33 protein-coding genes (2 of these 33 cut by a window edge) are annotated in these 57671 nt (G+C 31.3%); 18 read left to right on the forward strand and 15 right to left on the reverse strand.

Features of this window, described 5'->3' with window-relative positions; all coding sequences use genetic code 11:
- The 13 genes from FLAPXU55_RS16060 to FLAPXU55_RS16120 form a co-directional block, all read right to left on the reverse strand.
- Positions 1 to 4676 carry the 5' portion of a non-ribosomal peptide synthetase gene (locus FLAPXU55_RS16060; protein WP_180859397.1) on the reverse strand. 1876 nt of this gene lie to the left of the window's left edge, so only the first 4676 of its 6552 coding nucleotides appear in the window; its start codon is at positions 4674 to 4676; its stop codon lies beyond the left edge, outside the window.
- Between the two features lie 43 nt (positions 4677 to 4719).
- Complete coding sequence (locus tag FLAPXU55_RS16065; RefSeq protein ID WP_180859399.1) at positions 4720 to 9468, reverse strand: non-ribosomal peptide synthetase; 4749 nt, start codon at positions 9466 to 9468, stop codon at positions 4720 to 4722.
- A gap of 9 nt (positions 9469 to 9477) precedes the next feature.
- The gene (locus FLAPXU55_RS16070) at positions 9478 to 15951 is read right to left on the reverse strand and encodes a non-ribosomal peptide synthetase (RefSeq protein ID WP_180859401.1); all 6474 of its coding nucleotides are present in this window, start codon (positions 15949 to 15951) and stop codon (positions 9478 to 9480) included.
- A gap of 15 nt (positions 15952 to 15966) precedes the next feature.
- Positions 15967 to 22308: a type I polyketide synthase gene (locus tag FLAPXU55_RS16075; RefSeq protein WP_180859403.1), complete on the reverse strand. Its 6342-nt coding sequence runs from the start codon at positions 22306 to 22308 to the stop codon at positions 15967 to 15969.
- A gap of 232 nt (positions 22309 to 22540) precedes the next feature.
- Positions 22541 to 24931 (reverse strand): ABC transporter permease, encoded by a 2391-nt coding sequence (locus FLAPXU55_RS16080; RefSeq protein ID WP_180859404.1) that lies wholly within the window; start codon positions 24929 to 24931, stop codon positions 22541 to 22543.
- A gap of 20 nt (positions 24932 to 24951) precedes the next feature.
- Positions 24952 to 26898 carry a cyclic peptide export ABC transporter gene (locus FLAPXU55_RS16085; RefSeq protein WP_180859405.1) on the reverse strand — a complete coding sequence of 649 codons (1947 nt, stop codon included), beginning with the start codon at positions 26896 to 26898 and terminating at the stop codon, positions 24952 to 24954.
- A gap of 147 nt (positions 26899 to 27045) precedes the next feature.
- Positions 27046 to 28038, reverse strand: a complete 993-nt coding sequence (locus tag FLAPXU55_RS16090) for a TauD/TfdA family dioxygenase (RefSeq protein WP_180859406.1) — start codon at positions 28036 to 28038, stop codon at positions 27046 to 27048.
- 56 nt (positions 28039 to 28094) lie between these two features.
- Positions 28095 to 29081, reverse strand: a complete 987-nt coding sequence (locus tag FLAPXU55_RS16095) for a 2,3-diaminopropionate biosynthesis protein SbnB (RefSeq protein ID WP_180859407.1) — start codon at positions 29079 to 29081, stop codon at positions 28095 to 28097.
- A gap of 28 nt (positions 29082 to 29109) precedes the next feature.
- On the reverse strand, positions 29110 to 30096 hold the full coding sequence (gene sbnA / locus FLAPXU55_RS16100; protein WP_180859408.1) for a 2,3-diaminopropionate biosynthesis protein SbnA: 987 nt from the start codon (positions 30094 to 30096) through the stop codon (positions 29110 to 29112).
- Positions 30097 to 30717: 621 nt separating this feature from the next.
- On the reverse strand, positions 30718 to 31857 hold the full coding sequence (locus tag FLAPXU55_RS16105) for a zinc metalloprotease (RefSeq protein ID WP_180859409.1): 1140 nt from the start codon (positions 31855 to 31857) through the stop codon (positions 30718 to 30720).
- Positions 31858 to 31885: 28 nt separating this feature from the next.
- A complete protein-coding gene (locus FLAPXU55_RS16110) occupies positions 31886 to 32989 on the reverse strand; it encodes a lysophospholipid acyltransferase family protein (protein ID WP_180859411.1) in 1104 nt (367 codons plus the stop codon).
- 74 nt (positions 32990 to 33063) lie between these two features.
- Positions 33064 to 33213, reverse strand: coding sequence for a hypothetical protein (locus FLAPXU55_RS16115; protein WP_180859413.1), 150 nt, complete (start codon positions 33211 to 33213; stop codon positions 33064 to 33066).
- A gap of 63 nt (positions 33214 to 33276) precedes the next feature.
- Positions 33277 to 34629, reverse strand: a complete 1353-nt coding sequence (locus FLAPXU55_RS16120) for a radical SAM/SPASM domain-containing protein (RefSeq protein WP_180859421.1) — start codon at positions 34627 to 34629, stop codon at positions 33277 to 33279.
- A gap of 454 nt (positions 34630 to 35083) precedes the next feature.
- Between FLAPXU55_RS16120 and FLAPXU55_RS16125 the strand changes: the two genes are divergently transcribed.
- From FLAPXU55_RS16125 to FLAPXU55_RS16145, 5 genes are all read left to right on the forward strand, one after another.
- A complete protein-coding gene (locus tag FLAPXU55_RS16125; protein WP_180859423.1) occupies positions 35084 to 37375 on the forward strand; it encodes a lantibiotic dehydratase family protein in 2292 nt (763 codons plus the stop codon).
- Positions 37365 to 38240 (forward strand): thiopeptide-type bacteriocin biosynthesis protein, encoded by an 876-nt coding sequence (locus FLAPXU55_RS16130; RefSeq protein ID WP_180859425.1) that lies wholly within the window; start codon positions 37365 to 37367, stop codon positions 38238 to 38240. Before FLAPXU55_RS16125 ends, FLAPXU55_RS16130 begins: the two co-directional genes overlap by 11 nt.
- On the forward strand, positions 38237 to 39943 hold the full coding sequence (locus tag FLAPXU55_RS16135) for a helix-turn-helix domain-containing protein (RefSeq protein ID WP_180859427.1): 1707 nt from the start codon (positions 38237 to 38239) through the stop codon (positions 39941 to 39943). Before FLAPXU55_RS16130 ends, FLAPXU55_RS16135 begins: the two co-directional genes overlap by 4 nt.
- A gap of 127 nt (positions 39944 to 40070) precedes the next feature.
- Positions 40071 to 40220: a hypothetical protein gene (locus tag FLAPXU55_RS16140; RefSeq protein ID WP_180859429.1), complete on the forward strand. Its 150-nt coding sequence runs from the start codon at positions 40071 to 40073 to the stop codon at positions 40218 to 40220.
- A gap of 42 nt (positions 40221 to 40262) precedes the next feature.
- Positions 40263 to 42449 carry a prolyl oligopeptidase family serine peptidase gene (locus FLAPXU55_RS16145; protein ID WP_180859431.1) on the forward strand — a complete coding sequence of 729 codons (2187 nt, stop codon included), beginning with the start codon at positions 40263 to 40265 and terminating at the stop codon, positions 42447 to 42449.
- A 140-nt stretch (positions 42450 to 42589) separates the two neighbouring features.
- Here FLAPXU55_RS16145 and FLAPXU55_RS16150 read toward each other — a convergent pair whose 3' ends face one another.
- A complete protein-coding gene (locus tag FLAPXU55_RS16150; RefSeq protein ID WP_180859433.1) occupies positions 42590 to 44392 on the reverse strand; it encodes a glycoside hydrolase family 2 protein in 1803 nt (600 codons plus the stop codon).
- Between the two features lie 316 nt (positions 44393 to 44708).
- Positions 44709 to 45392 (reverse strand): S24 family peptidase, encoded by a 684-nt coding sequence (locus FLAPXU55_RS16155; protein WP_053471133.1) that lies wholly within the window; start codon positions 45390 to 45392, stop codon positions 44709 to 44711.
- 304 nt (positions 45393 to 45696) lie between these two features.
- Between FLAPXU55_RS16155 and FLAPXU55_RS16160 the strand changes: the two genes are divergently transcribed.
- The 13 genes from FLAPXU55_RS16160 to FLAPXU55_RS16220 all read left to right on the forward strand — a co-directional run.
- A complete protein-coding gene (locus tag FLAPXU55_RS16160; protein WP_157849152.1) occupies positions 45697 to 45834 on the forward strand; it encodes a hypothetical protein in 138 nt (45 codons plus the stop codon).
- Complete coding sequence (locus FLAPXU55_RS16165) at positions 45827 to 46105, forward strand: hypothetical protein (protein ID WP_053471134.1); 279 nt, start codon at positions 45827 to 45829, stop codon at positions 46103 to 46105. The genes FLAPXU55_RS16160 and FLAPXU55_RS16165 overlap by 8 nt, the downstream gene beginning before the upstream one ends.
- A 30-nt stretch (positions 46106 to 46135) precedes the next feature.
- Positions 46136 to 46852: a DUF3164 family protein gene (locus FLAPXU55_RS16170; RefSeq protein ID WP_180859435.1), complete on the forward strand. Its 717-nt coding sequence runs from the start codon at positions 46136 to 46138 to the stop codon at positions 46850 to 46852.
- Between the two features lie 122 nt (positions 46853 to 46974).
- Positions 46975 to 47175 carry a hypothetical protein gene (locus tag FLAPXU55_RS16175; protein ID WP_180859437.1) on the forward strand — a complete coding sequence of 67 codons (201 nt, stop codon included), beginning with the start codon at positions 46975 to 46977 and terminating at the stop codon, positions 47173 to 47175.
- A 436-nt stretch (positions 47176 to 47611) separates the two neighbouring features.
- Positions 47612 to 47857, forward strand: coding sequence for a hypothetical protein (locus FLAPXU55_RS16180; RefSeq protein WP_053471137.1), 246 nt, complete (start codon positions 47612 to 47614; stop codon positions 47855 to 47857).
- A gap of 318 nt (positions 47858 to 48175) precedes the next feature.
- Positions 48176 to 48463 carry a methyl-accepting chemotaxis protein gene (locus FLAPXU55_RS16185; RefSeq protein WP_091290755.1) on the forward strand — a complete coding sequence of 96 codons (288 nt, stop codon included), beginning with the start codon at positions 48176 to 48178 and terminating at the stop codon, positions 48461 to 48463.
- Positions 48460 to 48918, forward strand: coding sequence for a CHAP domain-containing protein (locus FLAPXU55_RS16190; protein ID WP_053471139.1), 459 nt, complete (start codon positions 48460 to 48462; stop codon positions 48916 to 48918). The genes FLAPXU55_RS16185 and FLAPXU55_RS16190 overlap by 4 nt, the downstream gene beginning before the upstream one ends.
- A gap of 21 nt (positions 48919 to 48939) precedes the next feature.
- Positions 48940 to 49437 (forward strand): hypothetical protein, encoded by a 498-nt coding sequence (locus tag FLAPXU55_RS16195; protein ID WP_180859439.1) that lies wholly within the window; start codon positions 48940 to 48942, stop codon positions 49435 to 49437.
- A 28-nt stretch (positions 49438 to 49465) separates the two neighbouring features.
- On the forward strand, positions 49466 to 51616 hold the full coding sequence (locus tag FLAPXU55_RS16200; RefSeq protein ID WP_180859441.1) for a hypothetical protein: 2151 nt from the start codon (positions 49466 to 49468) through the stop codon (positions 51614 to 51616).
- Positions 51616 to 54567, forward strand: a complete 2952-nt coding sequence (locus tag FLAPXU55_RS16205) for an EndoU domain-containing protein (protein WP_180859443.1) — start codon at positions 51616 to 51618, stop codon at positions 54565 to 54567. The genes FLAPXU55_RS16200 and FLAPXU55_RS16205 overlap by 1 nt, the downstream gene beginning before the upstream one ends.
- Positions 54568 to 54578: 11 nt before the next feature.
- Positions 54579 to 54935 (forward strand): hypothetical protein, encoded by a 357-nt coding sequence (locus FLAPXU55_RS16210; protein ID WP_180859445.1) that lies wholly within the window; start codon positions 54579 to 54581, stop codon positions 54933 to 54935.
- A 431-nt stretch (positions 54936 to 55366) separates the two neighbouring features.
- Complete coding sequence (locus FLAPXU55_RS16215) at positions 55367 to 56947, forward strand: hypothetical protein (RefSeq protein WP_180859447.1); 1581 nt, start codon at positions 55367 to 55369, stop codon at positions 56945 to 56947.
- Positions 56948 to 57410: 463 nt separating this feature from the next.
- Positions 57411 to 57671, forward strand: partial view of a hypothetical protein gene (locus FLAPXU55_RS16220; protein ID WP_180859449.1) — the 5' end (the start) only. Its footprint extends 7122 nt past the window's final position; 261 of the gene's 7383 nt are visible here — the first part of the coding sequence; the start codon lies at positions 57411 to 57413; its stop codon lies beyond the right edge, outside the window.

Consider the following 57671-nt stretch of genomic DNA (forward strand, 5'->3'; position numbering starts at 1 on the left):
ATTACGGTATCTATAATACGAACAAAATAAAAAGCGAAACGTTCTGCACTGGCTGATTCAAATAAATCTTTGCTGTAAGCCAGACTTAGGTTAAGGTTTTCTTCTGTTTCTAATACTGATAAATGCAGGTCAAATTTTGCAATTGGATAAGGTATATCTATGCTGCCAATTTTAAGTTCTGAATCCTTTAAATCTAGCTTTTCATTTTCAAATTCATAATTCAAAAACACATCAAACAATGGGCTTCTATTTCCATTTCTGTCTAAATCTAAAGCATCTATTAACTCATCATACGGATATAACTGATTTTCAAATGCTGTTGAATTGACTTCTTGTACCTTATGCAGAAATGCTGTAAAGCTTTGTGATCCGTCAAGGTGATTCCTGATAGGAAGCGTATTGATAAAAACTCCTGCAATTTTCTCTAAATCTGCATGTCTGCGGCCGACAACCGGCGTTCCTATTACGATATCATTCTGGTTTGATAACTTGCTAAGGAATACATTGTAAACTGCCAAAATAAGACTGTACATGGTTACTCCTTCTGCACGGGCTATTTTCTTTAATTGCTCAATTTGATTTTTGCTTAAATTAAAAGCGTGCTTATCTCCATATTCACTTTGTTGTTTTGGTCTTGCATGATCATAAGGCAATTGCAGTGCAGGGACTTCATCTACAAATTGATTAAGCCAATACTCTTTTTGTTTTAAAATTTCTTTTTGCTGGTTCTCTTTTAAATTCCAGATAACATAATCCTGATATTGTATATGAAGTTCAGGAAGTGTTTCTCCTTTATATAAGGATATCAAATCTCTTAACAATAAACCATTGGTAACTTCATCAGAAATAATATGATGGGTATCAATTACCATAATATGTTCCTGATTTGATACGGACATAATTCCAACGCGCCAAAGCGGAGCCTGATGCAAATCAAAAGGTTTGATAAAGTTTTTAATTGCTTTATTTGTGTCTTCTCCTTTGGCAAGATCTGTTATTACAAAATCAACCTTAGGCAAAATTCTTTGTATTGGGTTTCCGTCTAAAAATTCAAATGAAGTTCGAAGACTATTGTGGCGCTGAATTAATTTTTGAAAAGCAGCCTCCAGTTTTTCTTTCTTCAAAATCCCGTTTAAAGTAACAACAGCCGGAAGATTGTAGGCTAAGGAACCTGTATTGTATTCATGCAAAAAGTACATTCTTTTTTGTGATGAAGACAAAGGATAATAGTCCTGTTTTTCTGCTGGTTGTATAGCTGAGTGATTAACTGCTGTAGATTTCAGCATAAATTTGCTTAAATCAGCTACTGTTGAATACCTCATCATTTCCTTTAATGGAATTTTCAAATTAAAGGCCTTCTCAATTTTATTATTTAAGAACATCATGGTTAGTGAATGTCCGCCCAGATCAAAGAAATTACTATTAATTCCAATAATACTGCTGTCAACCTTAAGAACCTCTGAATATATGGCTATAAGTTTTTGCTCTGTTTCATTACCAGCAGGAATAATCCCTTTTTCCGGACTGATTTCATATTTTGGCAAGCTCTTACGATCTATTTTTCCATTACTGGTAAAAAGAAAGTTCTCGATATGCATGAAAAAAGACGGAATCATATAATCTGGCAGGTAAGCTGCTAGATATCCTCTTAAATCTGAAGTACTTATTTTAGATTTTGCCTGATAATAAGCTATTAAAGTTTTCTCGTTTTCAAATTCCTGAACGACAATAATTGAGTTTTCAATTTTTGGATGAGCCGTTAAATATTGTTCAATTTCTGTAGGTTCTATTCTATATCCTCTTATTTTAAATTGATCATCTTTACGTCCGTGGTATTCCAGGTTACCGTCTGGCAGCCATTTTACCAAATCTCCTGTTTTGTAAACCCTGTCTTCCCAAGGAATCCATTCTGAATTAAATTTCTCTGAAGTAAGTGACTGATCTCCAATATATCTTTGGGCTAACCCATTACCGGCTATACACAGTTCTCCAATTATTCCCTGCGGTACCAGGCTGCCATGATTATCTGTCACGTAAACACGTTCATTTGGCATTGGTTTACCAATTGGAATGGTTGTATATTGATCTAATTTTTTAGGATCAACTTTATATGATGTAGAATCTACACAAGTTTCTGTAGGACCGTAAAAATTAAATAATTGTGTATTTAAGCCTAATTTTAAGTGAAATGTATTTACTAAATCTTTAGATAAAACCTCTCCTGCTAATATCCAGCTTGATAAACTATTCAACGTGGAATTTTCCTCTAAAGAGTTTACTAATAAACGAAGGTGAGTTGGTGTACCGTCTGATAAATCAATGCTGTTTTTGTTATAAAAAGACAATAATTTCACACCATCTTTTCTGCTTTCTTCATCTAATATATAGAGGCTGTGACCTTGTAATAAAGATCCGAATATTTGCTGTACAGAGGCATCAAATACATACGAGGCTAATAAGGCTACACGTAAAACTTTATCTTCATAAGGCTGGTAAACAAGTTCATTTAGGCCATTTACCAAATTAATTACGCTGCCGTGATTCATCATCACTCCTTTTGGCTTTCCTGTTGAACCTGAGGTAAAAATACAATAGGCCAAATCTGTGGCTAATGTTTTAACCGCTACATTTGAAGTTATTTGAGAACTGATTTTTGGAGAATCCATAGCCTGAACCGGAAGATATGCCGCATATTCGTCCAGATACTGCTGCTGAGACAATAAAAATGTTGCTCTGCTTTGATCCAGCATATATTCAATGCGTTTTTCAGGCAAATTAGGATCTAGTGGTAAATAACCGGCCCCTACTTTTAAAACTCCTAAAATTCCAACGATCATTTCCCAGGAACGATCAAACAATAAACCTACAATATTGCCTGGAATTACTCCTTGCGAAACTAAATATTGAGCTACTTGGTTAGAACGCATGTCTAACTCTTTATACGTTATTTCTTTTGATCCAAAAACTAAGGCTGTACGCTCTGGATGAAGTGCTGCTTGCTGCGAAAAAACATCAATAATTGACTGATCTTTAACATACTCTCTTTTTGTATTATTAAATCCAGCTACTAATTGTTTTTCTTCGTCTTTGGTAAGATAATTTAGGTCTTTTACCTGTTCAACATCCCTTAAAAAGCTTTCCAGTACTACTTCTAAGTGTCCTTTAATTTTAAGTATCATCTCATCCGAAACAAATTCATTGTTATATTTCAGCGTGATATTTAGTTTATCTAAGGATGAATAAACAATTAATGAAATGGTATAATTGGTACTTTCGATTCCTTCTATATTCTCTACCTGCAGTTTTTCTTTAAATTCTGATTGAGAAGCTGCTTCCGGATAATTTTGAAAAGAAATTATGGTGTCAAATAATGATCCTCTTAAATTACTTTGAGTTTCAATATCACTTAGAGCTAAATGTCCATACTCTTCCCTTCCTATCGTATGTTCTTTTTGTAATTCCTGTAACCAGTCTGATATTTTAATATCCCTCTTTAGGGTACTGCATACTGGAATTGTATTGATATACAATCCTATTTTTGTTTCTATATTTTCTTCTTTCGAATCTCTCCCTAAAACAGTTGCCCCAAAAACAACTGTTTCATTTCCTGTATATTTTGACAATAAATAAGCCCATGCTCCCTGCAATAAAGTATTTTCGGTAATGCGGTGTTTTTTTGTAAAAGCTTTTATTGATCCGCTAACCGTGAATTCTATTTTTTTGTTGCCAAATAATTTGTTTCGAAGTGTATTATCATTTACAAACGGAATATAACTTGGTAAGGTAAGATCTGAAAGATAGCTTTGCCAATAAGATAAACCTTTAGCCTCATTTACATTTGAAATATGATGAAGATGTGATCCAAAATCATCTAAAGCCAGTTCAGGAAGTGTTCCTTTTGTTTCTAATTGTATGTAAGCAGCATGGAAATTTCTCATTATGTTTTGAACAGACCATCCGTCTAGTATAATGTGATGATGCGTAAACACAAAACGGGTAAGATTCTCTCCAAGATGAATTAAAGTCATTCGAAATAATGGAGCTTCTTCAAAATCGAAGCCTGCTTCCTTATCTGCAGTTAAAAACTTATCAAATGCAGATTGAAATTCTTCTTTGGATAAGCTGCTATAATCAAGCTCATTAACTGGCAGCTTAACGTTATCATAAACGCATTGAACAGGAATATCCAGATCCTGACCAAAAATGGCTGTTCTTAAAACGGTATGCTGCTGTAGTAAATAGTTCCAGGTTTTATCAAAAGATTCTCTGGAAATTACTCCTTTTAAATCACAGTGAAACTGGCATATATAAGCTGCTTTATTATCATCGTATAAATTGTGAAACAAAAATCCTTTTTGTAAAGGTGTTAATGGATATATATTAGCGACCTTACTTTGATGTACAGGCAGTTCTAAAAAATCCTTTAATCTTTTATTTGATATAGTAGTCGGTAAACCATAGTCACTTACTGTTTTAATTTGATTAAGTGAATTGCTTTTTTGACTGTTTAAAAAAGTAATTAATTCCTCTTTATTTGATTTAATTATTGATAAAAGCTCTTCGGGCAGTTTGGTCGTTTTTTTGCTTTTAATGCCCAGCTGACTATCTTTTACAAACAAAGTAATGTCGTCACTTTTTAAAAATTCAATTATTTCGGGAATATTGTTACTTTTCATTTTATACTTCTTTAAATAAAATTTGACTTAAATAAATTGCGGTTTATAAGATGGAGATTTGATAATCATCTTCTTCAACTTCATCTTCTTCCTGATTAATAAATTGATTACTATGCGAGAGAATATCTTCTAATGCAGTTATATATGCATTGGCTAATTTTTGAACCGTTTCTTTTTTGTAACGTTTTGCATCGTAGTTCCAATCTACTTGTAAGCTTCCGTCTATAATGATGCTGTCTATAGAAATTTTATGCGGGTTTGCGTTTTGTTTGGCTACATTTAATCCTGTAGATTCAGAAGCTAAGTCAACCTTACTTTCCTTTTTTGCATCCAGAACATTTGTAAAACTTCCCAGATAGTTAAAAGTTAAATCCTCATAAAATATTGATAAGTCAGATTTAATTTTTTCAGATTTCGATTCAAATTGCAATACATTATATCCAATTCCTTTGTTAGGAACACCTCTTAGCATATCCTTTGTGTCTGCGATTAAAATACCTATATCATCTACTTCTCTTAAGTCTAAGCAAACAGGGTAAACACTGGTAAACCAGCCTGTTGTTCTATTAATATCTACATCTTCGAATAATTCTTCTCTACCGTGTCCTTCTAGAGCAATAACTACTTTAAGGGCATCTATCCATTCTGATAATGCTATTGTTAACGCACTAATTAAAATATCATTAATCTCTGTTCCGTACATAGTATGCATTTCATGTACAAGCAAATGGGTTAAAGCTGGTTCTAAAGAGATTCTGATATTTTCAGTCTCGTTATAAGTGATTTGTTTATCATAAGATGTATCTACCGGCAGTGGGGAATAATTAGATAATGCTTCTTTCCAATAGATATATTCGCTTTCAAGGTTCGCTGTACTTGCATAGCTATTAAGCTGTTCAACCCATTGACGGTATGAAGTTGCTTTTTCCGGTAAAGAAAGTTTACTTCCAGAGGAATGATTCTCGATAAGGTTTATAAGATCTTCTGTTAAAATTCTCCACGAAACCCCATCTACAGCTAAATGATGTATTGCGATAAACAAACGGTTCTCTTTTTCTTCCTCCGATGTTTCAAACAATACAAAACGAGCTAAATCGCCTTTAAAAATATCCAGATCAGCCTGATATTTTGTACCTGTTTCAGGAATATCTTTTAAGGAATCTACCTGCTCTATGTGTAATTTTGGAATATAGGATTCATATTTTTGTAAAGGATATATTGAGCCTTCATTTTGATAATAATTCATTCGCAAAACATCGTGGTGTTTTACTAGTTCTGATAGTGCAAAAACAAGAGTTTCGTTTGTAATTGTTTTTGAAACTTTAAGCAATACAGATTGATTACTGTGATTAACTGCTTCGTACCCTCTTTTAAAGAAAAGTTTTTGAATAGGATGTAATGGTACTTCTCCTTCTAAAAGTCCTGTCTCTTTTATTGCAGTATCTGCACTCTTTAAATGCAGGACAATCTCAGCAATAGTCTGGTAATTAAATACGTCTTTTACCTGAAAATGAATTCCAATTGATTTACTGCGGCTTGCCAGCTGAATGGCTTTAATAGAATCTCCTCCCAGTTCATAAAAATTATCATGAATACCTATTTTTTCTACGCCTAAAAGTTTCTGCCATATTACAACCAGCTGTTTTTCTAATTCTTCTACAGGTGCTGCATAGTTGTCATTAAATTCCGGAATTGGCAATGCATTTCTATTAATTTTACCTGCAGTAGTTGTAGGAAAAGCATCTAAACGAACATATACTCGAGGAACCATATACTCAGGCAGTTTGGTTTCCAGAAATTTTTGTACAGAAGCATTGCTAATTTCCTGACTTGAAACAATATAAGCAACAAGCTGCTTGCTTTTTGTATGGTCTTCTCTAATAATAACTGTAGATTCCTGAATTTCTTCTAAACTGTCCAGAACAGATTCAATTTCTTTTAACTGAATACGGTGTCCTCTTATTTTAACCTGATCGTCGATTCTTCCTGCATAATCAATTCTGCCTTGAGAATCCCATTTAGCCAAATCTCCTGTTTTGTAGCATATCGAATTGTTTATCGATACGAACTTCTCTGCTGTTAAAGATGGATTCCCTATATATCCTTTTGATACTCCACGTCCGCTTATATAAATTTCACCCACTACGCCTACTGGTACAGCTTTAGCATTAGCATCGAGAATGTATATTTTTGTGTTGGCGATAGGACGGCCTATTGAAATTTTTTCATCTTCTAATGAAACTTCAATTGCAGTACATCCTACAGTGGTTTCGGTAGGTCCGTATTCATTATAAATTTTACAGCTTTCATTGAGATTTTTTATAATTTCAATATGGCTTTTCTTTAATTCTTCTCCTCCGCAAATAAAGATTTCAATATTTGTTTTTTGAATGTCCAGATCTTTTATAATAGTAACGTGAGTTGGGGTCAACATTAAAGTATCAATTTCCGGATTGTTTAAACATTCCTCCAGTAATTGATCCATACTCTTTTTTTCACTGCCTATATAAAGTTTTTTTCCTCTGGTAAGACTTGTAAAAATTACGGTTACAGATAAATCAAATGACATTGAACTGATCAATCCCCAATTACCTTGTTCATTATTTTCGAAATAGTAATTATTTCCCCAGGAAATAAAGTTAAATAAGTTGCCGTGAGAAATCATACAGCCTTTAGGCTTGCCCGTAGAGCCAGATGTATAAAGTAAATAGGCTAAATCATTCGTCGTTACTTTAGGCAGTTCTACCTCATCGGCTTTTTTATTATGCAAGTCTAATTGTGCTATACTTATCCAAGTATAAGATTCTAATTCTGCCGGCTGATCCTCAATGTTGGTAATGATATTTGTACACAAACTTTCTTCCATTATATGGATTGTACGAGAATTTGGAAGCCCCTGATCAATTACCATATAAGAAGCTCCTGCTTTCATAACCGAAAGAATAGCCGTTATCATATCTGTAGATCTCGTCATTCTAAGTGCAACAACAGATCCTGATTTTACTCCCGAATCGATAAGATTTGCTGCCCAAAGTTTTGATCGTAAATCAAGTTCTTTATAAGTAAGATGTTCCTCTTCAAAAACAAGAGCCGTTGCTTCTGGATTTAGCAAAACCTGCTCTGCTATTAAGTCTAAAACGGTCTTTTCTTTATCGTAATCTGCTTCGGTATTATTAAATTCAATTAATAACTCTTCTTCCTTTTTAGTTAAATAGTTTAGCTCTTTTATATATTCAATATCATCTAAAAGGCTTTCAAAAAGTGTTTCAAAATGCCCTTTAATGTTTAATATACTTTCGTCTGAAATGAGTTCATTATTATATTGTAAAATAATTTTCAGCTGGTTTAAAGAAGCATAAACATCTAACGTAACTGCATAATTTGTATTTGTATCTCCTTTTAAATTTTGCATTCTTAATTCAGCATCTATACTTGGCGCATCCTCCTCATCAAGATAATTTTGAAAAGAAATTAAAGTATCAAACAAGGAACCTTTTATATTACTTTGAGATTCGATATCGTTTAGTGCTAAATCACCATATTCTTCCCTTGCAGTTGTATGCCCTTTTTGTAATTCCTGTAACCAATCTGCTATTTTAGCATCTTTATTCACGGTGCTGCATACAGGAATTGTATTCATGTACAATCCTATTTTTGCTTCTATATCTTCTTCTTTCGAATCTCTTCCTGATATTATCGCACCAAAAGCAACAGTCTCATTTCCTGTGTATTTCGATAATAAGTAAGCCCAAGCTCCCTGCAGTAAAGTATTTTCGGTAATGCGGTGTTTTTTTGTAAAAGCTTTTATCGATCCATTAATTGTGAATTCTATTTTTTTGTTGCCAAATAATTTGTTGCGTAAGGTATTATCCTTCACAAACGGAATATAACTTGGTATTGTAATATCTGAAAGATAGGTCTGCCAATAAGATAAACCTTTAGCCTCATTTACACTTGAAATATGACGAAGATGTGATCCAAAATCATCTAAGGCCAGTTCTGGAAGTGTTCCTTTTTTTTCTAATTGTATATAAATAGAATGGAAATTTCTCATTATGTTTTGAACAGACCATCCGTCTAGTATAATATGATGATGTGTAAATACAAAACGGGTATCATCCTCGCCAAACTTAATAAGGGTCATTCTGAACAACGGAGCTTCTTCTAAGTTGAAACCAGCTTCTTCATCTGCTTTTAAAAACTTGTCAAAGGCTGATTGAAACTCTTCTTTTGATAAGCTGCTATAATCCAACTCATTAATTGGTAATTGAACCTGATTATAAACCGTTTGAACAGGAATATCCAAATCCTGACCAAAAACTGCGGTTCTTAAAACGGTATGCTGCTGTAATAAATACATCCAGCTTTTATTAAAAGATTCTCTGGAAATTGCCCCTTTTAAATCGCAATGAAACTGGCATATGTAAGCCGATTTATCGTCATCGTATAAATTGTGAAATAAAAACCCTTTTTGCAAAGGTGTTAATGGATATACATTAGAAACCTTACTTTCATGTACAGGCATTTCTAAAAAATCCTTCAGTTTTTTATTGGTTATAGTAGTTGGCAAACCATAATCACTTACCGTTTTAACTTTATTAAGCGAGCTGTTTTTCTGGCTGTTTAAAAAAGTGATTAGCTCCTCTTTATTTGATTTGATTATTGACAAAAGCTCTTCAGATAGTTTATTATCTGTTCTTTTCATCACCTTCAGTTCATTATCCTTCACAAATAATGAAATTCCATTACTTGTAAGAAGCTCAATGATTTTATAAATGTTTTTACTTTTCATTTTAATGATTTATAAAGAGATAATTTCAAAATCTTCGTCTTTGGTTTGATTTCCACCTTGATTAAAAATGTCATTACTATAAGAAAGAATATCCTCTAATGCAGCTATATAAGCATTGGCTAATTTTTGAATCGTTTCTTTTTTGTAACGTTTTGTATCGTATTTCCAATCCAGATATAAAGTCCCATCTACAATAATACTATCTACGGCTATCTTATACGGGTTTACGTTTTGTTTTGCAATATTTAACCCCGTAGGTTCTAAGGCTAAGCCAATACTGTTTTTCGTTTCTTTAGAAAAACTATTGTCAAAATCACCTAAATAGTTAAAAATTAAATCTTCGTAGAATATTGATAAGTCAGATTTGATTTTTTCAGATTTCGATTCGAATTGCAATACATTATACCCAATTCCCTTGTTAGGAATATTTCTTAGCATATCCTTTGTGTCTGCTATTAAAATACCTATGTCGTCTACGTCACTTAAGTCTAAACAAACCGGATAAACGCTGGTAAACCAACCTGTTGTTCTGTTAATATCTACATCTTCAAATAATTCTTCTCTTCCATGTCCTTCTAAAGCAATAACTACTTTAGGAACACCTGTCCATTCTGATAATGTCAAGGATAATGCACTGATCAAAATATCATTGATTTCTGTTCCGTACATACTATTTGTTTCATGTACAAGTAAATGGGTTAAAGGAGATGGTAATGAAACCTGAATCTTTTCTGTCTCTTCATAACTGATCCTTTTATCGTAAGATATATCTACAGGCAGTGGTGAATAATTAGATAATACTTCTTTCCAATAGATATATTCGTTTTCCAGTGTTGTTGTAGAGGCATAAACTCTTAAATGTTCCCCCCATTGACGGTACGAAGTTCCTTTAGCGGGCAGAGAAAATTTATTTCCAGATGAATGGTTCTCGACAAGGTTTATAAAATCTTCTGTTAGAATTCGTAAAGAAACCCCATCTACAGCTAAATGGTGTATTGCAATAAATAATCTATTTTCTTCTTCTTCCTGCGATGTTGCAAACAATACAAAGCGAGCTAAATCACCTTTAAAAATATCCAGATCAGCCTGATATTTTGTACCTATTTCAGGAATATCTTTTAAAGAAAGTACCTGCTCTACTTGTAGTTGCGGAATAGACGATTCATATTTTTGTGAAGGGTATATTGAGCCTTCATTTTTATAAAAATTCATTCGCAAAACATCATGATGTTTTACCAATTCTGATAAGCCAAAAACAAGGCTTTCATTTGTAATTGCTTTTGATACCTTAAGTAATATGGACTGGTTATTGTGACTGATTGCCTCGTACTCTCTTTTAAAGAAAAGTTTTTGAATTGGATGTAACGGTACATCTCCGGCCAAAAATCCTGTTTCTTTTATTGCTGTATCTGTACTCTTTAAATGCAGTGCAATCTCAGAAATAGTCTGATAATTAAATACATCCTTTACCTGAAAATGAATTCCTATTGCTTTACTTCGGCTTGCCAGCTGAATAGCCTTGATGGAATCTCCTCCCAGTTCATAAAAATTATCATGAATACCAACCTGATCGACTCCTAAAAGATCTTGCCAAAGCTCTACAAATTGTTTTTGTAATGTTTCTGTTGGTGCAACATAATTATTGGCAGTTTCCGGAGCTGGCAATGCTTTTTTATCAATCTTACCACCATCAGTCATTGAAAAAGCCGACAAGTGTACGTAAACTCTAGGCACCATATATTCAGGCAGGTGCTCCTCTAACAGCTCTTGAATTTCTTTGTTTTTAATTTCTTCCTCACAAACAACATAGGCAACTAATTGCTTACTATGGTTGGAATCTTCATTTACCATAACCACAGATTGTTGAATTTGAGGCAGACTGTTTAAAGCCAATTCAATTTCTCCCAAATGTATTCTGTATCCTCTTATTTTAACATGATCATCATTTCTTCCGTGGTATTCTATATTACCATCATTTAACCATTTTGCCATGTCTCCGGTTCGGTAAACTCTCTCTTTATTAAACATCCATTCAGAGTTGAATTTTTGAGAAGTAAGTTCCGGGTCCCCAACATAACCTACAGCTAATCCATCGCCGGCAATACATAATTCTCCTATAGTTCCTATTGGAGCTAAATTGCCATATTGATCTGTAATGTAAATTCTTTCGTTAGGCAGTGGTTTCCCAATTGGAATGTAATCATGAAGGTCTAATTGTTCCGGATCTATTTTATATCCTGTAGAGTCTACGCAGGCTTCAGTAGGACCATAAAAATTATACAATTGTACTCCTGTTCCCAGTTTTGAATAAAAAGTCCTAACCAATTCCTTTTGTAAAACTTCACCAGCCAATATCCAGCTGGATAAAGTATTTAATGTGCTGTTTTCTGTCAGTGCATCAACAAAAAAGCGAAGATGTGTTGGAGTACCATCTGACAGGTCTATTTTATTGTCATTATAAAAAGCTATCAATTTAACCCCATCTTTACGAGTTTCATCATCTGTTATATACAAACTATGTCCTTGTAATAATCCTCCAAATATTTGCTGTACAGATGCATCAAATGCATAGGATGCTAATAATGCTATATGTAAAGTTTTATCTCCATACGAATTATAAACACGGTTTTTTAACCCTTTTACCAAATTGATAACACTATTATGTTTTATCATTACGCCTTTAGGCTTTCCTGTAGATCCTGATGTAAAAATGATATACATCAAATCCTCAGCTGCTATTTTTGGTAATGCTGCTTTATAATCCGGTGTTATTAAATTATTTAGTTCTTCAACATTGATATAAGTATACGATTCCAACTCTATTGGTTTTTCTATACTATTTGAAATGACCACTTTTGCGTTACATTCTTCAAGCATAAAAACCACACGGGAAATACGCTGAGCAGGATCTATGGGCACATAAGATGCCCCTGTTTTCATTATAGCAAACATGGCCGTAATCATATCTACAGAACGCGTCATGATAAGACCTACAACGTCTCCTGGTTTTACATTGCATTCCATAAGATATCCAGCCCAGTTTGTTGACTGCTGGTCGAGTTCTTTATAAGAAATACTTTTTTCTCCAAAAACAACAGCAGCGGTTTCTGGTTTTAATGAAACCTGCTCCGAAAATATATCCAAAACCGTTTTCCCCTTTTCGTAAACTTCTTCGGTATTATTAAACTCTTCTAATAGTCGAGAAATCTCGTCATTAGATAAAATTTCGATTTCTTTAAGTGTACCATTTTTTCCATCTAAAACCCAGTCAATAATGTTGTTGTAATAAGAAGCAAAACGTTCTACAGTTTCTTTTTTAAATAAATTAGTTTGATAGTCCAGATTAAAAACACTGCTGTTTTCTTTTTCTACCACACGCAGTACCAAATCAAATTTTGAGAACATATTAGGATGATCTATTTTAGATAATCGCAAGTCTGGCTGTTCTACACCTGACCAATTGAAATTATGGTACTCAAAAGTGACATTAAATAGAGGATTATTGTTTGCATTGGGTTTTAATTCTAATTGATTTAATAGTCGGTCAAATGAATATTCTTCGTTAGCAAGACAATCTAAAACATGTGTTTTAACATTATCCAGAAACTCTAAAAATTCTAAATCCCCTTTTGCAGCGCAGCGCAGCGGTAATGTGTTAATAAATAAACCTATTAAATTTTTAAATTCACTATGCCAGCGGCCAATTGTAGAAGTACCAATTATGATATCTTCCTGATTGGTTAATTTTGATAGTAAAACGTAAAAAATTGTCAGGGTTAAGGTTGGCATTGTTACTACCTGCTGCTTACATATATCCTCTAATTTTTTTCTTTTATCTGCATTAATTTCAAAAGAAACCGTACTGCCATCAGCATTTTTTATATTAGATTTAAGAAAGTCAAAAGGCATGTTTAAAGTTTCTGGGACCACACTATATTCCTGTAACCAGAACTCTTTTTCGGCAGTTAATTCTTTCTCTCTCAGCTTTTTTTCCTGCCACTCCACAAAATCTTTATATTGAACACTTAATTCATCTAATTGTCCTTTTCCATACAAAGTTTGAAATTCCTCGATCAAAACCTCAAATGAAGCCGCATCTATAACAATATGATGAATGTCTAATATGATATTAGTAATTACATTGTTTTCTTTATTAATCAATACTCTAATTAAAGCAGGCTCGCTTAAATCAAAAGGTTTGATATGTTTTTTTAGTAATTCCTGAATATTTCCATCTTCATTCTCAATATATTGAATGCTGAAATCAACTTTATCGTGGATTTTTTGAATTGGTTCTCCATCTAAATCGTGGAAAGAAGTTCTTAAAATTTCATGTCGGCTGATTATTTTTTTGAAAACTTCCTCGCATAATTGAACATCTAAATCGCCTTCTACTTTTAATACTACCGGAGTATTATAAGAGATTGATTCTGTATCCATTTGATTCAGAATAAATAATCTTTTTTGAGTACTGAATAACGGATAATGTGATTTTACTGGAGCAGACTCAATTGTGACAATTGATTTTCCCAGAGAATTTTTAATTATTTCTAATTGATCTGCAAAATTGGTGTTTCTAAATAATTGGCTGACGTCTAAACTTATTCCAAATTCTTTTTGGATTTTTACTGCCAAAATCCCTATTCCTAAAGAATTTCCGCCCAGATGAAAAAAATTGTCTTTTGTTCCTATTCGTTCAATTCCAAAAAAGTCCTGCCAAACTTTAGCCAGCTGTTTTTCTAAATCAGTCACCGGAGCTACATAAGAATCGTCTTCTAAATGTTTTTTAGCTTTTTCAAATTCTTCTAAAAAAGCATCGTATTCTGCATTCAAATACTTATCACGCAATACATAGCGCTGGATTTTTCCGCTTGTTGTTTTGTGTATTTTTTCTACAGCAATTACTTTTTTTACAGTAACACCAATGCGTTCGCTTATTATCTTTTTTACAGCATCTGCTAAAAGAACAAAATCCTTAACCTCACCTAAATAATGAACAAATACAAATAATTCGTCCTGATGGCTTTCTTCATTAAAAACATTACAGGAAACTGCTTGCTGAAATTTTATTTCAGGCAGTTCTTCTATTAAACTATCTAAATCATTAGGGAAATAATTTTGCCCGTTAATGATAATCATTTCTTTTTTTCTGCCTGTTATAATCAATCGGCTGTTATGAATAAACCCAACATCTCCAGTATTGAACCATCCGTCATTTGAGATCACTTCTTGAGTTGCTTCATTGTCATTATAATAACCCACGGTCATTGCAGGGCTTTTTAAGTGAATAACACCAAGTGTATCATCTAATAAGGTTTCACCCGTTTCATTTGTGATTTTTATCTCAGTACGATTGTAGGTGCCTAAATCTGCAAAAGAAGCAGTAGTATTAGAGCTTGTTTCCAAAAACTCTACTTTATCTCCAATGCTTAATTTATGTCGATTTAAAAAATATTCTTTAAAACCATCTTCTTCATTATATAAAGACACTCCCAAAACAGCTTCGGCAAGACCATAACTAGGGCTTACAGCTTCTTTTTTAAAACCATAAGGCTTAAGTGTTTCTGCAAATTTTCTACAAGTTTCAATAGATACTGGTTCAGCACTATTAATCATTAATCTTAATTTGTCAAACGAAAAATCTTCTAATTTTGCTTTCTCAATATTTTCGAGAACGTGTACATAGCCAAAATTTGGTGAACCCGAAATAGTGATTTCATTTACAGATAAATTTTCCAGCCATAATTCAGGACTTGAAAGAAACAGCATTGGCGGCATTAAAAATTGATCAGCATTTGCCAGCAATGGTAAAATGTGAAAGAAAATTAATCCCATGTCATGAGTTAGAGGCATCCATCCCAGAAACTTGTCTGAATCCTGAATGCTGCATTTTTCTAATGACATATTTATATTATATAAGATCCCATCCTGCTGGTTCATTACTCCTTTAGGAGATCCAGTTGATCCCGAAGAAAATTGAATAAATACCAGATCTGAAGATGTACCAGGGACAGCTGCTGCTTTTTGAGTATAGGCTAACTCATCATAATATATAATTTTTGATAAAAGCTGTGCTACTTCTCCATCATTCTCCAAATTAAAATCCTTGATAATGGAAGTTAAAAATGGAGCATCTGTGATTATAGATGGATTTTTAAGTTTTTGCCATACTTTATTAAGCTTTTGAACAATATCTGAAGTAGTTCCTAATACAATAGGAACTGGTATAAAGCCTCCTAAAACACAAGCCCAAAATGTAATTACAAAACTCTTATTTGACTGAAATTGAAATACTATTTCATCTCCCGGTTTTAGTCCTTTTTCTTGTAAAGCATATAATTTATAACCGGCTTCGAGATATAATTTCTTATACGATAAATACTCAACTCCACTATTTGCTTCAATAAAAGTAATTCCAGATTCCTTTCCTGATTTAATATTTTCAAGAAAGATGCTTTGTATCGTTTGTCCGTTCATTTCCATAAAATTCTGTTCGTTTTAAACTTGTACATTCAAATTCACTTGTTTCAAAATCATTTCAATTATTATGGCAGACAATCCGTTTACAGAAGGCAGCGCAAGGATTTCCATAGAAGACATTTTTAACGCAAACTTGTTGTTGATCACTCTTAATAATTCAATTGATAAAATCGAATCAATTCCTAAAAAGCCTATCCCTTTATCTGATTGGATTCTATCTTTTGGCATTTTTAATATCTTGGATAATTCTTCTTTTAAGAATGTCACAACAAATTCTTGCTGCGAAATCCTGTTTAAAGCAAGTAAATCACTTAAGCACGCATCTTGTTCCTGGCTCAATCCGTTAACAGATCCCAGATTGCTATCAATTAAATCTTTGAAAATAAATTGTCCGCTTTCCTTTAAATTGACACTTAGAAGCTCCCAGTTCAAATCAAAAAATCCTATTTGTGTTGGTTTTTCCTGAAGTATTTTTTCTAATCCGCTCAAAACCTGTTTGTTTGTAAAACTTCTAATTCCTACTCCCTGAAGAATCATTTCAAGGTTCTCGCTTCTGGATACTACACCAGATTCTGATAGAACGCCAAGATTAATTGTAGTTGCCGGCAAACCTTGACTTTTTCGCACATGAGCAAATGAATCTAACAAGGCATTTGCAACAATATAATTGGCCTGCCCAACATTCCCTATAAGTGAGGATATTGAAGAAAACAATACAAAATTGTCAAGTTTTAAGTCTTTAGTTAAGTGATGCAGGTTCATTGCGCCATCAACTTTTGGTTTTAAAACTTTTCTAAATCTATCCTCATTCATATCGATTAAGAATCCGTCGTCTAAAACCATAGCACAATGGAAAACAGTTGAAATCTCCGGAAGATCACTTTTAATTTGAGAAAACACATGGGTTATCTGGTCTATTTGGGCCACATCTGCTGCGTAAACTTTCACATTGACACCTTTCTTTTCCATTTCGCTAACTGCCTCTATCTCTGCTGGAGTGTTAAGACCGCTTCTGCTTAAAAGTGCTAAATTTTTAACGCCATTATCAACCAGCCATTTTCCTATTTCAAAACCTAAACCTTTTGTTCCTCCGGTAATTACATAAGTTTTATCATCTTTAAAAATTGTATCTCCTTGTTTTTTGACGTCTACAAACTGTTCTTTAAAGTTTATGACTACTTTACCAATATGTTTTTCTGCATCTATAAGCTGAAATGCGTTTGATATAGTCTGTGGTGTAAACACTTTTACAGGTAAGGATTTTAATTCTCCTGCTTTTATATAAGCTGAAATATCATCTAATAATGTCGAAATTTTTTCAGGCTTCTCGTTTATCATTTTATCCATATCTACAGCTATGTAAGAAATGTTTTTGTTGAAAAAATGCATTGAAAGAGAGAAGTCTACATTATCCTTTTTACCTATTTCTAAATAAGTTCCATAAGAAGCTAAAATGGATAAACTCTGATAAAGCATTTCTTTTGGTAAAGCACTTAAAACAACATCCACTCCTTTACCTTGAGTTTCTTCTAAAATTTCTTTAGCAAAATCAAGATTTTTTGAACTGTATACATGCTTAATTCCTATAGATCTCAGGTAATCTGTTTTTTCTTCACTTCCGGCTGTAGCATAAATTTCAGCCCCTACCAGATTGGCATAATTAATAGCTGCTAATCCTACACCTCCGGCAGCATTATGTATAAGCACTCTGTCGCCTTTTCCCAGATTTGCCTTATCTCGTAAACAATACAGAGCTGTAAGGTAGCTTAAGCCAACATTTGATTCTGCTTCAATTAAATTTTCAGGACATTTTACCGCTAAATGTTCAGAAGTAGTGGTATAGGATTGAAACGTACCCGCAGCAAGGGCGATAACTTTATCTCCTACTTTAAACTTGGTTACTCCAGCACCAATCTGTGTAATAATTCCAGCGCAGTCAATACCTACGGCATTTTTACCATAAGTACCTTCAAGTGCTTCCGGATAAATTTTACCAGATACTTTTAAATAATCTTTGAAATTAATAGAGGTGTTTTCTATTAAAATTTCGATTTCGCCCGCCTTTGGTTCTGCTCTCTCGGTATTTTCAAAATATAAATCTTCTAACTGTTTAGATTTTGAACTCACTAGTTTAAGTGATTTGTCCTTAAAAGATGCCGTTTCAATAGATAATACCGAATCTTTTGCTTCTCTTTTTTTCGTTCCTTTTCTAAAAATTTTATCTTGTCTGATTGCAATTTCTTCAAAAGGTTTTCCAGAATACATTCTGTTAAGGGCAATCTTCCAGTCTTCTTTTGAAATAAGCAGGCTATTTGTTCTTTGAAAATCTATCAATCGAACCTGCCATTTTGGTAATTCATTTACAATAAGTCTTCCTAAACCATGTGCAATTGTCGAGGTTATTGAGGTAATGTTGTCTTCTTCATTAACAACCTGACTTCCATAAGTTACTAGGTTTAAAGCAAGTTTGTTTTGTGATTTCTCTGAGAAAAAACGAACAATGTTTAAAAGAGGTTTTATTTCGTTTAAGCATTCTTCACTTACAGTTAAATTTTCATTAGCTTCCTGATTATCTGCAGGTAGATAAATTAATGTAATATCAGACTGGAAATCATTTTCTGCTATTTGGAGAATGCTTTCCAAATCTTCAGGATTTACCATATAATAATTTTCGCCTAATTCTTTAAAACTAGTTCCTGCTTGTATTACTACAACACGACCTGCCAGTTGTTTTAAAAGTGGCTCGCATAAAGAATAATCATCTGTAAAAACATAGGTTACACCAGAAGTATCCGGAATAGTATCAAAACCTGCTTTTTCTTCGATCCAATTGTTCTCAAACAAACAGTCATCGATGTATGTATCTTCTTCTTCGGTATTTATATTCAATTCCTGGCATTTGAAATCTTTTATTTCAATTGCTACGTTTCCTTTTTCATCACAAATTGACATATCAATTAGTACTGAATTATCTGAACGTGATATTAATCGTGAATAACAGTAAAGCTCGGTTCCCGGAGAAAAATAACAGTGCATTTTTCCTATTGATACGGGTACAAATTCTGACTCATCAAATACAATTACAGATTGAAAACAGGCATCTAATAAAGTTGGGTGAATAAAAAATTCATCCTGATTTTCAATCGCTGCGTGGCCTTTTATTTTTGCGATTGATTCTTCTTTTGCAGAATCAATATTTTTTATGGTTCTAAAATAAGGGCCGTAATCCAGTTTAGCTTTGCTCAATCTTTCATAGATCTGTTCTTCTGAATGTACTATATTCAAACGATCAGCTATTGTTTTCAAATCTAATTGTGAAGCACTTTTTTCATAATCACCTAAAATAAATTTACCTGTAGCTCTATGTATCCAAATACTATCATCACCCACCTCTTTACTGTCAATGCTAAAATTGGCATTTTTTGAATTATAGGAAGTATACAAGTCTTGTACCTTCAAATCGTCCAGAACAAGCATTTGATGAAACTTTATATTTTCAAGACTAAAAGAATTTCCCTGGCTTATTTCCTGCTGATAAAATGCTATTCCTGCAGCCACATAACCTGCACCTGGAAATACTACTCTATCCTGAACAACGTGATCATTTAAAAAAGGGAAAAAATATTTATTAAGCTCTACTTTATAAGTTAATTGCGGAGCATTTATTAGTTGGTTTAAAAAAACATTTCCTTTACGTCCTATTCTATTTTCAAGAGAAGTATCAGACTCCTGCCAAAAATATTCTTTTTGCCATGGGTATGATGGTAAAGAAAGGTGCGGCAATTTATTTACCCATCGCTCCCATTTTAAAGGAACTCCAAGAGTAAACAGGGCAGCAATATTTTCAAAGAAATTTAATTGCTCTGGTTCTTTACGATTAAGGGTTTGTAAAAAATGACATGCTTCATTATTCTTCATGCAATCCATCATTGCATTTTTCAAAACCGGATGTGGTCCAACTTCAATAAATACATTGTATTTATCTTTCATTAAAGAATCCATTGTTTTAGCGAATAGTACGGGCTGGCGAACGTTTTTCCACCAGTAATCATTATTTATTTGATCTCCCGAAATTTTTTCTGCAGTTACAGTCGAATAAAGATCAATAACTGTTTCTTTTCCTTTAAGGTCTTTTAGGGATTCCAGAAGTTCATCCTCGATAAGATCCATTACCGGGCTGTGGTAAGGAACTTCAACATCCAGCAGACGGTGAAATATTCCTGACGATTCATATTTTTCAATTAATTTTTCAAGACTTTCCTGATTTCCTGCTAATGTTACTGAATCAAGGCTGTTTATTGCAGCAATAGAAACATCGTTAAATTCTTTAAAAGTTTCATTGGCTTCTTTTTCAGACAGGCCAACTGCCAGCATAGTCCCTTTACCGGCTGTTTTATGCTGTAAACGGCTTCTGTTGTAGCTTACCAATAATGCATCTTGCAGCGAAAGTGCTCCAGAGATATAGGCCGATGTTACTTCACCTACACTATGTCCTACTACTGCATCTGCATTAATTCCATAATGTTCCAATAATCTGGTTAATGCAACCTGAATTACAAAATTTGCAGGCTGTGCAATGTATGTTTCTTTTATATTGGATGTTTCTTCTGGTTTTTGAAGTTCTTCTAAAATTGACCAGCCTGAAATGTTCTTAAAATAATCATCACATTCCTGAACTGCTTTATAAAAAACAGGCTCATTTTCCATGAGTTCTCTACCCATTTTCCACCATTGCGGCCCCATTCCTGTATATACAAAAACTATATTGGGTTTCTTGTCCAGAATATTTCCTGCAGTTACTCCTTTTACTAAAATATCTTCTTCAAATGCTTCTATTTTTTCGATTAATTCTTCTTTTGAAGATGCAACAATTGCTAATCGATCTGAATGAAGTGATCTTCTGTAAATAGCATTACTAAGTATTTGTGCAAAATTTTTGTCTTTATCTTCAATATGCAGTTTATATTTAGATACCAGTTCTTTTAATGCGTTTTTACTTCTTGCACAGATAGGAAAGATAAAATGATCCTTTTTTTCTAAATCGTATTGTACTTCTTCTTTAATAGAAGAAAATTGCTTTAAAACTGCATGGGCATTTGTTCCTCCATAACCAAATGAATTTATTGAAGCATAAGAATCAACTCCTTCCGGAAGTTTTTCTAATAAAGTTGGTACTTTTAATATGCTGTTTTCATAATTTAAGGCTGGGTTTGGATTATTAAAATGCAAGTTTGCCGGAACTGCATTATTCTTAAGGGACAATGCTGTTTTAATTAATCCTGCTACACCAGAAGCGGCTTCTAAATGGCCTATATTTGTTTTTACAGATCCTACCAAACATTTCTCTCTGTCATCAAATAAAGTCTCGTTTAGAGCGCTAAATTCAATAACATCTCCAACTGCTGTGCCTGTTCCATGAGCTTCGACATAATGAATATCTTTTTTAGTTATGCCGCTTTCTTCGTATACTTTTTGTATCAGTTTCATTTGAGAATTTTTATTCGGTACAGTTATACCGTTTGTATTCCCATCTTGATTTACACCAGTTCCGTTTATTAAGGCATATATTTGATCGCCATCTTTTACAGCTTGTTCATAAGGTTTTAAAACAAGTACTCCGCCGCCTTCACCTCTTACATATCCGGCTGCATCGCTATCAAATGTTTTACAGCGGGAATGTTTAGACAGAAACTGACCTTTGCTCATAACCATAGAAACTTCTGGTTTAAGCAATAGATTAACTCCTCCTACCAAAGCCATTGAAGATTCTCCTCTCCAAATACTTTGACAGGCATAATGTGTTGCTACTAAAGAAGATGAGCAAGCGGTATCGATAGTAATAGAAGGTCCTTTTAAATCCAGAAAATAGGACAATCTATTCGAAAGCATTGTTAATGAAATTCCTAATGCTGTGTGCGAGTTTATTAAATGTTTGTTTTCAACAGCTGTTTTTAGCAAATAGTTATCAAATGTGAACCCTCCAACAAAAACTCCGGTATCTGAACCTCTTAATTGCTCAAGTGACATTCCTGCATCTTCAAGAGCCTCATACGCTACCTCAAGCAATATTCTTTCCTGAGGATCTAATGATTCTGCTTCAACAGGCGAGATCCCAAAAAACATTGGATCAAAATACTCTATTTCCTCTTTTAAAAATCCGCCTTGTTTAGCTTTGATTTTGCCAGATTTTTTTTCATTCTCGTCATAAAAGCGTCTGTTGTCCCATCTGTTTGACGGTACATCTATTACTGCATCTGTTTTGTTTAATAACATCTCCCAAAATTTTTCTGGAGAGGAACTTGACCCTGGAAATCTGCATCCAATACCAACAATTGCGATAGGTTTATTTTGATCTTTCATAATTTATTTTGAAAATGTTGCACATTTTTATATTGTACTTTATGGACATCTGCAAACTGAAAATCAATTCATTATACAGTTAACAATCCACTTTTTTAATTTTAAAAAAAAGCAATTAAATACCTGTCCACTTAGTTATAACTAGTGGTAAATACATAGGATACTTAATAGAAATTAATTATTGAATTCTATTTTTATGGAACATGAATTTTTAAAAATTCATGGTAAACCTTTAGGAACGACTAATAGAATTTAAAGGATGCTCTTTTGAGGTAGACCAAATTTTACCGCATATTGTAATGAGTACAATAAACAGGGTCATTATGATTACGCTTAAAAAATTAATCCATTGGATACCTACACTGTACGCAAATACCTTTGAAACCTGTATCACTGTGAAATAAGTTAATACAAGACTGATTCCTAACGCTATACTGTATAAAATCATATACTCTTTTAGTATAAGTAAGAAAAGGCTTTTGGTACTTGCGCCCAATACTTTTCGTATGGCAATCATTTTTTTCTGCATGGTTAATGAAAATGCGATCAAACTATATAGACCAATGATTACCAGTAAAATAGAAATGACAGAAAATAGAATGAATATCTTCATAACATTTTGTAATGCGGTCATAAAACCTTCATCAAACCCAACATCCAAAAATCTAAAATCAACAGGTACGTCTATGAAATTTGTATTGAAAGTTTCATTAATAAACTTTTGAGTATCTGTTCTGTTACCTCCTCTTGTTTTTATACTTACAAGAGAATAAGCTAAATCCGCGGTATTCATTGATAACATCATTGGTGGTATTTTTTGAAATAAAGAGAATTGGTTAAAATCTTTAACAACACCAATAACTTTTAATCGACCGTCATCTAACGTTTTTCCTATTGGATTGTCCCATCCTAAAAGTTTAGCCGCGGTTTCATTAATAACACACGAATTTTGGGCATCGGTAGAAAAATCCTCAGAAAACCATCTTCCTTTAAGCATTGCCAGCTTATAAGTGCGCTGAAAATCATAATCAACAGAATAAGAAGACATTAAAATCTTATCATTTGCTTCTGCACCTTCCCAGTTTAATTTAATTTCATCTCCTGATGCAAAAAACGGAGCGCCTGTTGAGATGGAATAATCTATAACATTTGGGTTTTGAAGTAATTTATCTTTTATAACTTTAAGTAATTCCCTGTCTTCCGGATTAGGAGTTTTAATCCAGGCTAATAGAACATCTTGTTTATCAAATCCGGTATCCTTGTTATTTAAGTAATTGATTTGTGATATAATAAATACTGAAAGGAATATTAAAGGAAAGGCGATTAATAATTGAAAAAGCACCAGACCTTTTCTTAAAAAAGTACGCCTTTTAATAGATGTGATTCCTTGTAAAATAGAATTTATTTTTAATGACGATAGGTACATTACAGGATATAAACCGCTTAAAAGACCTAATGATATAATGATAATAAATACCTTTAAAAAGAACAGCCAATTGCCGCTAAATCCTAATGACAGGTTTCTGTCTACAACTAAACTAAAAAGAGGTAATATAGAACTTACTAATACTGATGAGACAATTATAACTCCAAATACCATTATTAATGATTCGATAATAAACTGATATCTCAATTGTCCTTTTGAAATACCCAAAACTTTTTTCATTCCTATTTCCAATTCTCTGTTGACTAATTGGGTAGTTGTAAGATTTATATAATTTACAGTTGTTATAAAGCCTGTAAAAAATGCTACTGCAATAAAAAGATAAATAACAATTACGTTATTTCGTATACCTCCCATAGCATCACTTCTTACATCTAATGTTTTAAGGTAAATATCTGTAATTGGTCTTAGGCTTAAAACTTCAGTAGTGCCTTCTTGTTCTTCAACATGATTTGCTAATGTTTTTTCTATTTTTTTTGATAGTTCATCAACCTGGTCTTTGTCTTTTACCTGAATGTATGTAGCTACATAACTTTCTGCCCATCCTTTTTCAGGTTTTATACCATACACACCTTCATAAGAACTATATGAAATCATATACTCCATATTCATGTGAGAGTCTTTTCTATAATCAGCAAAAACTCCGGTAACAGTAAAGTTGTGTTTTTTGTTTAAATAAACTGTTTTTCCAATAGCATCTCCATTAGGGAATAGTTTATCTGCCAATGACTTTGAAAGTACAATACTCATTGGCTGGCTCAGCGCAGTATTTTTATCTCCTTCTAAAAAATCAAAGCTAAACATAGATAGAAAATTACTATCTGTAATAAGCCCTTCGTTTCTTGGAAATATTTCATCGCTTACTGATAAATAGTTGCTTACAGTTCTGGCGCCTACAGCATTGCCTATTTCCGGAAATGATGATTTTAATTCTTTAGCCAGTTCATAAGGTGTAGAGTCAAAAATTTGACTTTGGCTTTTATCATTAACGGTTCTTTCAACTCTAAACAAGTTTTCACTGTTTTCATTAAATGCATCATAATTATTTTCATATGATATATATAATGACATTAAGATGATAGCCGTAAAACCAAAAGACGTTCCTAAAAGATTAATAAAAAACGTTTTTTTATCTTTCTTTAATTGTCTTAATACTAATAAAAAATTAAGTTTTAACATGTTTAATATATTTTAGTAATTTAAATGTGTTCTGATAGTTTAAAAGCTTCTTTATTGAGATGTATAATTTTGCCCATTTCCATTTTATAGATATTATCGGCTATGTCAAAATATTTATCGTCGTGGGTAATTATGATCAATATCTTTCCTTCATTTCTCATTTTTGTTAATAAGTCATTGTAAAAGAAATCTCTAAATTCCGGATCCAAATCTGCAGCAACCTCATCAAAGAAATAGACTGATCTGTCTTCTAAATATGATTTTAAAATGGCCAAACGCTTACATTGTCCTTTAGACAGATCTATGGTACTGAAAACGCCGTCTTCAATTTTAACTTTATCAGATAACTGAAGCACATCCAGCCATTCGTAAACCTGATCTAAGCGATTTTCTTTTATATCATATATCTTTTTAAATAAATAAAAATCACTATAAATAACTGAAAAACACTCGCTTAATTCTTTTGAAGTAACCACTTTTCCATTAATCAGAATTTCTCCTGACTCCGGCTCATAAAGGCCGATAAGTAATTTCAGAAAAGTTGTTTTACCGCTTCCGTTTCCGCCAATTATGAAAACTAATTCACCGCGGTCTGCTTCAAAGTTTATTGGCCCAATACCGTAGGTAATGTCTTGTTTATCATTTTCACCCTGATACTTGAAATAAACTTCGTTAACACTTATTTTTTCAACTTTTACTATTTCTACTTCTTCAGTAATGTCTCTGTAGGATACCTCATCGACATCTGCATTTTCAAGGAAATCATTAATTCTTTTCCATGAAACCTGTACATTTATTATTTGTGGAACTCCGCTTATTAAAGCCCCAACAGGCCCCCATAAGTACAGAACCGCAATTACATAAGCTGTAACAAGTTCTTTATTAAAATCAAAAATTACCGGAAAAACTAAACATGAAACCCCTACAGCAATGGTAAATGAAAGCTCTGAAAATAAAGCAGCATCAATTCCTGCATTTATATTTTCCTGACTGGCATCATAATAATCTTTACTTACTACTTTTAGATCTGATTGGAATCTGTCTCTTTTTACTTTATGCAAAACCAGCTCCTTAAATCCGTTAAGCAAACCAGATAGTAAACTTGTATAGTTTTCTCTTTTTGATCTTGCTTTGTGTCCTGTTCTTTTAAGTCTGCCTGACATTAAAAATAAAAGCCCAAGTATTATTACAGTTACACCAATTAGCATTAATGAACTAATTATGTTTAGAGTAAACATGTATACCAAAACCATGACAGTAGTGATAAAAGTGGTGTAAATATTAACTACATTTTGCGAAAACCCAAAAATTGCATTAATATCATCATTCAGGATTGTATAGATTTTTCCTTTGGCAAGTTTTTCATATTTTCTATATGGAATTTTAAAAATTTTATTAGCTATAATTATATTAAACTTATGAGCTATTAAAATCCCAAGGCTTGCTGTTTTTCTTTTACTTAACCTAACAGTTACAATATAAATAAAAGTGGTTACGGCAAAAAAGAACAAAAGATATTTGGCTTCTATATCATCAGTAACAAACTTGCTGATAATCATAACATTTATAGCACTTGCAATTCCCGGAAATAAACTCAACAATAACAATTGCGAACCAATATCATAGTATTCGTTTTTATGAGGGAAAAAAGTTGAAATTCTTACTAAAGCGTAAAAACCTAAAATAATAATACCCAAAAACAGTACTGCATTTTGTGCCTCTACATATTGGTATTTGCTGTCTAACCAAAAATCTTTATCATAAAGAGCAATTGGTATATAGTAAAGCGCGACCAGAACTGGTAAAAGCACTAAAAAGCCCTTGAAATAACTGTAAACTTTTTTATATGAAAAATCTACTTCTCTCTTTTTATTTATTTTTTGAAAGATTACCAATCCAAAAAACACCAAACCTAAAAGAGCTATAATGCCATTAATTAAATACAATTTGTATATTATATTTTCCATATTATTCTATATTTTACCTAAGATTTAATTGTTTATTAATTAAAGTTTTACGAATGCTTTTTTTTAGGAAAGAATAAATTAAAAGAACAAGATGACTGCATACTTGTTTTAATAAGATTCACTTTTCAATAATTTTTTAATTTGATACTATAATTTCATATCCTGAGGCTGCCCCATAGCTGTTAAAATAGTACGATCACCTTTAAATGGTTTTCTGCCGTGAGAAAACATTAAATTATCCAGCAATAGGAAATCATCTTTTTCCCAAGTGTAAACTATAGAGTGTTCTTTATAAAAGTTTTTAAACTCCTCTATTACTTCTGCCCCTATTTCACTGCCATCGCCATAATAAGTAGCAAATGGTAAATCTTCTTCATCAAAATATTCTAAAACAGACGGATCGTAGAGTTCTTTATGTCCAAAAAACATATGGTTAAACCACATTTCCTCACCGGTAAGAGGGTGATCCTGAAAAGCAGGAAGAGTCCATTTAATTCTTAAGTGATCACTATTTACCCAAGTAAAATCATGTCCGTTGTTTTTAAGAATTTTAGCTACCTCCTCTTTATCCTCTGTTTGATAAATAGTCTGCCAGCTTAATCCTATACCAGGAATAGTATTTCTAACATACTGAATACCTTTTTTCTTAAATTCCTCTACAGTTTCTTTTTTTAAACTTGCTAAAAGCTTTCTTTCATCTGCAATTGGTGTTTCTCCACCTATTTGTGCCGGTAGTAAACAATAAAATGCAATAATTCGATTATAAATATTTGAATATGAATTTTCGGTATGCATATGAATAGTTTCGCTCTTTGGGTGACTTGTAGAGGTGTAAACATTACTATATACCTGATCTCTTGGTGATGTTCTGTTTTTATACTCTATTGCCTGACCGGAAAGAGTTGAAAATAATTCATTAAAATTTTTTGGGCTGTCAATTTTAAATCCTCTTAAAAGTATTGCGCCGTGTTCCAAAAGCAGATTATTGATCTCGTCTTTATGCTCTTCGGCCCATTCTAAAGTATCTCTTTCTCTGTTAGAGATTATTGTAAAAGGATTGTCTTTTGAAGCCGTTTTTATAATAATTCCTTCACCAAATTGAAATTCTTGATTGGATTTTGGTCTAATAGAAGTCTCCATAGTTTAAAAAATTATGATGTTTAAATTCAATTGTTTTTATAAAAAATTGCCTTATTTTAATTTAATTGTGGCACGCTGTCCTCTAGAAAAACGCCAACATTATTTTTCTTCGCTAGTTCTAAATAATGGTTTGCAATTGCTATATCAAAAACTGCCATGCCCATTGGATTAAACATAACAGGCTGGTCTTTATTTAAACTTGGCAAAAAGTCATTCAAAACATCCTGAATAAGCTTAACTCCATTTTCCTGCAGCCCATTAACCTTATTAAAATTTTCAACATCTGTATTTTCTCTACAAACTTCTTCCCAGTCATCCACTATCATTCCTTTTTCGAACCAAGGGAAAACATCTGTTTTATAATCTCTTAGAGAAACATTTAAATGAAGGGAACCTAATTTTGGTTTTAAATTAATGTAAGGCACTTTTGATACTGTACAGGTAATAAAAATATCTGCATCTAAATAGGCCTCTTCCCAACTGTTTACAACATTTACCTTATGTCTTATTGCATCAGGAATATTTTGGTTTGAAACACCATTTAAATCATACAGCAGTACTTCGTCTATAGTATCTCCAAGCAATTGACTGCACATGTTTAAGTGATACTGCCCAATTGGCCCAAAACCTATAATGCCCACTTTTACATTTTTAAGTTTTTTTAATTCCATGTATTTTCGAACAATCAAACCGCTTACCGAAGCCGTTCTGATTGCTGATATCGAACCGCTATTTATTACACATACGGGTTGTCCTGTTTCTGCCTCATTTAAAATTATAACACCATGAGCACGCGGCATATTTTTTTTAATGTTATTAGGGAAACTGGCAATCCACTTGATACCAGATCTGTTTATATCGCCGCCAATAAAAGCCGGCATTGCAATAATTCTATTTTGAGGATTTCCATATCTCAAATATGGCTTTATTGGCTGTGCTATATCTTTTGATTTTATGCATTGGGTTGCTGCTGCTATAACATCAACATTTTGCTCCCAGTCAAGATCAATAAGTTTTACATCATTATCGCTTAAATATATCATTTTAAAATACTTAACATTAATTACTATTTTATTGAACTACTGCTTCTAAAGAAGCATTTATATTATATTTTTTAATTCTGTCACACCAGTCATCATCATAGATTGTGGTGATATATCTCTCGCCTCTATCAGCAAATACACACATTACATTAACCTGAGTATCTATCTCGTTTTCAGTAAAATACTTTTTAATTGCAGCATATACAGAACCAGAAGATCCTCCTGCATACAGATTATGTAATTCTAATAATTCTCGGCAGGAACTTATAGTTTCTTCTTCGTTTACATAAACCACGTCATCTATTTTTGCATCGTTTAAAATATCTGGTCTCATGCTGGAACCTATGCCCGGTATAAATCTTTTGCGTGCTTTACCTCCAAATATTATTGACCCGTAAACATCTACGGCTATAATCTTTACATTTGGATACATTTCTTTCACCTTTCTGGATACTCCGGTAATTGTTCCACCAGAACTGATTCCCATAAATAAGTAATCCAGTTTTTGTCTTGGCGCTTCAAAACAAATTTCTTTTCCTAAAGAATTATAATAAGCCTGAGCATTTAATGGATTTCCGTATTGGTTAATCCAGTAAATATTATCTGTAGTACTTAGTATTTCTTTGATCTTTTTAAGTCTGTTCATTAAATACCCACCATGCTCATCTGGTTGTGTTATACAGATAACTTCGGCACCTTGCTGACGGATTAGCATCTCGTTAACAGGCAAAGTTGTCTTGTCAATTACACAGATAAATTTTAAACCGTTAAGTTTTGCATATGCCGAAAGTGCAACTCCAAAATTTCCCGAAGAAGATTCGATAAGTGTAGTATCTTTATTAATAATACCTTCGTTTAACAAACGGCTTATAATATAGCATGCCGCTCTGTCTTTTACACTTCCGGTTGGGTTGTAAAATTCTAATTTGGCAAAAATATTCAGGTTTGGATTCTCATCCATCGGAATGGATATTAATGGTGTATTGCCTACCTTATTTAAAATGTTATTTATCATAATATTCAAAATCGTTTACTTAAGAAATCCTTTATTTGTTATTTTTAATCTTATACTGGTAAAATCAAAAAATCTAATTTTTTTGGAATATAATTTTTGTCCGATGAGAAATAAACAGTGTAAGTATTTTTTGTAATTAATATCTAATTCTCAACTTTCTGAAACCAAAACTAGACGAATACACCCTTCAATACAAATGAAGCTCGTCGAGATTTATAAATATCGAGTCGGGATTTATAAATCCTAAACAAATACACATTTAACAAATTGATTATCAAAAACTTGAATGCAGTATTAAATTAAAATTACCATGAAGATCTGTCAAATAAAAGTGGAATTTTATTAAAAAATACCTATAAAAACCGGGTAGTTTTTTTGCAAATAGTCTTTTTATTTTTTGAAAATCTCTAAATTTCAAATTAGAGATAACTCATAATTTTATTATGCCGGATTTTGATAGATTTTAAATTTTATGAGCTATTTATCCTGTAAGAATTCACTTTAAATATTTAGATAAGATTCTATCTAAAACTTTTTCAAACTAAAACATTTCTTATGTCCTTATTTGAATAATAAAAAGCAGTGTCTATTTTCCAGTTGATTTAAATTTTTAAGGGAATTTTATTTTCTTTTTACAAAAAGAAGTTTTAAGAATTTGTAAAATGAAATTAGGCCGATAATTAAAATAAGTATCGAAAACAAACCTTTAAACAAAAGCTCAATATTTGTAGAAATCAAATTCCAGAAACCATTATTTAATGTATAAAGTATAAATCTGGATATTGTAGTGGGTATCGTAAGCAAAAAATAACGACATAAAAAGAAAACAAATGCATACTGACCAATACTAAAAGCTAATAAAAAATATTGCAGTTTTGCTTTTCTTTTAATCAGGTCAAAAATATAAGTATAGGATTTTTTATTTAAGTCTATAATATTGAAATAATCAGAAACTATCCAATAACCATCATTTCTTATAAATGGAATTAGTGAATAAACCATTACATAAAGATTTGTTTTTATTATAATAAGCATGAGGTAAGTAAATAAATTAAAGTTTTTATTACATACCAAAAAGAGCAAAAAACAACAATTGATAAGACCTTGAAAATAAATTCCTCCCAGGTTAACAATTACTTTTTCATTTTTATTTAACCTCCAGATTCGGGTTACATTTGAATATAAAACCGGAAATATTATATAAAAACCAAAACCAATTTCTTTAGGTTCAACTTTAAAATATTTACTTGCAGCAGAATGTCCCAGCTCATGAAAAATCATAACGGCCAGTAAAGCAAAATAAACAAAAATATAATCCTGCCATGACATATCGAACAAGGAGTGATTTCGATATTTAAAATTTAGAATAAATTGGGTAATTATTGCGGCTAAAACAACAATTATAAACAGTACATTGAAGATGTATTTTTGAAAAAAAAAAGACAAATATTGAGATATTTTTATAACTTTTTTTTCTGACAATATATTTACAGATAGTTTAATGTAACTTTTATTGTTCTTTTTTTTGTTCACAATAAAGTCCAGCTTACTTGATGCAATACCCGAAAGTTCATCATAATCTGCTGAGCTTATTTTATAGGTTTCAATAAATTTTTCTTTTTGATGATTATTGTTTTTAAGCTCTTGCAATAACTCATAAAATAACCGGCTAATTGAAAAATAATTTTCCTGATATACTATTAAATAACTTTCATTGTTTTTTAATAATTGTATTTCATGTATTTTATTATTGTGTATCAAATTATTGCTTTTATGTTGAATAGCCTTTTTAAATTAAAATGTAATTTTGAATTAATGACTCAACAAAATTCTTGTCTGGAATAAATTCGATTAATTCAATTTTAGTAAGCTTTAAATTTTTACTATTCACTTTTTGCAGGAAAATATAAAGCCCTTTATTAATTTTTAATGAATTCATCGAAACGCTGTTGAACAAAAAGTAATCTGATCCATTTATATAAAAGTTATACAATTGAAAATTGAATTTATAACGATAATCAGCCTCTTTAAATTCTAATACATTTACTTTACTATCAGCCTCATTTGAAATAAAAATATTTTTATTTAAAAACTCATATTGCTCTGTAAATTCAGTAAGAATATCTCCAAACATGCTCCAGCATTGGCTTAAAGATTCTTCGCAAAACGCATCTTTATCTTCTACCGGATAAATAGCCTCTTTAATAATAACTTTAATAAGGCCATCTTCTCTATAAGAAAAAATAGGAATTAAGGGAATTTTTAATAAATGACATAAGTAAGGAATACCCTTTTGAGCACTCATTTCATGATTCAGGAATTTTACATTTAAAGAATGTTTTTGATCATTAACAGTAGTTGTGTTTCCATCCAGATAAGAAAAAAGACTTTTATTTTCTTTAATATTTCTTATCATTTTAAAGATTGATCTGGTATCTTCTGCATTTAAAAAATCAGGGTTCATTTTTAAATTTAAATCAATTCCGGATGTTGCAGGATTAATATCAGGATTCTCATACTGCACTTTTCTTTGATACGAATAATTATCCATCACTACAGAAAAAGTAATTTTTTTCAAGGCCAGCAGAATTGGAATAGTCATGTACGGTCCCATATGAAATGAGGCATAAAAAGCCGGTCCCTTTAAAATTAAATTTTCTTCTCCATAAATCTTAATTTTTCCTGCGTTGTATAATGTTGAAAAATTATTAATTTCATTTATGGTAAGCCTTTTTTGTATGGAATAGTTTTTAAAAAATAAATCGTCGTTAATATTTTTTATCTTTTTACCATTGGCAGATACTCTAAGAAACTCAATCCTGTTTTCTGAGGATTCATCTTCCCATTTTAATAAATTTACTTTTTGCTCAATTAAATTTAAGTAATCTTCCATATAGCATTTTATATTAATTAAAAAAACTAAACACCCTTGAAACAATTAAGCTTCGTAGGTGTTTAGATTAATTTCTAGTGGCCTGAACCAAAACAACAGCTAGAATTTCCATTTGGACTTTGTGGTCCATCTGCAGCATCTGCAGCAATTAACTGAACCATTTCTAGTCTTTCTTCCAGTTCGATTACTTCCAGCTCTTTTTTTAAATCTTCTAAATCACTCATGTTTTTTGATTTAAATGTATGTCTACTCTATATAGGTTTTTCGACTTCCCCCTATTGTCTGGCCTAAACAATATTTTTAAGTTGTAAATACTCTTCTTTTCTTTTACTAAATTCTAACAATAACCGGTCTTCAATATTATACTTAATAGCAGGACAAGGCGATATACCTTCTTTCCATAATTTAGGACAGGCGCCGCCGCAAATAGGTAATATTCTGCATGTTGTACACGGAACTTCTCCGTTTAAAATATCATCGTTCCATGAAGCAAACGATCTTTCGGTATTTACATAGGACTCATCATTTAGTTTCCCTAACTTAAAGGCATGGATATCTTTATAAACATCTACCTGAGAGATTTCTGTACAGTTATATACATTACCATCTGCATCAAATACTTCAGCATGTTCATGCAGACTTGTGCATACTATATTGGTTTTCTTACCCGGCAGTATTGCAAAAGAATGCTGTTTTTTCATTAACAGTAAATATTCATTTATTTGAAACTTAGAATAGTTTTGATGCGACAATGCATTTAAATGGGCATCATTGCCCCAGGAATGAATAGGTGCGGTATAAAATGATATTTTTTCCAGAATCTTTTCTTTATCAAGCAGTTCAATTAAATCAAATGCACTATTATAATTTGATTCATCTACATTACAGCGAATTCTTATAGCGCAGTTTAATTGATCAAATCTTGGATCATTTACTATATCTTTTAAATTTTTAAAGATCAAAGCAAATGTTTTATCTTTTAATTTGGTGTGTCTTCTTGCATCATGATTTTCTTCTGTACCGTCCAGAGTAATTTCAAAATTTTCAACTTTATAATTTTCTACCAAATCAAAAAAAATATCCTTTTTTAAGCTTAATCCGTTGGTTACCATTTTAGCCGAATACGTGCAATTATTTTTTGAGGCTAACTCCATTAACGCTGCAGACAATTTCCTGATGTTTAACAAACCCATTAATGGCTCAGCACCAAACCAGGAAATACCTAACTTTTTATATTTTTTGATTTTTAAATTATTTGAGATTCTTTCAATAATTTTTTTGTTCAAATTATCGGTTAATTTTTTTTTTGTGTGTACCTGACCGCAATATTCACAGCCTAACTGGCAATTTGCAGATGGCGAAATAACCTGATAAAGTAAGTCCTCGTTTTTAATGGCTTCTTTATTTTCCTGAATTATAAAATCTAACTCATTAAAGCTGCTCGAAACCAGTATTTTATTTTTTAATAATTCATTTAATGAAGTATTGTCAATCTTGTCGAAGAGTTTATTAATTAAGATATGATACAAATCCAGTTGAATTAATATCATTGTGGTTGAAATAGTAGAGTAAACTAAAACGTATTTATTTGATATGATAGGCTGGGAAAAAACTAAATAATCTGATAATTTATATTTCATTCTTAAATATTTTTGATCTTAATGGTATTCCCATCTAATATTCAGGCTTTAAAAACAGCAGGGATGATTCACAGATTTGCATTTTAATTATAAAAGCAATTCATTCTTTTCTAAAAATTATTTGGATTTTTTAGCGTCTGCTAAGCAATTTGTAAAGTGCAAACTCTATTTATGGATTTTTTTCTGTAGTAAAACTAGATGATGACAACAAACAAAACAAAAACTAGTGTACTGGATTTATAAATATAGAATCGATATTTATAAATTGCCTGATGACTCCGTTGTACAGCCTTTCTGTCACTATGCTTAACAACTTCAACTTTTTTTGGTTTTCAATCACAAATTATCATAATCAAGTAAAAATTGTTTAAAGAAATAGTAATTATATTCTTATAATCATTGATTAATTGATAAAATACTCTATTTTTGAAATCCGATTCTTATACTAAAATGTATGCTTAAATCAGAAATAGATTATAGTTTTTTTTCATCCATTATTGCCCGAATTCCTGTTCACCCAATTAGTTTCTATAAAAATCTTACAAATGGATTTATAATTGAGGAAGAGGATATAAAGGAATTGTTAAAGGATAATAAAATTAAGGAATCTCTATTTGTAGCATCACCAGAATTATATAAACAAGTGCAAAAATGGATTTCTTCAAAAAATTATCCAGCAGATAAAGGTCAAAAAATTAAAATTTCGTTATTAAAGTATTTTATTCGGATGTCAACCAGATGCACACCCTTTGGTCTTTTCTCAGCATGTGGCTCTGGAAAATTTGGTACTGAAACAAAAATTAATATTGATAATGCAAAATCCTTTTATAGAAAGACCCGTTTTGATATGCAATTCATCGCTAATTTAGGGAACGAACTTCAAAATAATTTACTGATTCAAAATGATTTACTTTATTATCCAAACAGTACTTTATACAAATTAGGTGATTATTACAGATATGTTCAATATATATTAAATCAAGACAGCCGTAATTATTCACTTGAAGCAGTAAAACGAAATGAGTATTTAGATTTTATATTGGAAAAATCAGTTTTAGGAATTTCTAAAATTGAATTAATTAATTTTTTAAAATCAGATGAAATAACTGAAGGTGAGGCAATCGACTTTATAGACGAATTAATAAGTAATCAAATACTAGTTTCAGAATTGGAACTGACACTTACCGGAGATGATTTTTTAAATAAATTACTTTATTTAACTGATTCGCTCGAAAATTCTATAGGTGAAAAGGAAGAACAACTGCCAAATGATATAACTACTAAAAGCAAGTTACTTCCGAATCTGAAAATTTTGTCAAAAAAACTAGCACAGATTGATGAAGCACAAACACATTCAATATCATCTTATGAAAAAATTATTCAAATCATAAAAGATAAAAATCTTTTGTTTAATGAAAAATATCTGTTTCAAACAGATTTATTTCTTAATTCGAATGAACTTCAGTTAGATGGAAAATACAAAGGTGAATTATTGAATGCCATAAAACTTTTAAATAAAATTTCTTCAATACCCAAAAAAACATTTCTAGAGAATTTTAAAATTGAATTTATTAAACGCTATGATGGCGAATCTATACCATTAGTAAAAGCTTTAGATTTTGAAGCAGGAATTGGATACGGATTAGACAATGGAAATTTTGATGTCTCACCTATATTAGATGGTTTAGGATTAAATGAATTGAATATTGATCATAAAACTATTTTAGGGCCGGTAGAAAAAATAATTCATTATAAATTTGAAAAAGCCATAATTAATAATGAAAAAAGTACTGAATTAACTTTTAATGATTTTAAAGATATTGATTTTTCTAATCAAAATCTGCCCGATACATTTTCCTGCCTTTTTGAAATTGTTAAAGAAGACGAAAAAGAATGGATTGTAATTCAAAACATAGGAGGATCTAGTGCTGCAAATTTATTTGCAAGATTTTGTTATGGCAATGATTTTATAAATGCTTTTGCAAGTGAAATTACAAAACATGAATCAGATAGTAATGCCAATGCAATTATTGCTGAAATTGTTCATTTACCAGAATCTAGAACTGGAAATGTGCTAAGAAGACCGACTTTCAGATCTTATGAAATTCCTTATTTAGGTCAGTCAAATTTAGATTTACTAAAGCAAATTCATATTACAGATATCCATTTAAAATTAAATTCCGGCCGTTTAATTTTATGGAGTAAAAAACATGGAAAGGAGATTATTCCAAAATTAACTAATGCCCATAATTTTTCTTATAAAGCTTTACCTATTTATCAATTTTTATGCGATATGCAATTTGAAAATTGTAAATCCGGTATAGGAATTAAAACAGATAATTTAGAAAATTTATTTAATTATTTCCCAAGAGTAACTATTGGAAATTGCATTATTTTAAAAGCCAAATGGATTTTCAGCCATGAAAAAAATCCTGTTTTTTTCATGAATTTAAGTTCAAAATATAAAATTTATGAGAAAAATATTTTTAGTTTAATTGCAGATATTTCTTCAGCAATATCTAAATCACTGCCTCAATATATTTCACTGGTAGATGGAGATAATACTTTAATTATAAATACACAAAATTCGACTTGTGTTGAAATGCTTTTATCAGTCATTAAAAATCGAACAAAATTTATATTAGAAGAATATTTATTTCCATCAGATAAAATAGTTAAAGGTAAAGATGATTATTATGCAAACGAATTTATAGCAAGCTTGAAATGGGAAAAACATGGATTTTAAAACAAAAAGATTTTTTATCATTGGCGAGGAATGGGTCTATTATAAAATTTATTGCGGAAGCTACTCTGCAGACCGAATTTTAATTAATGAAATTGTAATAATTGCAGATGTACTATTTGAAAAGAAACTCATTGATGAGTGGTTTTTTATAAGATATAAAGATCCTAATAATCATCTTAGAATACGTTTTCATCTAACTAATCTGGATGCATTTCAGGAAGTAATAAAATTTATAAACCTGTATCTGGCTAAATTAATTAAAGACCAGGTTGTTAATGATTTTTTTCTGGCTAATTACAAAAGAGAAATAGAAAGATATGGAGGAAGTACTATTGTTGAAGCAGAAAAATTATTTTATCACAATAGTAAAAAAGTAGTTGAATTAATTAGTTGTACAACACCTGAATATGATGAAATAGCCAGGATTTTTAGTTCACTGCAAATGATTAAAGATCTGTTGAAATATTTTGAAATACCAATAGACATTTGTCTGGAGTTTGTACAGCATGTCTCTATGAAATTTAAATCCGAGCATAATGTAAAAAAAGAAAATACAAACAATTTATCCCGTGTGTATTTAAAATACAAAACAGATATTTTGTCATTTCTTGACAATGAACAGGATCCGGAATATTTGGATGGACTTAGTGAAATAATAAAAATTAATCACGAAGAAATAAAAACTATAAAAACAATTTTGAGTAAAAGCGATCAAAATCAAAACATCAATTCTTTAGATTTAATTACTTCTTTTATTCATATGAATATTAATAGAACATTCAGATCAAAACAAAAAGAATATGAATTGTTATGTTACGATTTTATGAGCCGGTATTATAAATATGTTATACATAAAAAACAATGAAAAAAATTACTTTAATCTTATTGCTTGCTATTAATGGAGTGATTTTCTCACAACAGAATAACTTACAGAACATAAATTTAAAAAAATTAAGTTTCAAAGAGTTAGATGAAAAAATAGAAAATTCAGCGTCAGACTTAAATCGAAAAAAAGTTTACATTGATGTTTATTATAAAAAAGCCAAAGAATTCAATGACGTTTTTAGAATTGCAGACGCTATGTATTACAAAGCTTTAATTCACAGAGGTAAAGCAATTCAATTAAAATATGCAGATTCAATTATTTCATTGACAAATAATAAGTCTGATTATATTTATCCGGCAAAAGCTTATGTATTGAAAGCTAATTACTTTCAAATCAACCTTAATTTAAATCAGGCATTAAAATATATACTGATTGCTGAAAAGCTGTCTCAGAAAAGAGGCAATTTTGAGCAGAATTTAATCATTAAAAGATATATTGGATTAATAAAAATTGAATTAGGAAGACCTGAAGAGGCTTTGCCTTTATTTGTCGAGAACTTAAATTATTTTAAGAACAAGCCAAATAAAAAAATCGACGTTATTTTTATTAAATGGGTCCTTGCTGATATTTATATAAGATTAAATAAAGAGGATGTTGCATTAAATTATATAAATAATGAATTAAAAACACTTCCCGTTACTAATCCATATTACCCATACTATATAATGTATAAAGGAATATGTTTGAATCTTAAAAATGATTTTAATCAAAGTAAAACTTATCTGGAAAAAGCTATAAGCTTAATTAAGAATACTGATGATACTTCAAACTTAGCTATTTGTTATTATTATAAAGGAGAGAATATCTTTAAAAGCGAAAAAAACATTGATAAAGCAATGCTTTATTATGAAAAAGTCGATTCCATTTTAGTTAAAACAAAACAATACTCTTGTGATATAAAAGACAATTACATCCGTTTGATAGAAATTTCAAAGATTACTAATAATGATAAAAAACAATTATATTATTTAAACAGGCTGATAGAGATTGAGAGCTATTTTAAAGCAAATAATGTAATACTTTCAAATAAAATAAGTAAAAATTATGACACACCAAATCTTTTAATTGAGAAAGAAAACTTAATTAAAGAGATTAAAAATGAAAATATTTTTCACACTATTATTTCTATTTTATTAATGTTAGGACTTGTATTTTCTATTTATTACCTAATAAAAGTAAAAAACAAAAATAAACTCTTTGAACAACGTTTTAATGAATTAATGCAGGCTCCTTTACTGGAAAATTCAAACAATGAAGAACAAATTATTCAAATAAAAAACAATCAGGAAGAAAAAACAATTGACCTGCCTATTGAAATGATAAAAGATATATTAAAAAAACTGTCTGAATTTGAAAATAAGAAAGGATATTTAAGACTAAACTTGAAACAGACAGATCTTGCCAGAGAATTTGCCAGTAATAGCAGCTATTTATCTAAAATTATCAATTTTTACAAAGAGAAAAACTTTAGTCAATACATTAATGATATGCGTATTGATTATGCTATTTCAAGATTGAAAAAAGATAAAAAATTTAGGAGATATACTATAAAAGCTATTTCAGAAGAGGTTGGCTTTAGTAATTCGGAATCTTTTGCAAAAGCATTTTACACAAAGACAGGACTGCAACCTTCGTATTTCATTAAAAAAATAGAAGAAACAAAAAATAAATTATCCGCATAGTACTGATTATCAATACTTAACAACCTAAATCATCTACATTTATAAATGTAGACAAGTACTATTATTTTAAATTACTTCATCAATATACATTTGTATCAAACTAGTATCAACTATAAATACAAATCAAATGAAAAAAGTAAACAGAATTGAAGAAAAAAAACTTTCTTTGGAAAAATTTAGAATTGCAGAAATTAAAAACAAGAAAGTTATCGTAGGTGGCGGATCTGCGCTGGCAGATGAAGATCCACCAATTACTTCACCTACGATTAGAGGATAATCAATTTTTAAGTTATCCAGGCAATTAAATAATGTTACATTAATGAAATCAATAATACAGCTTATTTTTATATTTTGTTTCTCAATTACCGGCTTATCTCAAGATGTGATAGTAAAAGAAAAAAATAATGATGATAAACATTCGAATACTACAATTATGGATAATTTTCAATATCTAGAAAATTTACAAAATGATTCAGTACAAAAATGGTTTAAACAACATAATGATCGAGCTAGAGATTTATTGAATAACATTTCGGGTAGAAATGAATTTGTTGAAAAATTCATTGAATTTGAACAACGGAAATCCTTTAATGTAACATTATTAACAATTACAGAAAATAATTCTTTTTATTATTTAAAAAGAACCTCTGCAGACAAGTATGACAAACTTTATTTAAAAGAAAAAGGAAAAAATGAAGTTTTAATTTTTGATGCTGCAAACTATAAAAAAGAAACAGGAAACACCTACACAATTTCTTATCTTAAACCATCGTGGGATGAAACCAAAATTGCACTTAGTTTTACCAAAAATGGAGAAGAAATTGCCGAAATAGGTTTTCTTGATATTAAAAGCAAAAAAATATTACCCACAATTATTTTAAATTGCTGGCCTGCAGAATTAGGCGGAATTAACTGGTTACCAGATGACAGCGGAATAATCTATGTTAACATACCTGTTATTGACACAAAATCCCCCGATTATCTTTTAGATACTGAATCTGTTGCTTATAAAATAGGAGATGATTCATCAAAACATATTGTTTTATTCTCAAAAAAAAACAATCCCAATCTGCAGATTTCACGATCAGATTTCCCAATTATTAAAAAAATAAATTATAAGGATAAATATATTTTAGCTTCCTTGAGCGGGGCGGCAATATATTTAGACTATTATTATGCTGATATCAGCGAATTAAAAAATCTAAAAATAGATTGGAAATTACTCTATAAAAAAAGCGACGGGCTATTAAATCCTGTAATTTTAAATGACGAATTGTATTGTATTTCTTCAAATAAAACTTCAAACTTTAAAATCATTAAGTCCCAAATTTCTAATTTAAACCTTCAAAATCCTGAAATAATCGTAAAAGAAAATGTAAAAGAAACGATTGATGATTTTGTAGTAAATAATGACGGACTCTTTTATACGACTAAAAAAAATGGCGTTGAAGCCAAGTTATATCATATAAAAAATAAAAAAATAAAGGCTCTTAGTTTACCTGCCCAAGCGGGAAATATCTCCTTAACTTCAAACAACAAATATGGCAGTGATTTATCAATAAACATAAGCGGGTGGCTAAACCCAAATAGAAGATTTTGCTATAACTTTGCTAAGGATCAGTTTACTGAAGACACTACCAATCCTATTGTTTCATATCCTGAATTTAAAGATTTTGTTGTAAAGGAAATTGAAATTCCTTCGCACGACGGTGTTTTAGTCCCTGTTAGTTTAATTTACAATAAGAAATTAAAACGTGATAAAGAAAATTACGTCATGATGGATGGTTATGGATCTTATGGAATTTCAAGAAGTCCGCGATTTCAGCCTATCATTCTGTCATGGGTCATGAATGGCGGCATTTATGTTATACCACATGTAAGAGGAGGAGGAGAAAAAGGAGATAGCTGGCATGAAAGTGGTTTTAAGAAAAACAAACCCAATACATGGAAAGATTTTATTGCTGCTGCAGAATATTTAATTACTAATAATATAACTACAAAAGATAAAATAGGTATGTTAAGCGGAAGCGCTGGCGGTATCCTTGTAGGCAGGGCAATGACAGAACGTCCTGATTTATTCAAAGTAATGATTTGTTATGATGGCTACCTTAATCCACTTAGAATTGACAAGGCACCAAATGGCCCCAATAATATGAAGGAGTTAGGTGATCCAGCTATTAAAGAAGAACTCACTATGCTGGCAGAAATTGATTCTTTTAATCATATAAAACAAGGTGTTAACTATCCGGCCTGCCTTATTTCTGTAGGTATGAATGATGCCCGGGTTGCCCCTTGGATGTCTGCCAAATTTGTAGCTAAACTTGAAAGTATTACATCGACTACAAATGAAATCCTTTTTGCCGTAAATTATGATGCCGGACATGGGATAAACAGTTCAAATTTGCAATTATATAATGATTTTGCAGATGAATTTGCATTTGCTTTTTGGCAAATGGGACATCCAAAATTTAAATTATCTAAAGACAAATATAAAATTAGGGAGTAAGGATTTTATTTTTCTACATTTTTTTGGGCGAAGAAATAAACTCTGAAGCTCTTCGGAAAAATTTTAATATTGAAAAAAATACAAAAACCTCCGAAATCATTTCTGACTTTGAAGGTTTTTCACTTTATCTAAAACTCGTTTTACTTATACTCTTCTTCTTTCTGTGCGTACCAATCTTTCATCACATAAAAAGCTTTCTTTTTAATTCCATTACTTGAAATTAAGCCTTTACGGTTAAAGAAATCCTGAATGTTTGACAATTGTCTTCTTGGTGATCTAAAGTCCACCAAAATCCACGGAGACACTCCAGCTAAACCTTCAATTCGATTAAACATTTGTGTATTTTGAATATACAGCTCTTCCTGATATTCTTCGTTCCAGCGTTCTTTTTTGTCGCCATGTAATCCTTGCAAAGCTTCGCCCCCAAATTCACTAATGATAACCGGTTTATTATATGGAATTACCCATTGCATATCTTTACAAGATTCATTCGTTCCTCTGTACCAGCCTAAATATTGATTAAAACTTACAATATCTACATATTCATTCATATTATCCTGCAGTGTATTGATATTGTTGGAACTTTTGGTTACCTCCATCGCCATACTTATTAATCGAGAATTGTCCTGTGAGCGGGCATATTTTGCTAATTTGCTTAGAAAAAGATCTCTGTCGTCACCATGAGGCGTTTCGTTTGCTATTGACCAAATTACAATTCCACAGCGGTTTTTATCCCTGTAAATCATATCATGCAGCTGACGTTCGGCATTTGCGTATGTATCAGGATTTGTCCATGAAATAGTCCAATATACCGGAACTTCTGACCAAATCATTAATCCCATTTTTTCAGCTTCTTTTACCATGTTTTCGTTATGCGGATAATGCGCTAAACGAACATAATTACAACCTAATTCTTTTGCCCAGGTTAATAATGTAATCGCATCTTCCTGTGACCAGGCTCTTCCAGATCTGAAAGGCGCTTCTTCATGAATACTGATTCCTCTTAAAAAGACTTTTTTTCCGTTTAACAGAATTTCTTTTCCTTTAGTTTCAATTGTTCTAAAACCAATTTTATCGTTTATATTTTCATCTGCTTTACTTATAACTACATCATATAATTTTGGTTTTTCCGGAGTCCATAAAACCGGATTTGCTTTTATTTCGAAATACGCAAAACCTTTTGAATCGGTTGTAATAATCTTTTTGATTTTTAATTCAGGAATGGAAACCGAAAGCGATTGATTAGCCGTTTCACTATTCAGCTTAATCCAGCCTGAAATTTTTCCTTTTTCTTTTTTATCTAGCTGAACCAGATAATCTTCAACATAAGTATTCGGAACCTGAGCCAAAGTAACATCTCTTGTGATTCCGCCGTAATTCCACCAATCCATATTTACGGTTGGGACATTATCTTTATGACGTTTGTTATCTACTTTTACTACGACAAAGTTATTCCCATCAACTAATAAATTGGTTACATCAAAATTAAAAGGTGTATAACCACCAACATGATTTCCTGCCAGTTTTCCATTTACATATACTTTTGCATCGTAATTAACTGCTCCAAAATGAAGAATTCCTTTGGTTTGTGCATCTTTTTTATAATTAAAGTCTTTCTGAAACCAAACTGTTCCTTCATAAAAAAATAATCTTTGATCTTTTGAATTCCAGTCAGACGGAATATCCATTGTGGCTGAAGTGGCAAAATTATATTCGGTTAAATCTGTAGTATTGAATTTTTTATTTTCGAAAAATCCGTTGTCTTTTAAAGGCACTAAACGATAATCGTAATATCCGTTTTCGAGTGGATCTACAATATAACTCCATTTCCCGTTTAAGTTGATATTATTTCGAGATGAAATATTAGATAGTAACGGAATTTCCTGCGCCATCGTTTTCCCAAAAACCAGAAAAGCAAAACACAGCATTATTATTTTTCTCATAGCAATAATTATTTATTTAAAAATACAATTTTCTATTTTTATCAAAAGAACAAATTAACAATCAGCTTCTTATCAAAAAATCATCCTTCATAATTAAAATTCGTTTTTCCGTTCCTAAATTACAATAGGTTTATTTACTTAAACTTAGAAAAAACATATCAAATACACTACAAAATGAATCTAATACACCAAAATGAGCGTAGTTGTTTTTTTTCTTTTGAAGAGGATTTATTTAGACTTTATTGATGGGATAAAAAAATAAAAACCTCTTAAATACAATAATTTAAGAGGCTAACTTTTATAGTGATATGTAAATTTACATCATCGTATTAATACGAATACTGGCTTTTATAAGCGCTAATGCAGATATTTTTGAAATATGAATGTCTTTTGGCTGATGATGTGAATTCTGACTTACCAATTTCACAAACTCCTGCCCTTGTTCTGATTTCTGAACATACTTTACTGTAATATATTCTTCCCAGTCATTCAACTTGACACTTAAAAGATACATTTCACCAAAAAAGATATTATCAAATTCTGTTTCCTTGTATAAAATTATATCTCCAGATTTTAAAAGCGGATACATACTATCACCGGTTACAGAAATCGCTCCGTCACATTTAGGAAGATTTGGAATTTTTATAGTATCTAAAACTCTTTGCGGTTTTCCGCTGCTAAATAATTCCCTCAAACCTGCTACAGCTTCCAAATCATATAATGGGATTTCCTGACTCACGTGCAGCGAATCGATTGTTTTTCGGTCATTATTCATAATTACAATATTAGTGTTATCCTCTTTTATCATGGATCCATTTCCAGTTAAAAGCCATTCAGAGTTTATTTCCGGATAGTAGTGTAAAATTTTACACGCTTTATCAGTTCCCATATTACTGCTATTATCTAAAAATTTATTAGAAAAGCCTAAATCATTGCAGAACTTATATTTAGTAATCCCTTTATAATCAAGGTATTCTCTTATTCTTTCAGTCGACCCCATAAAAAGATGTATTTTTTTACGTTAAAAATTTGTTTTGATGTATTATTTTACATTATATTTGCAAAGTAAAGAAAAATAAATATTAAAAACAAGTCAAACACATACAAATTTATGCGGTACACAAACTACACTCAAAACAAAATACTTGAATAAATTATTGATAATAAATTAATTACAAGACACTTAAGTTACTAAAAAATGAAAAACACAGCACTACACTAAATCAGAATAAAACTACGAATGACTTGTAATATTAATCATTAAAATTAAAAAATCCTTATTCATCATTACTTAAATCATAAAAATGGAAACAAATCAAATCAAGGAAAAAATTCAGGAACTGGAGAATTGGCTGATTGAAAATCCAAACAGCCCCGAGAGAAATCTAATAGAATCTGACATCAAAAAATTACGAACCTTATTAAATAAAAATCATGAGTAGAAATCAAATCGAAACAAGAATTGCACAATTGTATCTGGCACTTCAATATTGTTCTGAAAGATCGAAATCTTTTACGCCCGGAGAAAGAATCTGCATTAATCAGGAACGTTTTCAATGGATGCATATTCTGGACAATGAAACCGCTTCTCCCCGTCCCGTTTCACAAGCAATTGAAAACAAATTAAAAGAGGTATTAAGACTTGCTGATCACTATAATTTTAAGCCTTATTACGGTGATCCATTTAAAGAAGAAATCTTATTGCATAACTAAAATTATTATAAAAACTAAAAGCCTATTATTATGAACACGCCGTTAACAAAAACAATGAACCCATCTTTGGACTTATCTCAATTTTCTGCACAGCAATTAAAAGAAGCTTTAAACCGAATTGAAAATAAAAAGAATGAAGAACGAGATGCTTATAAAAAACTGGTAGCCGAAACTATTCCTAAAGCACTTTCGAGATTACACGAAACTTCTGAAATGATGCGAAATGCAAAAACAGAAACTTTTCAGTTATTTGAAACTATTCTGGATTTAAAGAATCAGGTTTATGGTTTTAAAGAAAAGCAGATGTCTCATACTTTTTCTAATGATAAAGAAGAAATTACGATTGGATATCGTATTAACGAAGGCTGGGACGATACAGTAACAATTGGTATTGAAAAAGTGCAGAATTATATTTCGTCGCTTTCGACCAGTAAAGAAACAGCATCATTGGTAAAAATTGTTTTCAATTTATTAAAAAAAGATGCTAAAGGAAATTTAAAAGGTTCGCGCGTTTTAGAACTTCAAAAATTAACTAAAGAATTTAATAATGAAGAATTTACAGATGGTGTTGAAATTATTGCTTCTTCTTTTAAACCAATCCGCTCAAGCTGGTTTATCGAGGCGAACAGAATTGATGAAAATGGTGTAAAAACCAATATTCCGTTGTCAATGTCGTCTGTAGATTTTTTACAGGGATATGCTTTTAATTTCTTTAACCAGCAAAACGAACAAAGTCATGCAGCCTAATAATGATATTTACGCTTCGGCCCTTTTAGCTCTTCTGCTTATTGCAACCAACTTAAAGCCAATTCTTTTATTTCGTGAATGGTTTTATTTCAGAATCAAAATAATTTTTAAACAATATTTAAATGAGCGTAAAAATAAAGCCAATTACTGACCACGAAAGTTACAAAGTTAATGAACACATCATTTTTAAAGACGGACTTGGTAACTGGAACTGTAAAAATGATTTATCGAATAAAGAACGTCAGGCTTTTAATCAATATGAAAGCATCGTAATTAAAAATCCGAGATTTAAAAAACACACGACAGCTATCTACAAAGGCTGAATAATCCCCTCAAAATCTACATTATAAAACTTAAGTAAACATAAAAAAATGGTTCCTGTTTTTCGCTTCTTTCTGAAGGAAAACAGGAACCGAAGATGGGCGGTTTTTACCCAAAAAAGCAGCCAAAAACCATTCTTTCTGTAGAGTTCCCAGTCTTTAGAGCTGCGGAACGAGATCATGATAGGAAGAGTACAGACCTCAATTGTTAAAAAAATATTCTTTAACAAATAGCACCTCAGAACGAGGTTCAAAAAAATGGCATTTGAAGTAGAAAAACCATTACTTAAAAAGATTAAATGGTTTGGCTGCAGTAAATCTTTATGTCATTATATCGTATTCAAATAATTCTTAATCATGATTAAATCTTCATTTTAATAATTCTTCTCTTTTCAAAAAATCTTTCTTCATTTTCTATCACTCTATAAATATCATTATCATGCCTATATCCTCAAACAGAAGCCTCGGAATTCAAAAAAATAAATTATTGCGCTACAAACTTGTTAAAGAACTGTATCAAAAACACAAAACGGAAGATATTCCGACTACGGTAGTATGGCGTAAATATGTTTATCCTGTTTATCCCATTTCACGAACTACTTTGTATGAAATTCTTTGCACCCCTATTACTTCAGAATTGAAAAAAATTGAAGAACTTATGAGCAATCAGGAAAAGTCTTCTTAATCCTTATAAAAGGAAAACGAAATCTTTTGAGCTCCTAAAAAAACATTGTTTTTATGGTGCAAAGATGAGCCATTTACTCTCGTAAAAATGAGCTTTGTTCGCTTTCTGTACAACTATGTAAAGCCCTAGAATACTAATGTTCGCACGCCTTGCATTTGTTTTTTTTAGGGCTTTTTTTACCCAATCTTTGCAATCACAAAAGGAAAAGACAGCAGGAATCTAACTGCAAAAAATTAAGATTGCACCTTCTCCAAAAAAAACAGCACGCTGTGTGTTTCCCCAAATCACTTTTATAAACATTCAACATTAACACATTCAATGGAACAGTTTCTATACCCCTCTCTTACGGCATTTTTTGCCGCTTTTATAACCTGGTTTTTCTCTATGCGAAAATCATTAGCAGAAGACCGCGCCGCCGAACTTGACAACGCAGTAAGCGCTGTAAAATATTACCGTGATCTTCTTGATGACATTACCGCTCGCCTGACCGCCGCCACAGATACCATAAAAAAAATGGAAGTACAACACAAAGAACTTATGCTTATCAACCAGCAGCTGGTTGATGAGTTACAAAAATTTAAACAGCTTAACGGAAAAAATTCATGACACTAACCCAAAAAACCTTAGAAATAGCCACGGCACAAATTGGTGTCGAAGAAATTCCCAGAAACAGTAACTCCGGCCCCGAAGTTGAAATTTATTTAAGAAGCGTCGGCCTATCAAAAGGATATGCCTGGTGCATGGCTTTTGTTTACTGGTGCACGCAAAAAGCAGCGCTTCAGATTAATGCCAAAAACCCTTTAAAGAAAACTGCCGGAGTTCTGGATCAATATAATTCGAGACCACTTTTAGTAAAAAAAACACCTCAGCCCGGAGATGTTTTCATTATGGATTTTAATAACGGTGCAGGCCATACGGGTTTCGTTGAAAAAGTGACAGGAACCACTATTTACACCATTGAAGGAAATACCAATGATGCCGGAGGCCGTGAAGGTTACAAAGTAGCCAGAAGAAAACGTGATATAAAAAGCGTAAAAGGCTTTTTACGTCTGCAAAACTAAATTTATAAACCAACCTTAATTATGACTAAAAAACTAAAATGCTTTGTTTTTTCTCTTTTGATTATTCTGATCGTGATTTCATGCCGAAGTCCGAAACCTGTTGAAAACGAAAATAAAGTTCAAACTATTACAATTACAGAAACGCTGCACGATACTGTTTTTAAAATTGCCAAAGACAGCAGTTCTTACAACGCATTACTTGACTGTATTAACGGAAAAGTAGTTCTCAAAAATGTTATTCAGGCCGAACCAGGGCGTACATTAAAAAGCCCAAGGGTTCGACTTGATAACAATAAACTCAACGTTGACTGCGACTTAAAAGAACAGGAACTTTATGCATTCTGGAAATCGAAACAGGTAAAAGATGTTCAGGAAAAAACAATTACCATTACCAAGTTCGTCAATTACTTAACTTTTTGGCAGAAAGTGCAGATTTGGATGGGCAGAATTCTTCTTATTGCTCTAATCTTTTTACTTCTAAGATTCGTCTACAAAATCTATAAGCCTTTGATGGTTTAAAATTAACTTTTAAATAATTCATTTAAATATGTCTTCACAGTCTCATTTTTTCGTGGAGTCGGGAGGCTTTACGCAAAGCCGCGAACAAGCTTTTGGTCCTCAATCGAGTACCGAGTTTAACCTGACCTCCAAATTTTCATTAGGTTCTCCCAAAAAGGCTTATGCAATCTGTAAAGGAGTTGTTTTAGTGCAGCCTCAAACAGGCAGTCCTGATAAAGTAAATCTTATTCTTCGCCCTTACAAACAGCCATTTCCGGGATTAAATATCAAATATTTCATTTACAGAGGATTGCAAAGAAGTGATTTTTTTACAGCTGGCGAAAACCCAAAAATTATTTCAAATACAGCTCAAACCTCTGACTTTATCAATAAGATTAATATTGATTTTGATGATTTCTATGCAGGAAATACAGCTATTGAAAAACCTCTTTTCCTTGCCTCATATATTGGATATGACGAAGAAAAACCCTTAGCAACACCTCTATCTGATTTCTTTTTTAAAGAATCGAAATTCAAAACAATTGATAATGTTTTAAAAGAAGAAGATACTTTCGAACTTCCTTTAATTGATAGTGGCAAAACGTTAGGCTATTTTTCAGGAGGAGTTAACGTAGAATGCGGAATTGATGTAGTCCTAAATTATGGCGATTACAAACATAATTTTGATAATGGCGAATTTAAGTTTGATTTAGAATATGCTCGTAAAGCTTTCGCTTCTATTTCAATTACAGAAGGTACTCAGTATCAACAAAAATTACTGCGCGAGCAAAGTATTCAATTTATTGATATTGCTGCTTTTTATGGTTTGTTTGTTCCGCAAGATTCTGTAGATGTTGTCAGCGCAGGAACTAAAACAACAAAAAAAGGTGTAGAAATTTTTAATAGTGTTATCAATAATTTTTTCACTAAAAACTATTGGTATATCTATATTCAGAGTGACCGTACCCGTAGTTATGATTTTTATGGAAACTATAAAATTGCCGATGGTCCAGAAAATCTTAAAACAGGTTTATTAGCGAATTCAGAAGGAATTGTTCCAATGACAGCCGTAACTTATGGAACTGATGGCTGGCCGATTTTAATTGATAAACAAGAACAGGCAAATACAGTTACGACAAATAACCTTTATCTACAATTTACAACAGACAACAATAACAATACTTCTTTTTACGGGCAAATTGCTAATGTTGCTAATGCACAAAAAGATAATTTCATTAATGCCGATGGTTTACGATTACCGCCAGATGAAGAAGGAAATTATGCAGATTTAACGTCAGCAATTCAGCTTACAACTCCTGCTTATCAAGGGAAAAACATTGCTTCGCTTAATATTTTGCTCTATCAGGGAAAAGTTAATACTTATAAGGCTAGAGAAATACTAGATGAAAATGGAGATCCTATTGTTATAAACGGGCAAGCGAACTTTTTTGATGATGTGTTTAGTTTGCTTAAAGCAGAGCCTTTATTAAAATTAAACAGCGATAATAGTTATTCCAGAATGACTTCTGAAAAATTAAATCTTATCAATGAGTTTTACGATAAAAAACAACAAGGTATTTCAATTGTACAAACTCTTACTGTGAACGATGTTATTGAAACCGGAATTGAAGAACCATCTACAGTTGCGCGAGTTACTTATTTAACTGAAGCCGGAGATGTTATGAATAATGCCGTATCTGCAACCGGAAGTACAACTCCAGATACAAAAACAACGGCTTCTGCAAGCGGTGCAGTTACAAAAAGTAAAACGTATCAATTGCCAGATCCTTATTACTATAATTTAAAATTGTTTACAGACAGTACTCAAACTATTACAGGACTAGAATTAAAAACACTAGACGGCTCTACACCTAATAAAATTATTCTGGGATTAACTAAAGAGGAGAATGATGCTATTAAAGCATTAATTACGAATGACATAAAAAATCCTCGTTTGTTTTTTATTGATTTATTTGAAGATGGAAATGAGTTGATTTCTCCAGAGGATATAAAATACCAAAAATATAAGGTTGCTATTGTAGCAGAAAACACAAATGGTGAAACAGAATTATCTGAACCAGAAAAGACTGTATTTGCTTATTCTCTTGATCGAAACTATCATTTTAGTAAAGGATATAGTGAATATGTAAAAGAGGACTTAAAAAAAGAATTAATGTTAGATTTAGATTTATCTGTATAATGGAACAAGCAGCAATATTAAAATCGGGAGAAGTTATTAAACTAACTGGTTTAATTAACCCAAAATATAGTATATATGGCTTTTTAAATTCGTTTGAAGCTGATGTTAATGGAGTTACAAAAAAATTCAGAGAAACGGTTAAGGAAAATTTCAGAGATGTGGATCTTGTTGGACAAATAGACAAAGATGTTATAGGGGGCTTTTATGAAGAAGATTTTTTTCTAGAATACCTTATAGATAAAAATAAACTTTATCAACTAAAAGATCATAAATATACTTTTAAATCAGCATCTGCTAAAGATGTAATAATTGTTAAAAAAATAAAAGTAGAAACCCCATATACTGATTTCTGTAAAATTGAAACATATAAATGGCCATATCAACCTAATACACAAATTGTAGATTATGGAACTTGGCAAATTAAAATCCCAACTGGAGTTTTTCCAGATCCTATTGGAGGGGCAAATGTTCAATTGAATAATACCGCGATGCAATTTTACAATCATAAAATTGGATTATTTGTTACACCACTTACCGATGTAAATGATAAACAGGCAAAAGCGTTTTTGATCGCAAAGATTGCTATTCAAATCAACTCAATAGAAAATATATTTAATACAATCGAGTTAGGAACAAGTAGTGATTTTGGCCAATATATAAACAGTCAGAAATCTGAATGGAGTACTCAACCAATATTTGTAAGTCCAAGTGTTGAAGTTTTCGAAGATTATATGAGAAATTTAACTAGTTTCTATGAAGGTTTTTATGCAAATCAAATTTCAATCAGAAAGGCCCCCAAAAAAGAGCAATTTTACTGGTTAGCAAGATGTCTTTCAGCAGAAGCTTTAGCAACTGTACCTATGAACGACAAAGTTGATTTATTAGAAAATATAAGTGATTATAGTCATCGATTAACTGAAAGTAATAATGGAGAGCAGTTAGCAATAAAGATTATCGAATCTTTCACTTTTTCTTCTGTACCTGCTGGAGATAGAAATGATTTACTAGATAGACTTATGAAAATTCAAGTATATCAGGTTGCTAATGTTTATAATCAAACCAATACTGTCGATACACAGCAAACTCTTTTTGAAATATTATATTCAAAAATTGATGACAATAGATCTGGTAGATATTATAACATTTTTAATACTGATGATAATAGAAAAAAATTCATCCTAACATTATATAAAATTTGGAAATCTTCTAAATACAATCCAAAATATGCTGATCCATCATATACTTTAGGAGCAAACGCTTTTGGTCTATTCCCAGAATCATATTATATGAAATTAATTATTGACTCAGGAAGTTCAATAGAAAAAACAAAATATTATAACAGTAAGAATTCTCCAGCAGTATTACTTTATCAATCATTTGGAGAATTAAACGATGCTTTTCTCAGTTCAACAAATATAGAATACGAAATTGAAGGCATAAAAGGGAGAAAAATTACTGTACTTGAAAAAGGAGAAACAACGATAACAACAAATTCCCCTAAGGATAACAATCAGCATAAAATGCCATATTCGTATGTATATGGAATATATGATTTATTTCAACCTATTTCAATTATTGGTTTTAAACCAGATTTAGATCTAATTGAATTTAGAAATCCTAAAAATGACATTAATATAGATGACCCTACATCTCGGATTCCTGTATTTTTCTTATATTATATGCAAGATTACAGCAATCTAAAAAAAATTGATTTTGCTACAATGACTGCTGTTGAAATCGCCTTAAATTTAACTGGGGTTGGAGAATTATCAAGTCTAAAATACTTGAATTATTTATCAAAAACTAGGGCTGTCTGGACTGGTGCAGCCACTGCATCAGAAACCGTATTATTTTGGGAAGCAGTTTCTGGAGTAAACGGTTTAATACAATTTACTGCGGGAAATGCACTTGCAATTAGTTCATATATAGGAAATACGAATCCTGATCCTGATATACAAAAATTTACACAAAAACTAAATACTTTTCTTGGAATTTTGACAATTAGCTCACTGGTTTCAAATCCATTTATCAAAAAAAGACTATATGGTGCAGCTGCAGACGTTTTAACACAAGAAAGAAAATTAATTACATTAGGAAAACCTCATGGATTAGATATTGATACTATGAATGCTATCAGAGGTATCTATGATATAGATTCTTTAATAGATTTAATGCATTTAAAGCTAAACAATCTTCCATCTTATGCACGTGAAACAATCATAACTAAATTTAACAGTTTTTCCAAAGATGAACAATTTGCATTTTTTAACTATTTTTACAATGTTCAAGAAGAAGGGAAATGGATAAAAATGGATTTCAAACATTCGCGAATTGTGAATGGTGAGATTCAACAGTATACTTGGGTTGATATTTGGCAAAATGAAATTCAATTTTTGAAATTTTATAGAGATTATGATTTTTTAGATGCCTATCACAATATAACGAACAATAGAAATTTGATTAAACATGTTCATAAAGGTGATGTATCAGTTACTCCTATACCAGGCAGTTCTACAAGTACTGAAATTACAGGTTTGCATAATCAACTTGAAATAATTAATGCTCCACCATATATTGAAGGAAAATGGAATTTTAAAGATCCATTGAACGTTAAAGAAAATTCTAGAGGATATGTAAAAGCAAAAATAGAAAGGCATATGGGAGATATAATTGATCCAGCAACAAATAAAAAGTGGGAGAACCCTTTTGAACCACCTTCTAGAAAGTACATGAAAGCGAAAAAAAATGAAAGTGTTTTTTGGCCATCCTCTTACAGTACGCAAAGAATAAATGAAGAAATGGCATATGCATTTTCAAAAAAAATATCTAGACCTTCAAAACAAATAAATACACTTCGATTTGAATCAAAGGCAACAGATGGACAAAAAATTATAATAACAAAAGATAAGTACGGAAAATGGTCTATTTTTCCCGATCAATTTGATTTTTAAATAACAATAATATGACACTAAATCAGATTTTAGACTTATATGATATAAGTTTTATCAAAATTAGAGATAATCAAAATTCATATACTAAACTTTTTTATGGAGGTGGAGAAATGGAAATGTTTTTTACTTATTTTCGAGACCCCGATAATATCGAAGAGGAGGTAATTCAATTAATTGATCATTATTTAAATGGAAATCCTTTTCCTATAGATAATGATCTAACAGTAGGAAATGGTGATTTTATTGAGGTATCTGCATTTTCTGTAACATTTACTAATAGAGAATCTTTTATCATTAGTCAAAGTATCCCACTAAATCATTTTCGAGCTATTACCCAAGCTTGGGTAAATTATCTAAGAAATGGGTAAGTTTATCTAAACCAACACCCCCTCTGGCGCGAGCGTCCCACTCACAAAAAATTAAAAAGCTCAAAGACTTTTCAGTCTTTGAGCTCTCTTAAAAAACATCGTTCTCCTTTACAGAAAATGATAATCTAACAAAATCCAAAAAATCACATTTTAAAACCCAATCCGGAGCTTAAAAAATTAAGTTCCCTAACCTTTTATTGGCTTTTCTGAAAGCCAATAATTACTCAAACATTTTACAAACTCTGTAAAATAAAATTATTGTGACGCCACTAACACAATTTTTAAAACAATCCATTTTGGCTGAAAACATACTAAAAGGAGGCAAATAATATCCTCTCTAAAAGTATTGATCAACCAGAATAAATTACGGTAACCCCCATAAGCCTTAATAAACGCCTATAAATTTAAAAACCCGTAATAATTAATTAAAAATGAGTACAAATCACAACAGAATCAAAGTGGCAGATTTAGAAACAAATAAGTCCAACCAAATTTTAATAACCAACGAAAAAGGTGAACTGGAGTTTAATGATGTAAACAATCTTCAAACCGAAAAATATAATGCACTTGATTGTACAACTGAAGGAAAAGCCTTAGATGCCAGACAAGGAAAAGTATTAAAAGATATGATTGACAATGTCTCTCAGGATGAGTTTATTACCAAAACCTCAAAAAGCTTCTTCCATATGTTTTATATAGGAGACATTGACATGGTTGACGTTGATGATAAATCATATTTGAAATTTGAGGAAGGAATGACAGGTTTAAAATCCTTAAATATTCAAGATTCAAAAAATTTATATCATGGCCGTGACTTTATTTTAAAAAATGGAAGCTTAACAAATGTTACTATTTTTCATAACTTAGGATCTGGCAATTTTAAATTTAATATACCAGGAGCTAACAATCTAGTTTTAAAACCTGAAGAAAGCGCTCACTTTGTAATGCGTGCTATTAATAACACAAATAACGGAGGATTAATCGATTACATAGGTATCTCAGCAACAGTTGATGCGACTCCATCTGTAAAAGGAACTCTAAAATTAGCAGGAGATTTAGAAGGATCTGCCGATTTTCCTACTGTAAAAGGTTTGAGTGGAAAACTTACGGCTGTTATTGCTACAGATTCAGAAACGCAAATAACGCAAACTGTATCTGAAGACAATAAGATGGTTAGCCGCTCCAAATTACTCAACTGGTGGACATGGATTAAGTCTCAGGCTCAAACTATTTCCGGACCTTGGAATTTTACTAATAAAGTTACATTGGCCGCTGGGAATACAACAACACCATCTCTTTTTATTCCTAATGGCACATTGACCTCAACATTACAAAATGGAGCTATTGAGCGTGACAGTTCTGGTAAATTATTCACAACTCGTAATAATGCACGTTATAGACTTCTTGAGGATGACGGAAGTATTATTTCACTTTTAGTTAATTTACCACCAAATGTAAATACATATACACCTTCAGCAATTACAAATACAACTACAACGGTAATTGGAAACATTCCATTGGGTACTATACCGAGTATTTTTGTTGGTCGAATAGGCATGTATTATAGTACTTATTGGACTGAATCTGGTAGTGGAAATATATTGCCAACATCAATTAAGGTTGAGTATTATTTAAGAGTTACAAACGGTAGTTTTGATGGATACATATGGGGTACCGTACCACAAGGTGTGGATTACCTTATTTATAGTAACGATTTTCTAAACACTACAACTCATCTTTCAACTTTCACAAAAAACGCAAGCGCAACAATTTTTTCAAAACGCAACGGTTCCGGTCAGAATGGTAATTATAATGGTATAGGTATTCAGGAATCTTTTAAAAACATCAGAACTCCAGACAACTCTAACAATCAAGACGTTATAAATTGTTCTTTTCAAATTGTCGAAAAAATTACGCACACATACGCAGATAGTACAAATTCAGCTGGAAAAAACGTAGCAGTAAATGTAAATGTGTCAACTGATGCCTTTTTTATCGAAAAAATCAGATAAGATTAAAGAATACAACACGTAAAAAAATACTTTAATTTACTTTCTGTCGATTCAGAATCTCATTTAAAATAATCAATAAGTGAGATGCTTGCATCTTAAATAAAAAGTCATAAAGAAGAAATTTATAAAATTTTGAGCGCATGTTTTTTATCTCATTATTCCTAATTCTCTCCACTCTCTTTACAACTCTGTAAAGCCTCAGAACATCAATGTTCAACCACTAAGCAGCTGTTTTTTAAACCTCTTTTTTAGGCTGATCTTTACACTATCAAAAGGAAAATACTGCAAAAAAAATCAATTTTTCAGCTGCTTTTTTCGAGGCATTATCTAAATCAAAAAATATAGTAAACCTGGTGTATCAAATAATCGATTCATTATTTGAATGCTTCGTTTGGTTTATCAAAACAAGAATTTAATCATGCAAAAACACGAACGAAAATTAAAGTCAAAAACAAATTAGAATATGCCAACTAATCCAATTCCAGCGACTCCAATTCCTACGGCAAGGTATTATCCTCGACTATCTGAGGTAATTACCGTAGATGACTTACCGGAGTTTTTATCCTTTGTAGAAAATGGCTTAAATGACATTTTCAATAAAATTCATTATAAAAATTTACAATATTCAAAAGGATATCGCGGCGACTCGGCTTTTTACAGTCTTGATATTGTAACAAGCGAAAAACTTGCGATTCCATTGCCTTTTGGTTTAGGGCTTGTACTT

Origin of the sequence: Flavobacterium panici, from assembly GCF_903819335.1 — a bacterium.
GTDB classification, from domain to species: domain Bacteria; phylum Bacteroidota; class Bacteroidia; order Flavobacteriales; family Flavobacteriaceae; genus Flavobacterium; species Flavobacterium panici.

What these genes read in the sequence shown, in the direction of transcription:
- FLAPXU55_RS16175 (WP_180859437.1), top strand. Translation starts at nt 46,975, where the DNA reads ATGAGCGTAAAAATAAAGCCAATTACTGACCACGAAAGTTACAAAGTT.
- sbnA (WP_180859408.1), bottom strand. Translation starts at nt 30,096, where the DNA reads ATGATAAATAACATTTTAAATAAGGTAGGCAATACACCATTAATATCC.
- FLAPXU55_RS16180 (WP_053471137.1), top strand. Translation starts at nt 47,612, where the DNA reads ATGCCTATATCCTCAAACAGAAGCCTCGGAATTCAAAAAAATAAATTA.
- FLAPXU55_RS16095 (WP_180859407.1), bottom strand. Translation starts at nt 29,081, where the DNA reads ATGATATATTTAAGCGATAATGATGTAAAACTTATTGATCTTGACTGG.
- FLAPXU55_RS16145 (WP_180859431.1), top strand. Translation starts at nt 40,263, where the DNA reads ATGAAATCAATAATACAGCTTATTTTTATATTTTGTTTCTCAATTACC.
- FLAPXU55_RS16110 (WP_180859411.1), bottom strand. Translation starts at nt 32,989, where the DNA reads ATGGAAGATTACTTAAATTTAATTGAGCAAAAAGTAAATTTATTAAAA.
- FLAPXU55_RS16085 (WP_180859405.1), bottom strand. Translation starts at nt 26,898, where the DNA reads ATGGAAAATATAATATACAAATTGTATTTAATTAATGGCATTATAGCT.
- FLAPXU55_RS16115 (WP_180859413.1), bottom strand. Translation starts at nt 33,213, where the DNA reads ATGAGTGATTTAGAAGATTTAAAAAAAGAGCTGGAAGTAATCGAACTG.
- FLAPXU55_RS16080 (WP_180859404.1), bottom strand. Translation starts at nt 24,931, where the DNA reads ATGTTAAAACTTAATTTTTTATTAGTATTAAGACAATTAAAGAAAGAT.
- FLAPXU55_RS16070 (WP_180859401.1), bottom strand. Translation starts at nt 15,951, where the DNA reads ATGGAAATGAACGGACAAACGATACAAAGCATCTTTCTTGAAAATATT.
- FLAPXU55_RS16090 (WP_180859406.1), bottom strand. Translation starts at nt 28,038, where the DNA reads ATGGAGACTTCTATTAGACCAAAATCCAATCAAGAATTTCAATTTGGT.
- FLAPXU55_RS16160 (WP_157849152.1), top strand. Translation starts at nt 45,697, where the DNA reads ATGGAAACAAATCAAATCAAGGAAAAAATTCAGGAACTGGAGAATTGG.
- FLAPXU55_RS16215 (WP_180859447.1), top strand. Translation starts at nt 55,367, where the DNA reads ATGAGTACAAATCACAACAGAATCAAAGTGGCAGATTTAGAAACAAAT.
- FLAPXU55_RS16200 (WP_180859441.1), top strand. Translation starts at nt 49,466, where the DNA reads ATGTCTTCACAGTCTCATTTTTTCGTGGAGTCGGGAGGCTTTACGCAA.
- FLAPXU55_RS16210 (WP_180859445.1), top strand. Translation starts at nt 54,579, where the DNA reads ATGACACTAAATCAGATTTTAGACTTATATGATATAAGTTTTATCAAA.
- FLAPXU55_RS16170 (WP_180859435.1), top strand. Translation starts at nt 46,136, where the DNA reads ATGAACACGCCGTTAACAAAAACAATGAACCCATCTTTGGACTTATCT.
- FLAPXU55_RS16155 (WP_053471133.1), bottom strand. Translation starts at nt 45,392, where the DNA reads ATGGGGTCGACTGAAAGAATAAGAGAATACCTTGATTATAAAGGGATT.
- FLAPXU55_RS16135 (WP_180859427.1), top strand. Translation starts at nt 38,237, where the DNA reads ATGAAAAAAATTACTTTAATCTTATTGCTTGCTATTAATGGAGTGATT.
- FLAPXU55_RS16190 (WP_053471139.1), top strand. Translation starts at nt 48,460, where the DNA reads ATGACACTAACCCAAAAAACCTTAGAAATAGCCACGGCACAAATTGGT.
- FLAPXU55_RS16065 (WP_180859399.1), bottom strand. Translation starts at nt 9,468, where the DNA reads ATGAAAAGTAAAAACATTTATAAAATCATTGAGCTTCTTACAAGTAAT.
- FLAPXU55_RS16165 (WP_053471134.1), top strand. Translation starts at nt 45,827, where the DNA reads ATGAGTAGAAATCAAATCGAAACAAGAATTGCACAATTGTATCTGGCA.
- FLAPXU55_RS16075 (WP_180859403.1), bottom strand. Translation starts at nt 22,308, where the DNA reads ATGAAAGATCAAAATAAACCTATCGCAATTGTTGGTATTGGATGCAGA.
- FLAPXU55_RS16205 (WP_180859443.1), top strand. Translation starts at nt 51,616, where the DNA reads ATGGAACAAGCAGCAATATTAAAATCGGGAGAAGTTATTAAACTAACT.
- FLAPXU55_RS16130 (WP_180859425.1), top strand. Translation starts at nt 37,365, where the DNA reads ATGGATTTTAAAACAAAAAGATTTTTTATCATTGGCGAGGAATGGGTC.
- FLAPXU55_RS16140 (WP_180859429.1), top strand. Translation starts at nt 40,071, where the DNA reads ATGAAAAAAGTAAACAGAATTGAAGAAAAAAAACTTTCTTTGGAAAAA.
- FLAPXU55_RS16150 (WP_180859433.1), bottom strand. Translation starts at nt 44,392, where the DNA reads ATGAGAAAAATAATAATGCTGTGTTTTGCTTTTCTGGTTTTTGGGAAA.
- FLAPXU55_RS16125 (WP_180859423.1), top strand. Translation starts at nt 35,084, where the DNA reads ATGCTTAAATCAGAAATAGATTATAGTTTTTTTTCATCCATTATTGCC.
- FLAPXU55_RS16195 (WP_180859439.1), top strand. Translation starts at nt 48,940, where the DNA reads ATGACTAAAAAACTAAAATGCTTTGTTTTTTCTCTTTTGATTATTCTG.
- FLAPXU55_RS16185 (WP_091290755.1), top strand. Translation starts at nt 48,176, where the DNA reads ATGGAACAGTTTCTATACCCCTCTCTTACGGCATTTTTTGCCGCTTTT.
- FLAPXU55_RS16120 (WP_180859421.1), bottom strand. Translation starts at nt 34,629, where the DNA reads ATGAAATATAAATTATCAGATTATTTAGTTTTTTCCCAGCCTATCATA.